At 73.8% G+C, this 43,287-nt stretch carries 34 protein-coding genes; 16 read left to right on the top strand and 18 right to left on the bottom strand.

Annotated features, from left to right (window positions below; all coding sequences use genetic code 11):
* Nucleotides 1–85: 85 nt before the first annotated feature.
* The 5 genes from LCD31_RS16210 to LCD31_RS16190 form a co-directional block, all read right to left on the bottom strand.
* Nucleotides 86–2,164: a diguanylate cyclase gene (locus tag LCD31_RS16210; protein WP_224959132.1), complete on the bottom strand. Its 2,079-nt coding sequence runs from the start codon at nucleotides 2,162–2,164 to the stop codon at nucleotides 86–88.
* Between the two features lie 391 nt (nucleotides 2,165–2,555).
* Nucleotides 2,556–2,948 carry a DUF2237 family protein gene (locus LCD31_RS16205; protein WP_224959131.1) on the bottom strand — a complete coding sequence of 131 codons (393 nt, stop codon included), beginning with the start codon at nucleotides 2,946–2,948 and terminating at the stop codon, nucleotides 2,556–2,558.
* Between the two features lie 116 nt (nucleotides 2,949–3,064).
* On the bottom strand, nucleotides 3,065–3,808 hold the full coding sequence (locus tag LCD31_RS16200) for an SDR family NAD(P)-dependent oxidoreductase (protein ID WP_224959130.1): 744 nt from the start codon (nucleotides 3,806–3,808) through the stop codon (nucleotides 3,065–3,067).
* A gap of 24 nt (nucleotides 3,809–3,832) precedes the next feature.
* Nucleotides 3,833–5,557, bottom strand: coding sequence for an alpha/beta hydrolase (locus LCD31_RS16195; RefSeq protein WP_224959129.1), 1,725 nt, complete (start codon nucleotides 5,555–5,557; stop codon nucleotides 3,833–3,835).
* A 110-nt stretch (nucleotides 5,558–5,667) separates the two neighbouring features.
* Complete coding sequence (locus LCD31_RS16190; RefSeq protein WP_224959128.1) at nucleotides 5,668–8,808, bottom strand: BTAD domain-containing putative transcriptional regulator; 3,141 nt, start codon at nucleotides 8,806–8,808, stop codon at nucleotides 5,668–5,670.
* Nucleotides 8,809–9,334: 526 nt separating this feature from the next.
* Here LCD31_RS16190 and LCD31_RS16185 point away from each other — a divergent pair.
* Both LCD31_RS16185 and LCD31_RS16180 read left to right on the top strand, forming a co-directional pair.
* The gene (locus LCD31_RS16185) at nucleotides 9,335–13,378 is read left to right on the top strand and encodes a Pls/PosA family non-ribosomal peptide synthetase (RefSeq protein WP_224959134.1); all 4,044 of its coding nucleotides are present in this window, start codon (nucleotides 9,335–9,337) and stop codon (nucleotides 13,376–13,378) included.
* Nucleotides 13,375–14,697: a M1 family metallopeptidase gene (locus tag LCD31_RS16180; protein WP_224959133.1), complete on the top strand. Its 1,323-nt coding sequence runs from the start codon at nucleotides 13,375–13,377 to the stop codon at nucleotides 14,695–14,697. Before LCD31_RS16185 ends, LCD31_RS16180 begins: the two co-directional genes overlap by 4 nt.
* Nucleotides 14,698–14,727: 30 nt before the next feature.
* On the opposite strand, the gene LCD31_RS16175 is transcribed toward LCD31_RS16180, so the two are convergent.
* The gene (locus tag LCD31_RS16175; protein ID WP_224959127.1) at nucleotides 14,728–15,171 is read right to left on the bottom strand and encodes a MarR family winged helix-turn-helix transcriptional regulator; all 444 of its coding nucleotides are present in this window, start codon (nucleotides 15,169–15,171) and stop codon (nucleotides 14,728–14,730) included.
* Between the two features lie 155 nt (nucleotides 15,172–15,326).
* Here LCD31_RS16175 and LCD31_RS16170 point away from each other — a divergent pair, with 155 nt between their 5' ends.
* Nucleotides 15,327–16,496 carry a 4-hydroxybenzoate 3-monooxygenase gene (locus LCD31_RS16170; protein ID WP_224959125.1) on the top strand — a complete coding sequence of 390 codons (1,170 nt, stop codon included), beginning with the start codon at nucleotides 15,327–15,329 and terminating at the stop codon, nucleotides 16,494–16,496.
* Here LCD31_RS16170 and LCD31_RS16165 read toward each other — a convergent pair whose 3' ends face one another.
* From LCD31_RS16165 to LCD31_RS16150, 5 genes are all read right to left on the bottom strand, one after another.
* Nucleotides 16,497–18,158, bottom strand: coding sequence for a class I adenylate-forming enzyme family protein (locus LCD31_RS16165; protein WP_224959123.1), 1,662 nt, complete (start codon nucleotides 18,156–18,158; stop codon nucleotides 16,497–16,499). It abuts the gene before it with no gap.
* Between the two features lie 31 nt (nucleotides 18,159–18,189).
* Nucleotides 18,190–19,317: a homoserine O-acetyltransferase gene (locus tag LCD31_RS16160; RefSeq protein ID WP_224959121.1), complete on the bottom strand. Its 1,128-nt coding sequence runs from the start codon at nucleotides 19,315–19,317 to the stop codon at nucleotides 18,190–18,192.
* 4 nt (nucleotides 19,318–19,321) lie between these two features.
* Nucleotides 19,322–20,659, bottom strand: coding sequence for a bifunctional o-acetylhomoserine/o-acetylserine sulfhydrylase (locus LCD31_RS16155; RefSeq protein ID WP_224959119.1), 1,338 nt, complete (start codon nucleotides 20,657–20,659; stop codon nucleotides 19,322–19,324).
* A gap of 124 nt (nucleotides 20,660–20,783) precedes the next feature.
* Nucleotides 20,784–20,855 (bottom strand): putative leader peptide, encoded by a 72-nt coding sequence (locus LCD31_RS29790; RefSeq protein ID WP_373690076.1) that lies wholly within the window; start codon nucleotides 20,853–20,855, stop codon nucleotides 20,784–20,786.
* Nucleotides 20,856–20,921: 66 nt separating this feature from the next.
* On the bottom strand, nucleotides 20,922–21,899 hold the full coding sequence (locus LCD31_RS16150; protein WP_224959117.1) for a formylglycine-generating enzyme family protein: 978 nt from the start codon (nucleotides 21,897–21,899) through the stop codon (nucleotides 20,922–20,924).
* A 380-nt stretch (nucleotides 21,900–22,279) separates the two neighbouring features.
* Between LCD31_RS16150 and LCD31_RS16145 the strand changes: the two genes are divergently transcribed.
* The 7 genes from LCD31_RS16145 to LCD31_RS16115 all read left to right on the top strand — a co-directional run bounded on the left by LCD31_RS16145 (nucleotide 22,280) and on the right by LCD31_RS16115 (nucleotide 30,424).
* On the top strand, nucleotides 22,280–22,696 hold the full coding sequence (locus tag LCD31_RS16145) for a DUF5313 family protein (protein ID WP_224959115.1): 417 nt from the start codon (nucleotides 22,280–22,282) through the stop codon (nucleotides 22,694–22,696).
* Entirely contained in the window at nucleotides 22,684–24,087 is a 1,404-nt protein-coding gene (locus tag LCD31_RS16140) for an FAD-binding oxidoreductase (protein ID WP_224959113.1), read from the top strand. The genes LCD31_RS16145 and LCD31_RS16140 overlap by 13 nt, the downstream gene beginning before the upstream one ends.
* Before the next feature lie 260 nt (nucleotides 24,088–24,347).
* Entirely contained in the window at nucleotides 24,348–25,190 is an 843-nt protein-coding gene (locus tag LCD31_RS16135) for a nitrilase-related carbon-nitrogen hydrolase (RefSeq protein ID WP_224959111.1), read from the top strand.
* 40 nt (nucleotides 25,191–25,230) lie between these two features.
* Nucleotides 25,231–26,541, top strand: a complete 1,311-nt coding sequence (locus LCD31_RS16130) for an aspartate aminotransferase family protein (protein WP_224959110.1) — start codon at nucleotides 25,231–25,233, stop codon at nucleotides 26,539–26,541.
* Nucleotides 26,538–27,938, top strand: a complete 1,401-nt coding sequence (gene hydA / locus LCD31_RS16125) for a dihydropyrimidinase (RefSeq protein ID WP_224959109.1) — start codon at nucleotides 26,538–26,540, stop codon at nucleotides 27,936–27,938. The genes LCD31_RS16130 and hydA overlap by 4 nt, the downstream gene beginning before the upstream one ends.
* A 16-nt stretch (nucleotides 27,939–27,954) precedes the next feature.
* Nucleotides 27,955–28,974 carry a TIGR03842 family LLM class F420-dependent oxidoreductase gene (locus LCD31_RS16120; RefSeq protein WP_224959108.1) on the top strand — a complete coding sequence of 340 codons (1,020 nt, stop codon included), beginning with the start codon at nucleotides 27,955–27,957 and terminating at the stop codon, nucleotides 28,972–28,974.
* Nucleotides 28,975–29,095: 121 nt separating this feature from the next.
* Entirely contained in the window at nucleotides 29,096–30,424 is a 1,329-nt protein-coding gene (locus LCD31_RS16115; RefSeq protein ID WP_224959107.1) for a uracil-xanthine permease family protein, read from the top strand.
* A gap of 35 nt (nucleotides 30,425–30,459) precedes the next feature.
* Here LCD31_RS16115 and LCD31_RS16110 read toward each other — a convergent pair whose 3' ends face one another.
* Entirely contained in the window at nucleotides 30,460–31,515 is a 1,056-nt protein-coding gene (locus LCD31_RS16110; protein WP_224959106.1) for an NAD(P)-binding domain-containing protein, read from the bottom strand.
* Between the two features lie 150 nt (nucleotides 31,516–31,665).
* Between LCD31_RS16110 and LCD31_RS16105 the strand changes: the two genes are divergently transcribed.
* The 3 genes from LCD31_RS16105 (at nucleotide 31,666) to LCD31_RS16095 (ending at nucleotide 33,474) form a co-directional block, all read left to right on the top strand.
* Nucleotides 31,666–31,941: a hypothetical protein gene (locus tag LCD31_RS16105; protein WP_224959105.1), complete on the top strand. Its 276-nt coding sequence runs from the start codon at nucleotides 31,666–31,668 to the stop codon at nucleotides 31,939–31,941.
* 286 nt (nucleotides 31,942–32,227) lie between these two features.
* Nucleotides 32,228–32,872 carry a methyltransferase domain-containing protein gene (locus LCD31_RS16100; RefSeq protein ID WP_224959104.1) on the top strand — a complete coding sequence of 215 codons (645 nt, stop codon included), beginning with the start codon at nucleotides 32,228–32,230 and terminating at the stop codon, nucleotides 32,870–32,872.
* A gap of 71 nt (nucleotides 32,873–32,943) precedes the next feature.
* The gene (locus LCD31_RS16095; protein WP_224959103.1) at nucleotides 32,944–33,474 is read left to right on the top strand and encodes a GNAT family N-acetyltransferase; all 531 of its coding nucleotides are present in this window, start codon (nucleotides 32,944–32,946) and stop codon (nucleotides 33,472–33,474) included.
* A 1-nt stretch (nucleotide 33,475) separates the two neighbouring features.
* Here LCD31_RS16095 and LCD31_RS16090 read toward each other — a convergent pair whose 3' ends face one another.
* Genes LCD31_RS16090 through LCD31_RS16075 form a run of 4 tightly spaced genes read right to left on the bottom strand, consistent with a single transcriptional unit; the run spans nucleotide 33,476 to nucleotide 36,961 of the window.
* A complete protein-coding gene (locus tag LCD31_RS16090) occupies nucleotides 33,476–34,819 on the bottom strand; it encodes an acetyl/propionyl/methylcrotonyl-CoA carboxylase subunit alpha (RefSeq protein ID WP_224959102.1) in 1,344 nt (447 codons plus the stop codon).
* Nucleotides 34,816–35,055 (bottom strand): acetyl-CoA carboxylase, encoded by a 240-nt coding sequence (locus tag LCD31_RS16085; RefSeq protein ID WP_224959101.1) that lies wholly within the window; start codon nucleotides 35,053–35,055, stop codon nucleotides 34,816–34,818. Before LCD31_RS16085 ends, LCD31_RS16090 begins: the two co-directional genes overlap by 4 nt.
* Nucleotides 35,056–35,087: 32 nt before the next feature.
* Entirely contained in the window at nucleotides 35,088–36,065 is a 978-nt protein-coding gene (locus LCD31_RS16080) for a biotin-dependent carboxyltransferase family protein (RefSeq protein ID WP_224959099.1), read from the bottom strand.
* Nucleotides 36,065–36,961 carry an allophanate hydrolase subunit 1 gene (locus LCD31_RS16075; protein WP_224959097.1) on the bottom strand — a complete coding sequence of 299 codons (897 nt, stop codon included), beginning with the start codon at nucleotides 36,959–36,961 and terminating at the stop codon, nucleotides 36,065–36,067. The genes LCD31_RS16080 and LCD31_RS16075 overlap by 1 nt, the downstream gene beginning before the upstream one ends.
* A 352-nt stretch (nucleotides 36,962–37,313) precedes the next feature.
* On the opposite strand from LCD31_RS16075, the gene LCD31_RS16070 reads away from it, so the two are divergent.
* On the top strand, nucleotides 37,314–38,129 hold the full coding sequence (locus LCD31_RS16070; protein WP_224959096.1) for a LamB/YcsF family protein: 816 nt from the start codon (nucleotides 37,314–37,316) through the stop codon (nucleotides 38,127–38,129).
* A 42-nt stretch (nucleotides 38,130–38,171) separates the two neighbouring features.
* Here the strand turns inward: LCD31_RS16070 and LCD31_RS16065 are convergent, their stop codons facing one another.
* A complete protein-coding gene (locus tag LCD31_RS16065; RefSeq protein ID WP_224959095.1) occupies nucleotides 38,172–39,107 on the bottom strand; it encodes a nitrilase-related carbon-nitrogen hydrolase in 936 nt (311 codons plus the stop codon).
* A gap of 35 nt (nucleotides 39,108–39,142) precedes the next feature.
* Nucleotides 39,143–40,384, bottom strand: coding sequence for a glutamate decarboxylase (locus tag LCD31_RS16060; protein ID WP_224959094.1), 1,242 nt, complete (start codon nucleotides 40,382–40,384; stop codon nucleotides 39,143–39,145).
* A gap of 555 nt (nucleotides 40,385–40,939) precedes the next feature.
* Between LCD31_RS16060 and LCD31_RS16055 the strand changes: the two genes are divergently transcribed.
* Together LCD31_RS16055 and LCD31_RS29385 are read left to right on the top strand one after the other, a co-directional pair.
* On the top strand, nucleotides 40,940–41,437 hold the full coding sequence (locus tag LCD31_RS16055) for a LuxR C-terminal-related transcriptional regulator (protein ID WP_224959093.1): 498 nt from the start codon (nucleotides 40,940–40,942) through the stop codon (nucleotides 41,435–41,437).
* 64 nt (nucleotides 41,438–41,501) lie between these two features.
* A partial coding sequence (locus LCD31_RS29385) for a PrsW family intramembrane metalloprotease (protein WP_304614741.1) occupies nucleotides 41,502–43,287 on the top strand: 1,786 nt, incomplete at its 3' end.

Here is a 43,287-nt window from a genome sequence, read left to right as displayed (position 1 = left end):
CCCACCTCCCCACCGCCACCCGAAGAACTCGAACGCCCCGTCCACACCATCGTCCGGCACCTGCACCAGGAGCTGGGTCGCCGCGCTAGTCGACGACGGCGGGGAGCGGCGGCAGCTGGTGGATCTCGCCCGCCTCGTGCAGGCGCAGGAAGGCGTCCACCACGCCGGGGTCGAACTGCGTGCCGCTGCCGTCGCGCAGCTCCTGCACCGCCTCGTCCACGGTGAGGGTGCGCCGGTACGGCCGGTCGGCGAGCATCGTCGCCCACGCGTCGCACACCGACACGATCCGCGCCTCCAAGCGGATCTCCTCGCCGCGCAGCCCCAGCGGATAGCCCTTGCCGTCCCAGCGCTCGTGGTGCTGGCGCACGATCTCGGCGATGTCGTCCAGGTCCGGCACCGCGCGCACCAGCCGGTAGCCGTGGTCGGGGTGCTCGCGCAGCAGCGCCCATTCGGCGTCGTCGAGCGCGGCGGGTTTGCCCAGCACCGACGCCGGGATCACGATCTTGCCGACGTCGTGCAGCCGTCCCGCGAGTTCCGCGTCCTGCACGGTGCCCGCCGCCGCACCCATGGCCTCGCACACGATCCGGGCGTAGGAGCCGACGGCGCGGCCGTGCGAGTGCGAGGACAGGTGCCGGTCGACCAGGTCGCTGACGGCGTGCAGGTAGCCCAGCGAGGCGGTGTGCTCCGACGCCGAGCCGGGCCGGTCGCCGACGGAGATCCGGTCGCGGCCTTCGGCCTTCGCCGCGTACAGCGCGCGGTCGGCGGCGGCGACGATGCGCACCGGGTCGTCCTGGTGGCCGTCGGCGAGGGCGGCTCCGACGGAGGTGGTGACCGCGATGCTCGCCCGTTCGGCGCGGGCGACGGGTTCGCGGGCGATCGCGTTCCGCAGCCGTTCGGCGATCGCGGGCACGTCCTCCGGTGCGACGTCGGTGGCCAGCAGCGCGAACTCCTCGCCCCCGTAGCGGGCCAGCACGTCACCTTCGCGGACCACCGCGCGCAGCCGCGCCGAGACCTCCAGCAGCACCCGGTCCCCGACGGGGTGCCCGTACCGGTCGTTGATGGCCTTGAAGTGGTCGATGTCGGCGATGAACACGGCGAGCCGGGTGCGGGTGCGCCCCGCCCGCGCCAGTGCTTTCGGCAGTTCCGCCTCGAAGTACCGGCGGGTGTGCAGCCCGGTGAGCGAGTCGGTCACCGCGAGCCTGCGCTGCTCGGAGACCATCACCACGAGCCTGCCGAGGGTGAGCAGGAACAGCACCGCGCACGCCACCGCGATCGCGTTCACCGAACCTTCGGACACCCGCGAGTTCTCCAGCACCAGCACGCCCGGTGCGATGAGCGAGGCGGCCGCGAGCATCGTGACCCGCAGCGGGCTCAGGTTCAGGTCCTTGCCGGGTCCGGCCTGGGCCACCGCCGCCATCGTCGGGTGCAGCCCGGCGGCGCCGAGCGCGATGTTGCCTGCCAGCCACAGCACGTCCAGGAAGTTGCCTGCCGCGTAGCTTCCGTCGATGCGTTGCAGCACGTAGATCGAGTCGGCACCGAGGAACGCCAGCAGGTTGGCGACCAGCAGGAAGAACGCCGGCGGCCGCGGCCCGGGGTCGAGCAGCAGCCGCAGCCCCACCGCCAGCAGCGCCAGGTCCAGCACCGGGTACGCCACGTACGCCGAGGTCGTCAGCGTCGACTCGTCCGCACTGGTCAACGGCTGGATCAGGTACAGCCAGGACAGCAGCGCCGCCGCCACGCCCAGCACGGTCGCGTCGATCAGGCTCGGCAGGTCGCGCCGCGGCGCGCGGGCCCGGATCAGCAGCAGCACCCCGGCGACGATCAGCGGGTAGTGCGACAGGTACAGCACGTCGGCCACGAACGGGAACGTGGTGATGCCCAGCAGGTAGTGCGCGGTGTAGAAGCTCGCGTCGGCGAAGAAGTACACGGTCTGGCTGGCGGCGATCAGCAGCCACGCCAGCTGCCACCGCGGCCGGTACCGGCGCACGCCCAGCAGCAGCGCCGGAACGGCGGAGGCGCTGATCCCGCAGTACAGCACGATGCGCAGCGCACCGGTGCCGTCGACGCCCGCGAGCGCGAAGTAGACCAGCGCGACCAGCGCGCAGCCGATCAGATAACCCGGCCATCCGAGGCCGCCGAACGTCCGGCGGACGGTGCTGATCATCGGTGCCTCTCCACTCGGGACCCGGCCGATCGGCGACGCGTCCGCGTCGGTTCCGCGCGGTGCGGAGCGGGCCCGCCGAAGATCGGCACCACCTTAGTGGCGCGGTCCCGGCCCGGGGAACACGTGGCTCGTGGCCGGAATCCGCACGCGCCGGTGCGCGATGTGGACGGTCCGCCGCCGTGGACGGTTCGTCCGAGCGATGATCGTCCCGCCCGGGTGCGGTGCACAGTGGACCCACCGCTGCACGGCGATCGTGGGGAAATTCCTCACCGCCGGACGCTGCCGCGGCCCGTGACGGGGCCCGGCGGACCGGCGCGGCGCGCAAGGGGGAGCCGCGGCACCCCCGAACCCTCGGGAGCGCCGCAACGAGTGCGGACGCCGACCTCCGCGATCAGGTCAGCGCGCTCGGATCCGCGGGCACGTCCACCGCGTGCTCGCGCAGCGCGCTTAGCGGCACCACCTCGATGGCCTTCGCGTGCGTGGCGGCCAGCAGCACCGGCGGCGCCGCTCCCGCCGAGTACGCCTCCAGCCAGCGCGACGCGCACACGCACCAGCGGTCACCCGGCTGCAACCCGGCGAACCCGTGCTCGGGGCGCGGCGTCACCAGGTCGTTGCCCGTTTCCTGCTGCTGCACCAGGAATTCGGTGGAGACCACGGCGCACACCGTGTGCTCGCCGACGTCCTCCGGCCCGGTCGAGCAGCATCCGTCGCGGTAGAAACCGGTGAGCGGGTCGGTGCCGCAGGGCTCCAGCTCGCCACCGAGAACGTTGCGATCGGTCGTCATGAGGGCACCTTCACTCCAACACCTGGACGCCGGTCCGGGCCGGCACCTCAGGCCCGGAACCCGATGAGGTTCCAGTGTGGCGAGAACAGCGGTATCCGTCCAGTGGCCGCGGCGGTCTAGCGGGGCATCCTGCGCCAGATCGGGCGCGGTACGTAGCGCAGCACCCCGAACAGCACCCGCAGCGCGAACGGCACCCACACCTCCACCCGGCCCCGGCGCAGCGCCTTCGCGGCGGCGTCGGCGACCTGGCCGGGCGTGCTGGAGAACGGTGCCGGGGACATGCCCTCGGTCATCCGCCCGACGACGAACCCGGGCCGGACCACCAGCAGGTGGACGCCGCTGCCGGCCAGTGCGTCGGCGAGGCCGGCGGCGAACCCGTCGAGCCCGGCCTTCGCCGACCCGTACACGTAGTTGGCCCGCCGCACCCGCACCCCGGCGACGGAGGAGAACACCATCAGGCGGCCGCGGCCCTGGGCGCGCATCAGGTTCGCGAGGTGGGTGAGCACGGAGACGTGCGCGACGTAGTCGGTGTGCACGATCGACACCGCGTGCTCGGCGTCCTGCTCGGCCCGCTCCTGGTCGCCGAGGATGCCGAAGGAGACGATCACCTCGTCGAGCGAGCCGTGCCGCGCGGTGAGCTCGTCCAGCAGCGGGCGGTGCGATCCGAGGTCGTCGGCGTCGAACTCGACGCGTTCCACCGCCACCGCACCCGCTTCGCGCAGCCGCGCCTCCTGCTCGTCGAGGTCGCCGCTGCGGCGCGCGGCCAGGACCACTTCGCGGTTGCCGTCGCCGACGAGGCGGGCGGCCAGTTCGACACCGATCTCGCTGCGGCCGCCGAGGACCAGAACCGTGGAGCTCATGGCCGATCAGTGTGCCCGAGGGGTTCAGCGCACCTCGGGTGAGGGGGTGAGGCCGCCGCGGCAGAACGCCACGACCTTCTCCCGCAGCGCACCGTCGGACACGGCGGCCACGGCGTCGTGCCCGGCGTCCACCTCGAGGTACCGCAGCGCGGGCCCGGACAGCGCCGGTCCGGCCAGCTGGTGGCGCAGCGACCTGGCCCGGTCCACCGGCACCAGCTCGTCACCGGTGCCGTGCACCAGCAGCACCGGTGCCGTGTTCGCCGCGGAGGCGCGTGCCAGTTCGTCGCCTTCCACCACCAGCGGCGCCAGCGCCGCGCACGCCGACCACAGGCCGGGGGTGCTGCCCGCGGCCTGCAGGGCGAGCCGCCCGCCGTGCCCGCCGCCGAGCAGGACCGGCCCGGGCAGCCCGGCGCGCTGCGAGCGCAGGTGGTGCCCGAGCGAGATCACCCCGGCCAGGTCCGGCCCGCCCCACCGGCCGCCGTCGGACCGGCGGTTCGGCGCGATCACGGCCACCCCGACCGACGCCAGGTCCTGGAACAGCGGGTGGAACTCCCAGCGCCACAGCTCGCCTTCGGTGTGGTGCAGCGCGAGCACCACGTGGTCGCAGGTCCGCCACTTGGTGCCGCCGTAGACGACGGCCTCGATGCCGCCGCCGAGGCGCAGCAGGTCCGCGGAGGCCCACGGCGGCAGCTCCGGGCCGGTCTCCTCGGGCAGCGCCGAGCAGGAACCGCTCGGTGACACCGTGACCAGCGTCGGCGGCCGCGCGGGCGAGGAGAACGGCACCCGCACCGTCTTGCCGTTCAGGTGCGCCCGGTCGCCGGTGCGGCCCGGCGGCAGGGTCAGCGCGGTCAGCTTGTCCTCCCGCGGCGCGTAGAGGTCGAGCGCCGACAGCGCGCCCGATTCCCGCCGCAGCAGCACCCGCTGCCCGCCGTCGTCGACGGTCAGCGGGATGTGCGTCGGGCACAGCCGGTCCGGGAACCGGACGCTGCCCGCCCCGTCCAGCAGCACCCAGCCGACCCGGTCCGCGCCGCTGGAGGTGGAGCGCACCAGCAGCAGCTTGGACCGCTGGTGGTGCAGCAGGATCCGGTCGTCGCTGCTGGGGGACAGCGAGAACAGCGGTTGCCACGAGCCGCGCCGCAGATCGGCCAGCACCCCTTCCACGGCCTGCCCGGGCCGGGTCAGGTTCAGCGCCAGCAGATCCGCGTCGGTGTCGAGCCACACACCCCCAGTGGCGGCACCGGGCAGCCGCACGAGTGGCTCGACACCGGGCGGGCCGTCGGTGAGTCGCCAGACGGCCGTTCGTTCCGGGTCCTCCTGCGCGACCAGGAAGCCCAGTTGCGCCGCCGACGGGCTCGGCAGCAGATAGCCGTCCGCGGCGCGCACCTGGCCGACGATGTGCGCGCGCGGTGCGGACGGGTCGACGAGTTCCAGTTCGGCGAGTCCGCCGCCGCGGTTCACCAGCAGCAGCACCCGGCCGTCACCGAGCGGCAGCACCTGGGCGCGCGGGTCGACACCGGAGTCGGTGTGGATGAGTTCCGGTTCGCCGCGGACCTTCCCGGGCAGCTGGCCGAAGCGGCGGGCGCGCAGCGAGTGCGGCCGGGGGCCGCGCGGGGCGAACGACCACAGCTCCAAGGTCGAGACCTCGGCGCTGGTGCGGATGCACGCGATCTCCCGGCCATCCGGGGAGAAGCCGAAGTTCGACCTGGACACGGCGGACGTGGCCGGCCGGATCGGTGCGGGTGCGCTCATGAGCACCCCGGGAGGGCGGATTGCACTCCGCGAGAGTAGGAAACCGCAGTTCAGGGCGGTTTAGGGTTTCCTTAGAGGTGAGCCTGTATCACCCGTCCCGGGCAGGATCCTCACTCGGAGGTGTCAGCCGGGCGGCGAGTTCCGGGAACGCCGGGGAACGGGCGCGGATCGATGGAGATCTCCTGCATCCGCTTGCGGTAGAGCTCGTAGCGCCGCCGCGCCTCGCCGAAGCGTTCCGCGCGCAGCAGGGTGGCGACCAGGTCGAGGTGCGCCTCCTCGTCGTACTGGTCGTCGCGCAGCAGCCGCAGCGCGAACCGCGCCACCCGGTCGGTGTCGCCCTCGTCGCGGGAGCGCCGGGTCAGCGCCCGCAGCAGCGCGGCGTGCGTGGTGCGCAGCTCGTCGGCCAGCGCGTCCGCCCACTCCTGGTACGGGTCGTCCTCCAGGAAGTCGCCGGTGTAGGCGGCCTCGGCGTCCAGCAGCAGCGCGGTCGCGGCGGGGGAGTCCTCGCGGTCGGCCTGCAACGCCCGGTCGGCGAGGGCGAGGAACGATTCGACGTCGATGCGCACGCACCTCGGGTCGAGACCGACCGTGCCGGTCTCGCTGGTGCGCAGTACCGATCCCGCGGCCGGGCCGGACGTGGCCAGCACGTCGCGCACGGTGGACAGCAGCACCGAGAGCCGGTTGCCCGCGCGTACCGGGTCCACCTCCGGCCACAGCAGTTCCATCAACTCTTCGCGGCGCATCGGGCGCCGCTTGGCGACGAGGATCTTCAGCAGGTCGCGGGCCTTGCGGGACTGCCAGGCCGCGCGCGGCACCGGCACCCCCGCGTGCTCGATCCGGAACACGCCGAGCGCGCGCAGCAGGACCGGCGGCGCCAGCCGGGCGACCGCGGCCAGCGGGCCGGCGGCGGCGCGGGCGTCGGCGGCGGCACCGTGCTCCAACAAGGTGCGTTCGGCGAGTTCGGCCACCGCGCCCGCCCCGCCGGGGGCCGGGGCCAGGCGGTGGCGCAGCAGCAGGGCCTGCGCCTCGTCGAAGGCGAAGCCGCCGTCGCGCCAGATCTGCACCGCTTCGTCCAGCGCGGGCCCGTGCACCAGCGGATCGGTGGCGGTGACGGCGGTGAGCGCGAGCGCTTCGGCCAGCCCCGGCTCGTCCCCGCGGGCGCGGGCCTGCTCGGCGGCGAGTGCCGCGTCCGCCCTGGCCGGTTCCGCGTCCCCCGCCTCCCAGGAGATCCAGCCGCGGGTGAGCAGCGCGCGCACCTCGTGCAGGTGTTCGCCGAGGTCGATGGCGCGCTGGGCGAGCAGCCGGGCGCGCGCCGGGTCGTCGGCGGCGCGGGTGCGGGCGAGCCCGACCAGCGCGGAGCTCGTCGCGAGCACGTCGCGCGCGGGTTCGGCCAGCGACAGCGCCTCCTCGTAGGCGGAGCGGGCGCGTTCGAGCCTGCCGCGCAGGCGGTGCACGTCGCCGCGCACGCACAGCGGCCACGCGAGGAACCCGGTGCCGAAGCGGCCGAACACCTCGCAGGCCGCGTCCACCGCGACGGTCGCCTCGTCGAACCTGCCGAGCCTGGTCAGCGCGTGGGCGCGCTGGGTGAGCGCGTGCGCGCGCAGCAGCGGGTCGTGGTGCTGCTCCGCCGTTCGCAGCGCCGCGTCGGCCTGCGCCAGCGCCGCGCCGGGTTCGCCGGATTCGGTGCGGTGCAGCGCGCGCAGCACGTGCAGCCTGCCGAGGTGCGCGTCGGCGGCGTTGTCCGCGGCGGCGAACCACGCGGTGCGCGCCGCGCGCTGGTCGCCGCGGGCCGCGGCGAGCACGGCACCGGCGAGCGCGGCGACCGGTGCGGTGCGCGGGTGACCGCGCTGCTCGGCGATGTCGGCGGCCCGCCGCGCCTCCCGCTCGCCGCGGGCGGTGTCGCCGGTGAGCCGGTGCGCCAGCGCGGCGGTCGCGTGCAGCCGCACTTCGTCGGCCGGATCGCCCGCGGTGCCCGCGGCGGCGGCGCAGGCGGCGAGCGCCTCGGCGGGTTCGGCCCTGGCGAGCGCGGCGTCGGCGATCCGCCACGCCAGGCCGGGTTCGGCGGGGTCACCGGCGCGGGCCCAGTGCGCGGCGGCTTCCGGCCACCGTCCGCGCAGCCGGTGCGCCTGCCCGACCACGCGGGCGATCCGCTGGTCGTGCTGCTCGCCGCGGAGGGTGGCGGCGTCGAGCACGACGTCCACGTGCCCGTCGTCGAGCAGCCGGGCGCCCGCCTCCACCAGCAGCGCGGCGCAGCGCTCGGTCTCGCGGGCCGCGACGAGTTGCCGCAGCGCGCGTTCGTGCCTGCCCGCGCGGTGGTGCTCGTCGGCGGCCTGCCGGTGCAGCGCGGTGCGGACCTCGGGGGTGACGGTGCGCGGTTCGGCCAGGAACTCCGCGAGCGGTGGCACCAGCGCCCACCGCCCGGTCGAGGCGGGCCGCAGGAGTCCTCGCCGGGCCAGGTCCGTGAACACCCCGCCCTGCTCCTCGTGGGTGACGTCGCCGAGCACGGCCAGCCGGTGCAGCGCGTGCCGCGCCCGCTCCGGTTCGCGGTCGAGGACTTCTTCGGCGAGGTACGGGTGGAACCGGGTGGCGGGTGGCAACCCGCCGCCGCGCGGTTCGGGCACGGCGCGCAGCGAGTCGATGGCCCGGCACACCGCGGCGGGCCAGCCGCCGGTGCGTTCGCCGAGCTCGTGGGCCAGCGCGATGTCCGCGGTGCCGAGGCAGCGCTCGATGAGCTCGGTGATCTCGTCGGCGTCGAAGGCGAGCAGCCCGGCGTCGATCTCGCTGACCTTGCCCTGTCCGCGCAGCCGTTCCAGCGAGAACGGCGGTTCGTGCCGGGACAGCAGCACGATCCGCAGCCGCGGGGGAGCGCTCCGGCACAGGTCGGCGAGCAGCGCCGCCGCGTGCTCCCCGGCCTCGTGCAGGTCATCGACGACCAGGTGCAGGTCCACCGCCAGCTCGCGCAGCCACTCTCGGACGGCACCGCGGTCGGGTTCCGGGACGGGGCCGGGCAGGTGCGGGCGCGCGGCGTCGACGAGCGTCGCCAGCAGCCGTCCCGCGTCGTCCCCGGCCCCCTCGGGGAACCACCAGGCGGTGCCGCCCGCGGACGCCGCCCAAGCGCGGACCGCGGTGGTCTTGCCCCAGCCCGCCGCCGCGATCACCAGGCAGACCCGGTTGCGGGTGGCGGTGGCGAGCGCGTCCGCCAGCACCGGGCGCGCGATGGTGCTCGTGCCGTGCCGGTCTCGACCTCGCATCGCCCCTCCCCGCCGTTCCGCTCCGGGTTTCCGCGCCCGGTCCGCCGCGCCGGAGCCGTTCCGGTGGGCTGCCAGCCATGGTGAGATCGGTCCGGGCCCACCGCTGGGTGCGGGAACGGGGTGGTGGCGCGGGTCGGGACGCTCGGTGCTGAATCGAATCCGAGGTTCGCCTCAACGTGCTGGCGCGCCGGTGATCCGCTGCCACCTCGGGGGCGAGCCCGAGTCCGGTGCGTGGTCGGCCCGCGGTCGAGCCCCCGCGCATCGGGTGAAGTGCGCCGCGGGCTGGTCACCTGCCCGGGTAGGAACGTTCACCGAGTATTGACCGGCCGGTTCGGAACGCGGTGAAGCGGGACACGTCCGGTGGGCGCTGCCGCCGATCGTGCCGCTCACCAGGGGTAATGTGATCGTTCTCAGCGGCCGCGGAGGTGGGGTTCGCGGGCGGCGGCGGAAAAGGGTGGGACATGGGCGTCAACGGTGATCGAGTTCCGGCTGCGGGAGACCCGGGCGGAAGGACGCTCCGTTGACGGTGTCGATGAACCGCGGGACCGGGCCGGCCGCGGGCACCACCCCCATCACCGATCTGCTCGCGCACTCGCCGGGGTCGACGGCCGCGGCGGCGGCGCTGGCCCGAGCCCTGCTGGAGCCCGATCGGACGGCCACCCGGCCCGGCCCGGGAGCAGCGGGAGAACCGGCCGTCCCGGAGGCCGTGGCCGACGGGCGAACGGAACCGGAGCAGGCCGCCGGTGCCGCGCCCGTCGCCGTGTTCGACTCCGGGCCGGCCGCGCCGGAACGCACCCTGCTCGACGTGTTCGCCGCGACCGCGCGCGCCCACCCGGACGCGCTCGCGCTGGACGCGGGCGAGCGGACCCTCACCTACCGGGAGCTGGCGGAGCGGGTCCGGGTCGCGGCGCTCGAGCTCACCGACCTCGGCGTCGGCCTCGGCGACCGGGTCGGCGTCCGCGTCGAATCCGGCACCGCCGAGCTGTACCTGGCGGTGCTGGCGGTGCTCGCCGCGGGCGCGGCCTACGTGCCGGTGGACGCCGACGACCCGCAGGAGCGCGCGGACCTGGTGTTCGGCGAGGCCGGGGTGTGCGCGGTGCTGACCGGCGGTGCCCCGGAACTGCTCGGCACGCCGGGTGGCCGCGGTGGCGCGCCGGCCCCGGACGACGACGCATGGATCATCTTCACCTCCGGTTCCACCGGCACCCCGAAGGGCGTGGCGGTGCCGCACCGCGCGGCGGCGGCGTTCGCGGACGCCGAGGCCCGGCTGTTCCTCCCCGACGACCCGATCGGGCCGGGCGACCGGGTGCTGGCGGGGCTGTCGGTGGCGTTCGACGCGTCCTGCGAGGAGATGTGGCTGGCGTGGCGGCGCGGCGCCTGCCTGGTGCCCGCGCCGCGGTCCCTGGTCCGCACCGGCGCGGACCTGGGGCCGTGGCTGGTGCGGCGGCGGATCAGCGTGGTCTCCACCGTGCCGACGCTCGCGGCGCTGTGGCCGCCGGAGGCGCTGGCCGAGGTGCGGTTGCTGATCTTCGGCGGGGAGGCGTGCCCGCCGGAGCTCGCCGAGCGGCTCGTCGCCGACGGCCGCGAGGTGTGGAACACCTACGGCCCGACCGAGGCGACGGTGGTGGCCTGCGCGGCGCGCCTCGACGGCGCGGGACCGGTGCGGATCGGGTTGCCCCTGGACGGGTGGCGGCTCGCCGTCGTGGACGCCGCGGGAAGCCCGGTCCGGCCGGGCGAGCAGGGCGAACTGGTCATCGGCGGCGTCGGGCTGGCCCGCTACCTGGACGCGGCCAAGGACGCGGAGAAGTTCGCGCCGCTGCCCTCGCTGGGCTGGGAGCGGGCCTACCGCAGCGGTGACCTGGTCCGCGCCGACCCGGAAGGGCTGGTGTTCGTCGGTCGAGCCGACGAGCAGGTCAAGCTCGGCGGCAGGCGCATCGAGCTCGGCGAGGTCGACGCCGCGCTGCAGGCCCTGCCCGGGGTGGCGGGCGCCGCCGCGGCGGTGCGCCGCACGAAGGCGGGTGGCGAGCTGCTCGTCGGCTACCTGGCGGCGGAGGACTCGTTCGACACCGACGACGCGGTGCGGCGGCTGCGCGAGGTGCTGCCCGCTTCGCTGGTGCCGCTGCTCGCGGTCGTGGCCGAGCTGCCGATCCGCACCTCCGGCAAGGTCGATCGGGCCGCGCTGCCCTGGCCGCTGCCGAGCCGGGAACCCGCGGCGGACGGCTCGCTGTCGGTCACCGAGTCGTGGCTGGCGGGGGAGTGGGCGGAGGTCCTGGGCATGCGCCCCGACGGCCCGCGTGCCGACTTCTTCGCCCTCGGCGGCGGCAGCCTCGCCGCCGCGCAGCTGGTCACCAGGTTGCGCACCCGGCACCCGCAGGTGTCCGTCGCCGACGTCTACCAGCACCCGCGCCTCGGCGAGCTGGCCGCGCAGCTCGACGAGCTGGACGCGGTCACCGCCGACCGGCGCGAGATCGCCGAGGTGCCGCAGCGGACGGGGTGGGCGCAGCTCGCGATGCTGGTGCCGCTGAGCACGCTCACCGGGCTGCGCTGGACCGCGGTGCTGGCCGCGGGCGGCACGCTGCTGGCGGCGGCGGGAGCGCCGTGGGCGCCGCGGGTGTCCTGGTGGCTGCTGCTGGTGGCGTGGCTGGTGCTGTTCAGCCCGCCGGGCCGGATCGCGCTGGCGGTCAGCGGGATCCGGCTGCTGCTGCACCGGGTCCGGCCGGGTACCTACCCGCGCGGCGGTGGCGTGCACCTGCGGTTGTGGGCCGCGCAGCAGTGGGATCAGCGGTGCGGGGCGAGCGCGGTCTCCGGCGCGTTCTGGACGACGCACTACGCGAAGGCGCTAAGCGCGAAGATCGGCGACGACGTCGACCTGCACTCGCCGCCGCCGGTCACCGGCCTGCTCAAGATCGGTCGCGGGGCGGCGATCGAACCCGAGGTGGACCTGTCCGGGCACTGGGTCGACGGCGACGTCGTCCACATCGGACGGATCAAGGTGGGCGCGGGGGCGCGGGTCGGCGCGCGCAGCACCCTGCTGCCGGGCGCGCACGTCGGCAAGGGCGCGGAGGCCGCGGCCGGATCGACCGTGCACGGCGTGATCCCCGCCCGGCAGCGCTGGTCCGGTTCGCCCGCGGCCCGCACCTCCGGTTCCCCGGCGAAGTGGCCGGCGCGGCGGGCGCCGCGCTCCCGCCGGTGGAGCGCGGTGTACGGGCTGACCTCGGTGCTGTTCGCGCTGGTGCCGGTGCTGGCGGTGCTGCCCGCGCTGCCCGTCGTCGTCCCCGAGCTGGTGGCGTCGGCCACCGCGCAGGACGCGGTGCGGCGGGTGCTACCGCTGGTCCCGGCCGCCACGGTCGCCTGCTTCGGCGGCTACGCGCTGCTGGTGCTGGTGGCGGTCCGCGTCCTCGGCATCGGGCTGCGCGAGGGGCACCACCCGGTGCACGGCCGGATCGGCTGGCAGGTGTGGGCTTCGGAACGCCTGATGGGCATGGCGCGCACCGCGCTGTTCCCGCTGTACGCCAGCACGTTCACGCCGACGTGGCTGCGGCTGCTCGGCGCGAAGGTGGGGCGCGGCACGGAGATCTCGACGGTGCTCGCGGTGCCGAAGATGACGAAGGTCGCCGACGGCGCGTTCCTCGCCGACGACACGATGGTCGCCACCTACGAGCTCTCCCGCGGCTGGCTGCACGTCGCCCCGGCCCGCATCGGCAAGGGAGCGTTCCTCGGCAACTCGGGGATGACGGCGCCGGGCCGCTCGGTGCCGAAGCGGGGGCTGGTCGGGGTGCTGTCCTCGACGCCGCGGAAGGCGAAGAAGGGTTCCTCGTACCTGGGCCTGCCGCCGATGCCGCTGCGGCGCGCGCAGGTCGCCGCGGACGCCGAGCGCACCTTCGACCCGCCGCTGCGGCTGGTGTTCGCCCGGGCGCTGGTGGAGCTGTGCCGCCTCGTGCCGGTGATGGTGTCGGCGGCGCTGGCCGTGCTGGTGCTCGGCGCCCTCGCCGAGGTGTGGCTGGTCGCGGGTCCGTGGGCGGCCGCGGCGCTGTCCGGGATCGTGCTGCTGGTGGCGGGTGTGCTGGCGTGCGCGGTGACGACGGCGGCGAAGTGGCTGCTGATCGGCCGGTTCCGGGTGCGGCAGCGCCCGCTGTGGAGCTCCTTCGTGTGGCGCGGCGAACTCGCCGACACCTTCGTCGAGGTGCTCGCGGTGCCGTGGCTGGCGGGCCCGGCGACCGGGACGCCGCTGCTGTCGATGTGGTTGCGCACCATGGGGGCGCGCATCGGGCGCGGCACCTGGGTGGAGACCTACTGGCTGCCCGAGGCGGACCTGGTGCGCATCGGCGCGGGCGCCGCGGTCAACCGGGGGTGCGTGGTGCAGACCCACCTGTTCCATGATCGGATCATGAGCATGGACGAGGTGGCGCTGGAGCAGGGCGCGACGCTGGGCCCGCACGGCATCGTGCTGCCCGGTGCGGGCATCGGGGCGCGCACCACCGTCGGGCCGGGCTCGCTGATCACCCGCGGCGACGCGGTGCCCGCGGACTCGCGCTGGTGCGGCAACCCGATCTCGGCGTGGCGGGCATGACGGCCGCGCCGGGAGCGGACCGCTCGACGGACTCGTACCTGCCGGAGCACGGCAACGGCGGTTACCGGGTGGAGCACTACGACCTGGACCTGGACTACCGGGTCGGCCCGAACCGGCTGTCCGGGGAGGCGGTGCTCACCGCGGTGGCCGGGCAGGCGCTGTCCGCGTTGAGCCTGGACCTCGCGGACCTGCGGGTGCGCCGGGTGACCGTCGACGACCGTCCCGCGAAGTTCACCCACCGCGCGGGCAAGCTGCGCATCCGGCCGGCGGCGCCCATCGCCGACGGCGCCCGGTTCCGGGTGCGGGTGCGGTACGCCGGCAACCCGAGCCCGATCCGCGGCCGGTGGGGCGACATCGGCTGGGACGAGCTGACCGAGGGCTCGCTGGTGGCCGGCCAGCCGGTCGGGGCGCCATCCTGGTTCCCGTGCAACGACCACCCGTCCGACAAGGCCGCCTACCGGGTCGCGGTCACCGCCGACACCGGGTTCGAGGTGCTGGTCACCGGAGACCTGGTGTCCCGGCGCGCGGCGGGCGCGGGCACCGAGCGGTGGGTCTACGAGCGGACCGAACCGACCCCGACCTACCTGATGGGCGTGCACACCGGCCGCTACCGGGAGGTGCCGCTGGCCACCGGCCCGGTGCCGCAGCGCGCCGCGGTGCCGCCGCACCTGGTGGCGTCGTTCCGGGAGATGTTCGGCCGCCACGACGAGATCATGCGGGTGCTGTGCGGCCTGTTCGGCCCGTACCCGTTCACCGAGTACGTCGTGGTGATCACCGACGACGAGCTGGACGAGCCGATCGAGGCGCAGGGCATGGCGGTGTTCGGCCGGAACCTGCTCGACGGCACTCGCACCCACGAGCGGCTGGTGGTGCACGAGCTGGCGCACCAGTGGTTCGGCAACAGCCTCACCATCGGCGACTGGCGCGACATCTGGCTCAACGAGGGCTTCGCGACCTACGCGGAGTGGCTGTTCGCGGAGGCCGTCGGCGAGCGCACCGCCGCCGAGCACGCCCGCGACTGGCACCGGCGGATGCGGCAGGCCGAACCGGGACTGCGGGTGGCCGATCCGGGCGTGGCGCGGCTGTTCGACGAGGGTGTGTACAAGCGGGGAGCGTTGGCGCTGCACGCGCTGCGCGTCGAGCTCGGCGACGAACCGTTCTTCGGCCTGCTGCGCCGCTGGGCCGCCGAGCACCGGCACGGCACGGTGCGCACCGCCGAGTTCACCGCGCTGGCCGAGGAGATCGCCGGTCGTTCCCTGGCCGAGTTCTTCGCCGGCTGGCTGCACGGCACCGAACCGCCCGCGGACCCCGGTTTCTGACCCGCGGTCCGTCCCGCTGCGGGAGGTGGATCAGCCGGGGTCGCGGATGCGTTCCCCGGCCTGCGCGACCCGCTCCAGCAGGCCGAGCAGCTGCTCGCGTTCCGCGCCGTCCAGCGGGGTCAGCAGGATCTCGATCATCCGCTCGGTGCGCCGCAGCAGACCGGCGTGCGCCTCGCGGCCGGTGCCGGTCAGCCGCAGCACGTTGCGCCTGCCGTCCGCGCTGTCCCTGGCGCGCTCGACCAGCCCGCGCCGCACCAGCCGCGTGATCACGTCGGCCGCGGTGGAGCGGTCCAGCGCGACCCGCCCCGCGAGGGTGCGCTGGTCCAGCCCGGATTCGTCGGCGAGCCCGTTGAGCACGGCGAACTGCGGCGGCGTGATCTCCTCGGACACCGCGGCCGTCCACAGCATCGTGTGCACCTGCTGGACCCGGCGGATCAGGTGCCCGGGATGACCGTTCAGATCGATGGAACCCACCGCGCCATTGTGCCCCGCCCGCAGAACGATCCGGGCACGGAGCAGATCTGCATCGAGCAAGGCGGCGCGAACTCGTTGACAAGCGGTCCTTCCGGGTGGAACGTGCAACCCAATTGATCCGTGCACGGATCGAATCGAGCCCGGAGGAGCGGTCGATGCGGACCAGCGTGGCCATCATCGGAGCGGGACCGGCGGGCCTGCTGCTCGCGCGGCTGCTGCAGCAGCGGGGCATCGAGTCGGTCGTGCTGGAATCCCGCTCCCGCGACCACGTCGAGCACCGGCAGCGCGCCGGGATCCTGGAGCAGGGCACCGTCGACGTGCTGCGCGCCTGCGGTGCGGGGGAGCGGATGGACCGCGAAGGCCTGGTGCACGACGGCATCGAACTGCGCTTCGGCGGCGCCGCCCACCGCATCGACCTCGCCGCGCTCACCGGCGGGCGCCGGGTGATGGTCTACGCGCAGACCGAGGTCGTGCGCGACCTGGTGGCGCTGCGCCTCGACGCGGGCGCGCCGCTGCTGTTCGACGCCGACGTGCTCGCGGTGCACGACGCCGAGACCGACCGGCCGCGGGTCCGCTACCGCCACGGCGGCGCCGAGCACGAGCTCACCGCCGCCCACGTGGTCGGCGCGGACGGGTTCCACGGCGTGGCGCGGAGATCCATCCCCGCCGACCGCATCCGCACCTACGAGCGCAGCTACCCGTTCGCCTGGCTGGGCGTGCTCGCCGACGTGCCGCCGTCCACCGACGAGCTCGTCTACGCCTGCCACGACAGGGGATTCGCGCTGCACAGCATGCGCGGGCCGCAGGTGAGCAGGCTGTACCTGCAGGTCCCGCCGGACGCCGACCTGGCCGACTGGCCGGACGAGCGGATCTGGGACGAGCTGGACGTGCGCTTCGCCGCCGACGGGTGGCGGCTGCGGCGCGGACCGATCACCGACCGCTCCATCACGCCGATGCGCAGCTTCGTCGCCGAACCGATGCGTCACGGCAGGCTGCTGCTGGCCGGGGACGCCGCGCACATCGTGCCGCCCACCGGGGCGAAGGGGCTGAACCTCGCGGTCGCCGACGTGGTGCTGCTGGACCGGGCGCTGGCCGCGGCGGTGCAGCACGGCGACCCGCGCCCGTTGGAGTCCTATTCGGACACCGCGCTGCGGCGGGTGTGGCGGGCCGAGCACTTCTCGTACTCGATGACGACGCTGCTGCACGCCGATCCGGCGGCCGACGAGTTCGGCCGCCGGTTGCAGCGCGCGCAGCTGGACCACCTCGTCGACTCGGCCGCGGCCGCCACCTCGCTGGCCGAGAACTACGCGGGCCTCCCGCTGTAGTCAGCGGTCCCGCAGGGCGCGGCGCAGCAGCTTGCCGGTGGCGGTCTTCGGCAGCTCGGGCAGCACCTCGACCTGCCGCGGGTACTTGTAGGCCGCCAGCCGCGCGCGGCAGAACTCCACCAGCTCCGCGGGATCGGCGCGCTGCCCGGCGCGGAGGCTCACGTACGCCCGCACCGTCTCGCCGCGGTACGGGTCCGGCACGCCGACGACGGCGGCCTCGCGGACGGCGGGGTGTTCGTAGAGCACGTCCTCCACCTCCCGCGGCCACACCTTGTAGCCGCCCGCGTTGATCTGGTCCTTCTTGCGATCCACCAGGTAGAACCAGCCGTCGGCGTCCCGGTGCGCGACGTCGCCGGTGCGCAGCTCGCCGCCGGGCAGCGCCGCCTCGGTCTCCGCGGGCCTGCCCCAGTAGCCGGGCACCACCTGCGGACCGGAGATCGCCAGTTCGCCGATCTCGCCGGGCGGCACCGCGCGGCCGTCCTCGCCGAGGACGCGGGCGCGCGTCGAGCCCACCGGCACGCCCACCGACAGCGCGCCCGAGGCCACGTCGACGCGGCCCGCCACGCCCCACGGCTGCGCGAACGCGGCCGAGGTGGTCTCGGTGAGGCCGTAGACGTTGTGGATGCGCTGCCCGAACCGCCGCTCGAAGTCCCGCACCGTGCTCGGCGGGATCGGCGCGCCACCGGAGTAGACGCGGCGCAGGCTCGCCAGGTCCGCCGCCGTGCCCTCGGTACCGAGCAACGCGATGAACGCGGTGATCGCCCCGACCGCGAAGGTGGGCCGGTGCTCGCGGATCGCGTCCAGCACCACCTCCGGCTCGAACCGGTGGGTGAGCACCAGCGGCACCGGCGTGAGCAGCGCCAGCGCCACGTGCCCCACCAGGCCGGTGATGTGGAACAGCGGCGCCACGCCGAGCACCGAGCCGTCCGCGCCGAGCCCGGCCAGGTCCCGCCACACCCGCGCGTCGAACACCACGTTGCGGTGGGTGTTCATCGCGCCCTTCGGCGGGCCGGTGGTGCCGGAGGTGTAGCTCAGCGCCGCCACGTCCTCCGGGCCCGGTTCCACCGGCTCCGGCCGGCGTCCGCGGTGCGCCGCGAGCAGCTCGCCGAGATCGGTGGTGCCCGCGGGCACCGGCCCGTCCGGTTCCGGCAGCACCCGCGCGTCGTCGCGGCCCTGGAAGGCGCGTTCGGCGGTGGTGATCACCAGCCGCACCGCGGTGTCCGGGAGCACCTCGGCGGCCACCGACTCGTGCAGCCCGCGCAGCGCCACCAGCACCGCCGCTCCCGAATCGGCCAGCAGCAGCGCGAGCTCCCGCCGCTTGTTCATCGGGTTGACCGGCACCGCGGTGCAGCCGGCCTTCCATGCGCCGAGCAGCGCGATGGCGAACTGCGGCGTGCTCTGCAGGTACAGCGCCACCCGCTCGCCCGGTACCACCCCGCGGTCCTGCAGCGCGGCGGCGAACGCGTCGGTGAGCTCGTCGAGCTCGGTGGTGGTGATCGTCGCGTCGAAGTAGCGGATCAGCGGGGCGTCCGGGCACCGGCGCACCGCGTCGGCGACCGCGGCCACCGCGTTCGGGGGCTCGGCCTCGGAGCGCCGGGAGTGGGGCGGCGCCAGGTCGTGCTGCGCCGCGTCGTGCCGGGGGTGCTCCTCGTGGGCGGCCATGCGACCACCGTTGGCCCCGCCGAGCTCCGCGTCAAGCTCCCTTGAGCAGCTCGGCGACCAGTTCGGCGACCTGCTCGGTCTCCACCAGGAACCCGTCGTGGCCGTGCGCGGACCGGATGATCCGCGCGCTGGTCCCCAGCCCCTCCGCGAGGGCGTGCTGGTCGGCGGGCGGGAACAGCCGGTCGCTGTCCACCCCGGCGACCAGCGTCCGCGCCCGGACCCGGCCCAGCGCCGCCGCCAGCCCGCCGCGGTCGCGCCCCACGTCGTGCCCGCTCATCGCCTCGGTGAGCCGCACGTAGCTGGCGGCGTCGAAGCGCCGCACCAGCTTCGCCGCGTGGTGGTCCAGGTACGACTCCACCGCGTAGCGCCCGCCCGCCGCCGGATCCTCACCGTCCTGGGGAGCCGAACCGAACCGGGCTTCGAGCTCCTGCGGGCTGCGGTAGGTCAGGTGCGCGATCCGCCGCGCCAGGCCGAGCCCGGCGTGCGGTCCGCGCCCGTCGGGCAGCTCGTGGAAGTCACCGCCCAGCCAGTCCGGATCGGCGCGGATCGCGTGCAGCTGCGTCGACGACCAGGCGATCTGCTCCGCCGTCGCGGCCGCCCCGCAGCACAGCACCAGTGCGGAACCGACCCGGTCCGGCTGGTCCACGGCCCACTCCAAGGCGCGCATCCCGCCCAGCGAACCGCCGATCACCGCCGCCCACCGGGGCACGCCCAGGGCCTCCGCGAGCGCGACCTCCGAACGCACCAGGTCCCGCACGGTCAGCGACGGGAACCGGCCGCCCCACGGTCGCCCGTCCGGTGCCGGGTCGGCCGGGCCGGTGCTGCCCTGGCAGCCGCCGAGCGCGTTCGGCGCCACGACGAACCAGCGGTCGGTGTCCAGCGCCAGGCCGGGCCCGACCACGCCTTCCCACCAGCCCGCGGCCGGATGCCCCGGCCCGGCGGGTCCGCGCAGGTGCGCGTCACCGGTGAGCGCGTGCAGCACCAGCACCGCATTGCCGCCGTCGGGGTCGAGGGAACCCCACGTCTCGTACGCCAGGCGCGCGCCGGGCAGCACCGCACCCGACTCCAGCCGTGGCCGATCGAGGTGCAGGAACCGCCGCCGCCCCGGCGGATCCCCTTCCCGCCAGGCACCGGTGGCGGGAAGGGACCGCGTGTTCATCCGCTCAGCTCTCCAGCTCGGCCTTCGCCGCGCGGAACGCCGACTCCAGGTCCGCCTTCAGGTCGTCGACGTTCTCGATGCCGACGGACAGGCGCACCAGGCCGGGCGTCACGCCCGCGTCCAGCTGCTCCTGCTCGGTCAGCTGGCTGTGCGTGGTGCTCGCCGGGTGGGCGATGAGGCTGCGCACGTCACCGATGTTGACCAGGTGGCTGAACAGCGAGACGCCCTCCACGAACTTCCGGCCGGCCGACACCCCGCCGCGCAGCTCGAAGGACACGATGGCGCCGAAGCCGTTGTTCAGGTAGCGGTTGCCCAGCTCGTGCCACGGGCTCGACGGCAGGCCCGCGAAGTGCACCTTCGCCACCTCGTCCCGCTCCTCCAGCCAGCGGGCCAGCTCCAGGGCGTTCGCGCCGTGCCGCTCGATGCGCAGCGACAGCGTCTCCAGGCCCTGCAAGATCAGGAACGCGTTGAACGGCGAGATCGCCGGACCGAGGTCCCGCAGCCCCTGCACCCGCAGCTTCGCGGCGAACGCGCCGTGCCCGAGCGTGGGCCAGTAGCGCAGGCCGTGGTAGCTCGGGTCCGGCTCGTTGAAGCCGGGGAAGCGCTCCGGGTCGGCGCCGAAGTCGAAGGTGCCGCCGTCCACCACGATGCCGCCGACCGCGGTGCCGTGGCCGCCGAGGTACTTGGTCGCCGAGTGCACCACGATGTCCGCGCCGTGCTCCAGCGGTCGCAGCACGTACGGGGTGGTGACCGTGTTGTCCACGACCAGCGGCACCCCGGCCTCGTGCGCGATGTCGGCGATCGCCCGCACGTCGAGCACGTTGCTGCGCGGGTTGCCCAGCGATTCCGCGAACAGCAGCTTCGTGTTCGGGCGGATCGCGGCCCGCCAGGCTTCCGGGTTGTCGAAGTCGTCGACGAAGGTGACCTCGATGCCCAGCTTCGGCAGCGTGTGGTGGAACAGGTTGTAGGTGCCGCCGTACAGCGAGGAGCTGGAGACCAGGTGGTCCCCGGCCTGCGCCAGGGTCAGCACCGTCAGCGTCTCCGCGGCCTGCCCGGAGGACACCGCGACGGCGCCGACCCCGCCCTCCAGCTTGGCGACGCGCTGCTCCAGCACGTCCTGGGTGGGGTTGTTGATGCGGGTGTAGATGTTGCCGGGCTCGGCCAGGCTGAAGAGGTCCTGCGCGTGCTGGGTGTCGCGGAAGACGTACGAGGTGGTCTGGTAGATCGGCGTCGCGCGGGCGCCGGTCGCCGGGTCGGGCTGCGCCCCGGCGTGGATCTGGAGCGTGTCGAACGACCAGTTCGCCTCGGGCGACTCGTTCTGGGCGGGGACGTCAGCGGACATGAGTACTCCACGGTGTGACGACGCGGACGCGTCGAGATCGAGCGTGCGGACGAGGCCCCCGCGGCGGATGCGCGGCGGCGGGCCGAGAGGAGGGTGGCCGCGGTTCAACGGCCTCGCGAGGAGATCAGCGAGTGCGACAAGCGGACGCGGTCACGCGCACGAGGTCGACGTGGCGGCGCTCCACTAAGCGGATCATGGCGGCGAGCCTAACCGCTGCACCAGCCGGAGCAACAGAACGTTCACCATTCGGGAGCAAGGCCGGTCACCCAGCGTGTCCTGAGTGCCGTACGCAGCGGAACCCGAGGTTGCCGACGGAGCTGTCCGGGGTGTTGGAGGTGCGGGCCGCGACGCGGTAGCGGTTGCAGTACGAGTCGTGGCACAGGTAGGAACCGCCGCGCATCACCCGGTTCTCGCCCTCGGCGGGTCCCTGCGGATCGGTGGCGCCCGCCGCGGCGTGCTCGGTGCCCCAGCGGTCCGCGCACCACTCCCACACGTTGCCCGCCGCGTTGTGCAGACCGAAGCCGTTCGGCGGGAACGCGTCGGCGGGCGCGGTGCCCCGGTGGCCGTCCTCGGCGAGGTTCTTCACCGGGAACGAGCCCTGCCAGATGTTGCAGCGGTGCTCGCCGTCCGGGGTGAGCTCGTCGCCCCACGGGTAGCGGCGCTGCTCCAGGCCGCCGCGCGCCGCGAACTCCCACTCCGCCTCGGTGGGCAGCCGCGCCCCCGCCCACCGGCAGTACGCGACCGCGTCGTGCCAGGACACGTGCACCACCGGGTGGTCGGCGCGGTCGTCGACGTCGGAACCGGGGCCTTCCGGCCGGTTCCAGGTCGCGCCTTCCACGCCGCACCACCAGGGGGTCTGCTCCGGCCGGGGCGCCGAGCGCCGCAGCGAACCGGGCAGGAACGAGGCGAAGACGTAGGACCAGCCGAAGCGCTCGGCGTCAGTGGTGAACCCGGTGTCGGCGACGAAGCGGGCGAACTCGGCGTTGGTGACGGCGAGCGCGCTGATCTCGAACGGGCTCACCCGGACTTCGCGCACCGGGCCTTCGCCGTCCTGCGGGAACCCGTCCGCGTCGGCGGTGCCCATCAGGAACGCGCCGCCGTCGAGCGCGATCCACCGGTGCTCGACGGTCTCGGCCGCGGCGCCCGGCGCCACGGCCGGGGCGTCGCCGGCTTCGCGGGGGCGCCCGGGCGCGCAGCAGCCGTCGTGCCGCTCGGAGGTCTTCGGGTCCGCTTCGCTCACGGCGTCCACTCTAGGAGCGCTCGGCGCCGGAACCGGGGAGCGGGGTGGGCCGCATCGGGAGGCACGGGGACCGATCCGGCCGGGTCCACGACCGGATCAGTCCACTGAGGACGGTCAGGGATGCGTGCGCGGCCCGCGCAGCCGCTGCACCAGAGCGGCACCGGCGCCCCGGAAACCGTCGTCCAGGACGTCGGTGAACATCACCGCGCCCACCACGAGAACGAACAACATCACCACGACAACAGCGAACATATCGACACAACCCCTTTCACCTGGATCATCGTCGACCGGCCATGATCGTTACGGGGCGTCCGGGTGACGCGCGCGACGCGGTCACCCGCACCCTTCGGGAGTTCCGCCGGGACCACTAATCTAGGCGGGTGCGGACACCTCGGCCACCTTCACCGCGGCCGGTCTCCGGGCGGCCCAACCCGGCGCAGTGGGTTTGGTACGCGTTCGGCGGCCGGTTGCCCGCGCGCTGCGCGGAATGGGTGCTGCACGACGTGACCTGCCGGACCTGGGCGCTGCGGCACGTGGCCCGCGCGCTGACCCAGCTCGCGCCGTTCTGCCTGCTGCTGCTGTTGCTGCCCGGGCCGCTGGACCTGCGGCTCAGCACGATCGGGATGGGGTTGTTCGTGGGGCTGTTCTGCTCGCTGTACCTGATGGGGGAGGCGTGCGAGCACCGGTCGATCAAGCACGGCCACCCGCCCGGCCTGGCCCGCGAGACCCGGCAGGTGCGCAAGGACGTGGAGCGGGCCGGCAAGCACGGCACCGGGTTCCGCCCGTGGTGGCACTGACCGTCCCGCGTTCCGCGCTCGCCGACGCGGAACCGGTCCCGTTCTGGCCGCAGCGCTCGCCGATCGCGCCGCGCCCGCCGCTGCCCGGTCCGGGCCGGGCCGACCTCGCCGTGGTCGGCGCCGGGCTCACCGGGTTGTGGACGGCGGTGCTGGCCAAGCAGCGCGACCCGGGCCTCGACGTGCTCGTGCTGGACGCGGGCCGCGCCGGGTCCGGCGGCAGCGCCCGCAGCGGCGGATTCCTGTCCGAGTCCCTCACCCACGGCCTCGCCCACGGCACCTGGCTGTGGCCGGCCGAGATCGGCGGGCTGGTGGAGCTGGGCAGGCGGAACCTGCGCGAGATCGGGGAGTTCCTCGACGCGGAGGGCATCGACGCCGACCTGAGCTGGTGCGGCAAGACCGCCGTGGCCACCGAACCGCATCAGGTCGGCGAGCTGCGGGACGAGGCCGACCTCTACCGCGAGCACGGGTTCACCGCGCTCTTCCAGGGCGCCGGCGGCGTCCGGGCGGACCTGCGCTCCGACTCGTTCCGCGCCGGACTGCGCCTGCCGGAGGCCGGGGGACTGGTCGACCCGGCGAAGCTCGTCGGCGGCCTGCTCGCGGCCGCCGAGCGGGCCGGGGTGCGGGTGCACGAGGGCAGCCCGGTCCGCTCGGTGCGCGCCGGTGCGGCGGCCGTGCGACTTCGGTGTCCACAAGGGACTGTCGAGGCCGGGCGGGTGGTGCTCGCGACCAACGCGTTCCCCGCCCCGCTGCGCGGGCTGCGCCGCCGGGTGCTGCCCGTCTGGGACCACGTGCTGGTCACCGAACCGCTGTCCGCGGCGGCGTGGGACTCCCTGGGCTGGCGCGAACGCCAGGGCGTCACCGACTCGCACAACCTGTTCCACTACTTCCGCCCCACCCCGGACGGCCGGGTCCTGTGGGGCGGCGGCGCGCCGGAGTACTTCTTCGGCGGGCGCACCTCCGGCCGCTTGGCCGACCGGCCGGAGGTGCACCGCAGGCTCGCGGCCCGGTTCTTCGCGACGTTCCCGCAGCTGGAGGGCACCCGGTTCACCCACCGCTGGGGCGGGCCCATCGACGCCACCACCCGCTCGACCCCGGTGTTCGGCACGGCCTGCGCGGGCCGCGTCGCCTACGCCACCGGTTTCACCGGGCTCGGCGTGGCCGCCTCCCGGTTCGGCGCGCAGGTCGCGCTGGACCTGCTGGCGGGCGCCGAGACGCGGCGCACCCGCTCCGCCCTGGCGCGGACCCGGCCACTGCTGTACCCGCCGGAACCGCTGCGTTGGCCGCTGGTGCGGCTGACCCACCGGGCGCTGGCCCGCGCCGACGCCACCGCGGGCCGGCGCGGGTGGTGGCTGCGGCTGCTGGACCGGCACGGGATCGGCCTCGGGAGTTGATCGCCCGCCCGGCGGCCGCCGGACCGCCGTCCGCCGCACCGCGTCCACCGGTGCCGACACACCGGCGCTTCCTCCTTCCGAGCGAACCCGCGGCCCCGCGCCGGGAGCCCGCCGCACCCGTTCCCGCAGCGAGCGACCGCGCCCGCGGCGCCGGTGGTGCTCAGCGCCGGTGATCCTGGGCCGCGCGGTCATTGCAGGTCCCGGTACCGCGCCATATGTTCGGAGCGTCCCCGGCCGGTCACAGTCCGAGAGGTGCCGCCATGCCGAACCTGGTTCGCGCCGCACTGGTCCAGGCGAAGTGGACCGGCGACGCCCGGTCCATGATCGACGTCCACGAGCAGCACACCCGCGCCGCCGCCGCGCAGGGCGCGCAAGTGATCGGGTTCCAGGAGGTGTTCAACGCCCCCTACTTCTGCCAGGTGCAGAACACCGAGCACCAGCGGTGGGCCGAAGCCGTCCCCGACGGCCCCACCACCGAGCGGATGCGCGCGCTGGCCCGCGAGCTGCGGATGGTGATCGTCGTGCCGATCTTCGAGGTGGACGGTCCCGGCTTCTGCTACAACACCGCCGCCGTCATCGACGCCGACGGCGAATACCTCGGCAAGTACCGCAAGCACCACCTACCGCACCTGCCCGGGTTCTGGGAGAAGTTCTACTTCCGCCCCGGCAACCTCGGCTGGCCGGTGTTCGACACCGCGGTCGGCAAGGTCGGCGTCTACATCTGCTACGACCGGCACTTCCCGGAGGGCTGGCGGGCCCTCGGGCTCGCCGGGGCGCAGATCGTCTACAACCCGTCCGCGACCAGCCGGGGCCTGTCCTCCTACCTGTGGCGGCTGGAGCAGCCGGCCGCCGCGGTCGCCAACGAGTACTTCGTCGCCGCGATCAACCGGGTCGGCGTGGAGGAGTACGGGGACAACGACTTCTACGGCAGCAGCTACTTCGTCGACCCGTACGGCCGGTTCGTCGGCGACGTCGCCGGCGACCGCGACGAGGAACTCGTGGTGCGCGACCTCGACCTCGACCTGATCGACGAGGTCCGCGCCAAGTGGGCCTTCTACCGGGACCGCCGCCCGGACGCCTACGGGCCGCTCACCGCGCCCTGACCGACACCCGTTCCGGACCCGCTGGAGAGGAAGGACGGCCATGACCGACGAGGGCACGCACGAAGAGCTGGCGAAGCGGCGCAGGGCGGTGCTGCCGGACTGGCTGTCCACCTACTACGAGCAGCCGATCGACCTGGTCAGCGGCGAGGGCCGCCACGTCCAGGACGCCGAGGGGAACCGGTACCTGGACTTCTTCGGCGGGATCCTCACCACGATGACCGCGCACGCGCTGCCCGAGGTCACCGCCGCCGTCTCCGAGCAGGCCGGGCGCATCCTGCACTCCTCCACGCTGTACCTGAACCGGCCGATGGTCGAGCTGGCCGAACGCGTCGCCGAGCTGTCCGGCATCGACGACCCGCGGGTGTTCTTCACCGCGAGCGGCACCGAGGCCAACGACACCGCGCTGCTGTTGGCCACCGGGTACCGCGGCTCCAACCAGGTGCTGGCGCTGCGCAACAGCTACCACGGCCGGTCCTTCTCGGCGCTGGCCATCACCGGGAACCGGGCGTGGTCGCCGACCAGCCTGTCCCCGGTGCAGACCAGCTACGTGCACGGCAGCAGGCGGCGCGGCACCCCGCTCGCCGACCTGCCCGACGCGGAGTTCACCGACGCCTGCGTGCAGGACCTGGAGGACGTGCTCGGGCAGCTGCACGGCAACGTGGCCTGCCTGATCGCCGAACCGATCCAAGGCGTCGGCGGGTTCGCCGTCCCACCGGACGGGCTGTTCGCCCGGTTCAAGGAGGTGCTGGACCGGCACGGCATCCTGTGGATCAGCGACGAGGTGCAGACCGGCTGGGGCCGCACCGGCGAGCACTTCTGGGGCTGGCAGGCGCACGGCGGCAGCGGGGCGCCGGACATCGTGACCTTCGCCAAGGGGCTCGGCAACGGGCTGTCCATCGGCGGCGTCGTGGCCCGCGCCGAGATCATGAACAGCATCGGGGTGAACTCGCTGTCCACCTTCGGCGGCAGCCCGGTCACGACCGCCGGGGCGCTGGCGAATCTGGAACACCTGCTCCAGCACGACCTGCAGGGCAACGCGCTGCGCGTCGGCGCCGTGCTGCGCGCGGCCATCGACGAGGCCCGGCCGCGACTGCCGCTCGTCGCCGACGTGCGCGGCAAGGGGCTGATGCTCGGCGTGGAACTCGCCGACCCCGGCACCGGCGCCCCCGACCCGGCCGCCGCCACCGCGGTGCTGGAGCACACCCGCCGCGACGGGCTGCTCATCGGCAAGGGCGGGCTGGACGGCAACGTGCTGCGCATCGCCCCGCCGCTGAGCCTCACCGAGCAGGAGGCCCGCGAGGGCGCCGCGATCCTGGTCGACGCGCTGGGCAGAGCGGGGGAGCGGCCATGACCAGGACGGTGATCCGCGGCGGACTGGTGATCACCGCGACCGAGGAGGTCGAAGCCGACGTGCTCGTGGTCGACGAGCAGGTCGCTGCGCTCGGCACCCCCGAACTCGCCGAGCAGTGGCTGCCCGGCGCCGACGCGGTCCTCGACGCGGAGGGGCTCTACGTCATCCCCGGCGGCGTCGACGGGCACACCCACATGGAGATGCCGTTCGGCGGCACCTCCTCCGCCGACACCTTCGAGACCGGCACCCGGGCGGCCGCGTGGGGCGGCACCACCACGATCATCGACTTCGCCATCCAGTCCATCGGCGGATCCGCGCGGGAAGGGCTCGACACCTGGCACGCGAAGGCCGAGGGGAACTGCGCGGTGGACTACGGGTTCCACCTGATCCTGTCCGACGTGCACGACGGCTCGCTGGCCGCGCTGGACGGGCTGGTCGGCGAAGGAGTCACCAGCTTCAAGCTGTTCATGGCCTACCCCGGCGTGTTCTACAGCGACGACGGGCGGATCCTGCGCGCCATGCAGCGGGCCGCGGGCAACGGGGCGCTGACCATGGTGCACGCCGAGAACGGCATCGCCATCGACGTGCTCGTCCAGCAGGCCCTCGCCGCCGGGCGCACCGACCCCCGCGAGCACGGCCGGGTGCGCCACCCGCTGCTGGAGGCCGAGGCCACCCACCGCGCGATCCAGCTCGCCCGCGTCGCGGGAGCCCCGCTCTACGTCGTGCACGTCTCGGCGGCCGAAGCGCTCGACGAACTCGTCCGCGCCCGCGACACCGGGATCCCGGTGTTCGGCGAGACCTGCCCGCAGTACCTGTTCCTCACCGTCGACGAGCTGTCCCGGCCCGGGTTCGAAGGGGCCAAGTACGTCTGCTCCACGCCGCTGCGGCCCGAGGAGCACCAGCGGGAGCTGTGGCGCGGTCTGCGCACCGACGACCTGTCGGTCGTGGCCACCGACCACTGCCCGTTCTGCTTCGCCTCGCAGAAGGAGCTCGGGCTCGGCGACTTCTCGAAGATCCCGAACGGCATGCCCGGGGTGGAACATCGGCTGGACCTGCTGCACCAAGGGGTGGTGGACGGCCGCCTCAGCCGCCGCCGCTGGGTGGAACTGGCCAGCACGACCCCGGCGCGGATGTTCGGCCTGCACCCGCGCAAGGGCACCATCGCGCCCGGATCCGACGCGGACGTCGTGCTCTACGACCCGCGCGCCGAACACGTGCTGTCCGCCGGGACGCACCACATGAACGTCGACTACAACCCCTACGAGGGCCGGACCGTCACCGGTGCGGTGCGCACCGTGCTCTCCCGCGGCCGGGTGATCCTCGACGGGGGCGAGTACCGCGGCCGTCCCGGCCACGGGCGCTTCCTGCGGCGGGACACCTGCGGATACCTGACCTGACACCACGGAGGTGCGCATGCGGTTCGGGCTCGTGCTCCAAACCGACCCCCCGGCCTGGTCGGTCGTGGAACTGATGCAGCGCGCCGAAGCGCTCGGCTTCGACCACGGCTGGACCTTCGACTCCTGCGTGCTGTGGCAGGAGCCGTTCGTGATCCACAGCCAGATCCTCGCCGCGACCGAGCGGATGGTCGTCGGGCCGATGGTCACCAACCCGGCCACCCGGGACTGGAGCGTCACCGCGTCCACCTTCGCCACGCTCAACGAGATGTTCGGCGACCGCACCGTCTGCGGCATCGGGCGCGGCGACTCGGCGCTGCGCGTCACCGGTGGCAAGCCGAACACCCTCGCGGTGCTGGAACGCGCGGTCGGCGTGATCCGGGACCTCGCGGAAGGGCGCGAGACCGAGGTGGACGGCACCGCCGTCCGGCTCCCGTGGGTGCGCGGCGGGCGCCTGCCGGTGTGGATCGGCGCGTACGGGCCGAAGGCCCTCGATCTGGCAGGTCGGGTCGGCGACGGCGTGATCCTGCAGCTCGCCGAGCCGCTGCTGGTCCGGTGGATGGTCCGGCACGTCCGCGACGCGGCCGAGGCCGCGGGGCGCGACCCGGACGCGATCACCGTGTGCGCGGCCGCACCCGCCTACGTCGGCGCGGACCTCGCGCACGCCCGCGAGCAGTGCCGGTGGTTCGGCGGCATGGTCGGCAACCACGTGGCCGACCTGGTGCGCCGCTACGGTTCGGGCTCGGCGGAGATCCCCGCGGAGCTCACCGACTACATCCGCGGCCGCGCGGGCTACGACTACTCCCACCATGGGCGCGCGGGCAATCCCAGCACCGACTTCGTGCCCGACGAGATCGTGGACCGGTTCTGCCTGCTCGGGCCGCCCGAGGCGCACCTGGACAAGCTCGCCGAACTGCGCGCGGCGGGCGTGCACCAGTTCGCCGCCTACGCCATGCACGACGCCGTCGAGTCCACGGTGGAGGAGTACGGCCGGGCGATCATCCCGCGCGCCACCGCTCCGGAGTTCGCCACGCGCTAACGCGTAGGCCCACCGCACCGGCTGGGTGAACCCGGACCCGCTCCGCGCCGGCGCGCCGACCAGGTCACATCGGCGCGACCACCACGGACGACCGGGCCGCCGCCGGGGCAGACTGTCCGCCATGCGAGGGCGAACGGGTTTCGGGTGGGCACTGCACGGTGACGGCAGCACGCCGCGCCCCGGCGAGTCGGTGGCCCCGCACGAACGGCTCACCTGGGGCCGCACCATCGGGTTCGGCGCCCAGCACGTGGTGGCGATGTTCGGCGCCACCTTCGTGTTCCCGGTCCTGATGGGACTGGACCCGAACCTCGCGATCATGGTGTCCGGTGGGGCGACGATCCTCTTCTTGCTCGTGGTGCAGGGCAAGATCCCCAGCTACCTGGGCAGCAGCGCCTCGTTCGTCGGCGCCGTCACCGCGATCCGCGCGGGCGGCGGGGACACCGCGACCGTCACCGGCGCGATCCTGGTATCCGGCGCGGTGCTCGCCGCCGTCGGAGTGGTGGTGCACTTCGCCGGGCCGGGGGTGGTGCAGCGGTTGCTGCCGCCGGTGCTGTCCGGGGCGGTGGTGCTGCTGATCGGGTTCAACCTCGCGCCGGTGGTGGCCGAGACGTACTGGCCGCAGGACCAGTGGACCGCGCTGCTCACGATGATCATCGTGGTGGCGGGCAGCGTGCTGCTGCCCGGGTTCTGGGGCCGCATCGCGGTGTTCCTCGGGCTCGCCGGCGGTTACCTGCTGTCCTGGGCGTTCGACGTGCTGCTCGGCCCGATCACCGCGCCCGGCTCCGACGGGGTGGTCAGCACCCACCCGCGGGTGGACCTCAGCGGCGTCGCGGACGCGGCCTGGTTCGGGCTGCCCGAGGTGCACGCGCCGTCCTTCTCCGCCTCGGCGATCATCGTGGTGCTGCCCGCGGTGATCGCGCTGCTGGCCGAGAACACCGGGCACGTCAAGGCCGTCGAGGAGATGACCGGCACCGACCTGCAGGGCAGCCTCGGTCGGGCGGTGTTCGCCGACGGGTTCGCCACCACGCTCTCCAGCGCGCTCGGCGGCCCGCCGACCACCACCTACGCGGAGAACATCGGCGTCATGGCGGCCACCCGGGTGTACTCGACCGCGGCGTACTGGGTGGCGGCGCTGGTGGCCATCGGATTCGGCCTGTGCCCGAAGTTCGGTGCGATCGTGGCCGCCGTGCCCGGTGGGGTGCTCGGCGGGATCACCGTCGTGCTGTACGGCATGGTCGGGTTGCTGGGTGTGAAGATCTGGGTGCAGAACCGCGTCGACTTCGCCGATCCGGTGAACCTGCTCCCGGTCGCCGCCGGGGTGATCGCCGGCATCGGCGGGGTGTCGCTGACCTTCACGCCGAGCCTGAGCCTCAGCGGCATCTCCCTCGGCACCCTGATCGTCCTGATCGGCTACCACCTGCTCCGCGCCTTCGCCCCCGCCCGGGACTGACCGCCGTCGGGGTCGCCGCGGGAGCCGCGGCCGCTTCAGCGGGACGTGGTGGACGACCGCAGGAGGCGGTGGACCTCGCGGGCGGCGGCGCGGCCGGCGCGGTTCGCGCCGATGGTGCTGGCGGACGGGCCGTAGCCGACCAGGTGCAGCCGCGGTTCCGCGACGACCCGGGTGCCGTCCATCCGGATGCCGCCGCCCGGTTCGCGCACGCCCAGCGGTGCCAGGTGGTCCAAGGCGGCGCGGAACCCGGTGGCCCAGAGGATCACGTCCACCTCGACCTCGGTGCCGTCGGCCCACCGCAGGCCGCCGGGCGTGATCCGCTCGAACATCGGGTGCCGGTCGAGCACCCCGGAATCCCGCGCGCGCAGCACCGCCCGCGTCGGCGGCAGCCCGGTCGCGCTCACCACGCTGCCCGGGGGCAGCCCGGCGCGGACCCGGCGGTCCACTTCGGCCACCGCGCGCCGCCCCGCGTCCGGGGTGAACTCGGCGTCGCCGAACACCGGCGGGCGGCGCGTCACCCACGTCGTGGTGGCCACCTCGGCGATCTCGGTGAGCAGTTCCACCGCGGAGATCCCGCCGCCGACCACCGCGACCCGGCGCCCGTGGAACTCCTCGGCGCCGCGGTAGTCCGCGACGTGCAGCTGCCTGCCGGTGAACGACTCCTGGCCGGGGTAGTGCGGTACGAACGGCTTGGTCCACGTCCCGGTCGCGTTGATCACCGCCCGCGCCGCCCAGGTGTCCGCGCCGGATTCCACCAGCAGCCGCTCGTCGGGTCCGCGCCGCACCGACCGCACCTGCACCGGCCGCCGCACCGGCAGCTCGAATTCGTCTTCATACCGGGCGAAGTACTCGGCGAGCACCTCGGAGGCGGGCCGCGCCCCGTCCTTCTCCGCCAGCGCCAGGCCAGGCAGGTCATGGATCCCGTGCACCCCGCCCAGCCGCAGCGACGGCCAGCGGTGCCGCCACGCGCCGCCCGCGCCGGTGCCCGCGTCCAGCACGACGAACCCGGTCCCGGTGCGCCGCAGGTGGTGCGCGCTGCTCAGCCCGGCCTGCCCGGCCCCGATCACGACCACGTCGACCTCGTGCTCCACACCGGTGGGAACGCCCGCGGCCGCCGCGGACGTCCCTCACCGGCTGTGGTGTCGAACACCCGGGGATTGGTCCGCAAGGGTGCGACGCACACCACCGCGACCCCTCCTTAACGCATCGGAAACGAGGTCCTAGTATCGGGGTGCAAGTGGGTGTTCGGCCCCGAACCTCTTTCGATCGCGAGACCAAGCGCGGGCAAGCGCGTGCGCCCGTTCGCGCGCTCGGAAGACGGGGAGGTCAGCAGAAAGGAGGCAAGGAAAGTGGCAATGGTGTGGGTGGCTCTCGCAATTGAGGCGATCGTGCTGCTGGCGGTGGCAGGCGTGGCGGTCAGGTGGGTGAACAAGCCTGCGCTGAACACTCCCGCTCAGCCCGCTGAGCAGGTCCCGGCGGTGGAACCGACGGGTGCGATGGTCCAGCAACCTGCCTGAACGCGGCGCAACGGGCTTGTCCGGACCGGACAAGCCCTGCGCATGTGCCGACCCTTATCGCCGCACTTTCTCACCGCGTTACACATTGTTCGAGTGAATTGCCGCGCGCTTTATCGTGCCGCTGTCGAATGGCTGTCCCCCGGGACCGCGGAACGGCCCGAGCGGCGTCCGCGGCGGTGAAATCACCTGCACGCGCACCCGGCCTCGGCGGCTCGGGCGACGACGGCTGCCCGCCCGCGACCGATAGGGTGACCGGGACCTCGCCCGACGAACGCGGAAGGCAGCTGTGACCACATCCCGGCAACGGCCCCAGACCGGACGGCCCGCATCGGTGTTCGCGGACTACCGGAAGTTCGCCGCCCGCGCGGCGCGCAAGCCCGGACTGGTGGGGGCGGTGGCGCCGAGCTCGCCGCACCTCGCCCGCGAGATGGCCTCGATCGTTCCCCGCACCGCGTCCGAGACCGGACCGGTCGTCGTGGAACTCGGCCCTGGCACGGGCGCGCTCAGCCGCGCCGTCCGCGACCGGCTGCCCGAAGGCGGCAGGCACCTGGCGATCGAACTCGACAGCGGCATGGTGGAGCACCTGCGCGCCGACCTGCCCTGGCTGGAGGTCGTGCAGGGCGACGCGGCGAAGCTGCGGACCCTGCTGGTGGACCACGGGGTGGACCGGGTCGACGCGGTGATCAGCGGGCTCCCGTGGTCGATCTTCCCCGGCGAGCTGCAGCGCGACATCCTCGCGGAGGTCGGCCAGGTGCTCGTCCCCGGTGGCGCGTTCACCACGTTCGCCTACGTGCACGCGCTCGGCATGTCCGGCGCGCGCGCGTTCCGCAACCGCCTGGACCTCGCCTTCGACGAGGTCCTCACCAGCCGGACGGTGTGGCGCAACGTGCCGCCCGCGCGGATCTACACCTGCCGCCGCCCGATCTCCTGACCGATCCGGACCGGCCCCGACCACCGGAACAGAGCATGTGCAGCGGAGCGTGATCGGTCTACGGTCGCGATGTGGGGACCATTGTGCTGCTGAGGCCGGTGCTCGAAGACGACCTGACCGATCTCGACCGGATGCTCAACACCCGCGAGGCCACCCATCCCTACAACTGGTTCGGCTACCACGGAGCGGGGCATTTCCGGCGCCGCTGGGCGGAATCCGGGCTGCTGGACCGGGACGAGGGCGTGTTGCTGGTCGTCGCCGAGCAGGACCCGCAGCGCCGGCTCGGATTCGTGTCGTGGGCGAAGAACCCGACCGGGCAGACCTCGTACTGCTGGAACATCGGGATCACGCTGCTGCCGGAGGCGCGCGGCCGCGGTCACGGCACCGACGCGCAGCGGCAGCTCGTCGCGTACCTGTTCGCCCACACCCAGGTGAACCGGGTGGAGGCGGGCACCGAGGTGGACAACCTCGCCGAGCAGCGCGCCCTCACCAAGGCCGGGTTCACCCGGGAGGGCGTGCTGCGCGGCTGGTTGTTCCGCGACGGGCGGTGGCGGGACTGCGTGCGCTACAGCGTGCTGCGCGACGAGGTCGTCGGCCGCTGAGTCACTCCAGCTGCTCCTCCAGCCAAGTGGTGTGCACCGGGCCGCTGCGCAGCTTGTCGTTGCCGACCAGCCGCCGGTGCAGCGGGATCGTGCTCGCCACGCCTTCGATGCGGAACTCCCGCAGCGCCTGCTCGGCCCGCGCGTACGCCTGGTCGCGGTCGGCGCCCCAGCAGATCAGCTTCGCGATCATCGAGTCGTAGAACGGGCTGATCCGGTCGCCGCGGGCCAGTCCGGTGTCCACCCGCACGCCCGGGCCGCCGGGCAGGTCGAACGTGGTGACCTCGCCGGGGGACGGGGCGAACCCGCGGTCCGGGTCCTCGGCGTTGATCCGCAGTTCGATGGCCGCGCCGGTGGGCACCAGGTCGTCCTGGGTGAAGGACAGCGGTGTGCCCGCGGCGATGCGCAGCTGCTCGGCGACCAGGTCCACGCCGCTGATCACCTCGGTGATCGGGTGCTCGACCTGGATGCGGGTGTTCATCTCCATGAAGTAGAAGTGCTGGTCCTCGTCGACGAGGAACTCCACGGTCCCGGCGTTGCGGTAGCCGACGTGGCGGGCGAGCCGGACCGCGGCCTCGCCGATGCGCTGCCGGGTCTCCTCGTGCAGGCCCGGCGCCGGGGCCTCCTCCAGCAGCTTCTGCCTGCGCCGCTGCACCGAGCAGTCCCGTTCGAACAGGTGCACCGCGCCGCCGTGGTCGTCGGCCAGCAGCTGCACTTCGACGTGCCGCGGCCGGGCCAGCGCCCGCTCCAGGTAGGACGTGCCGTCGCCGAACGCGGACCGCGCTTCGGCCTGTGCGGCGGGCAGCACGTCGGCCAGCTCGGCCGCCGAGGACACCGGGCGGATGCCGCGCCCACCACCACCCGCGGCGGCCTTGACCAGCACCGGGTAGCCGAGCTGGTCCGCCGCCGCCTGCGCGGCCGCCAGGTCGGTGACCGGCGCGCTGCCCGGGATCACCGGGACGCCGGCGGCCTGCGCGGTGGCGCGCGCGGTCGCCTTGTCGCCCATCAGCTCGATCGCGGAGGGCGGCGGGCCGACCAGCACCAGCCCGGCGTCCTGCACGGCCCGCGCGAACCGCGAGTTCTCCGAGAGGAAGCCGTACCCCGGGTGGATCGCGTCGGCCTGGGTGCTGCGCGCCGCCTCCAGCACCGCCGCCGCGTTCAGGTAGGACTTCGATGCGGGGGAGGCGCCGATGTGCACCGCGTGATCGGCGAGCTGCACCCAGCGGGAGTTCTTGTCGGCGTCGGAGTACACCGCCACCGCCTCGACCCCGGCCGCGTGGCAGGCGCGGATGATGCGGACCGCGATCTCGCCCCGGTTGGCGACGAGGACTCTGCTCGGGCCGGTCATGGTGCCACGACCTCGGCGACGCCTTGACCGGCCTCCACCTCGTCGCCCTCGTCGAGCAGGAACCGGCCGAGGGTGCCCGCCTGTTCGGCCTTCACCTCGCTGAAGGTCTTCATCACCTCGATGAGCGCGATGGTCTGCCCTTCCTGGACCATCGCGCCGACTTCCACGAAGGGTTCCTGGTCCGGCGCGGGACGTCGGTAGAAGACGCCGGGGAGCGCGGCGTTGACGGTCGACATGGTGGCCTCCTCCGTAACTTGGGGGTGCGGGACTAGCTGACGGCGGCGCGGACCTTCTCCAGCCGGATCCCGCGGTCCCGGCGGGCGGCGATCGCGGCGTCGACGTCGACCGAGGTGAACGCCACCCGGTCGCCGGTGCGGGCCTGCGCGATGCGGTCCCGGTCGACGGAGATCACGGTGCCGACGGTGGCGTAGCCGCCGCCGGTGACCGCGTCGCCGAGCAGCACGATCGGTTCGTCCCCGCCGGGAACCTGGACCGAGCCGATGGGGTACCCGAGGTCGACGACGTTCGCCGGGTCGCTGCCCGCGCCGAACGGTGGCTCGCGGTCGACGAAGTCGATGGTGCCGCCGCGCAACCGGTAGCCGACGCGGTCGGCGTCCTTGGTCACCTTCCACTCGGTGTCCACGAAGGACTCCATCGCGGTCTCGGTGAGCCGGTAGGAGCACAGCCCCACCACGAGCCGCAGCTGCGCCGGTCCGCCGAGGGCCGGCCGCAGCCCCGCGGGCACCGAGGTACCGGGGGAGGGCCCGGACACCGGCGGCGAACCCAGCGGCAACCGGTCGTCCGCGCGCAGCGCCCTGCCGTGGAAGCCGCCGATGCCGGTGAGCGTGTAGGTGGAGCGCGAACCCAGGTACTCCGGTACCGCGATCCCACCGCTGACGGCCACGTACGGGCGGGCGCCCGCGGTGAGCATCTCGAAGGACAGGACGTCCCCGGCGCGCACCGCGATCGCCTCCCACAGCGGGACGGGTTCGCCGTTGACGCGGGCCGGGGCGTCGGCGCCGGTGACGGCGATGCGGCGCTCGTCGGTGAACTCCAGCTCCGGCCCGATGTAGGTGGCCTCCAGCGCGGCGGCCCCCTCCGGGTTGCCCACCAGCAGGTTGGCCACGCGGAAGGAGTACTGGTCGAGCGCGCCGGAGGGCGGCATCCCGATGGCGTACCAGCCGTCGCGCCCGGCGTCCTGCACCGTCGTGTACAGCCCTCCGGAGCGCACGATGACCTCGCTCATCACAGCACCTCCAGCAGGTTCCGGTTGAAGCCGTCCGGGTCCGCGAGGAACGCGGTGGGGGAGAACTCGACCTCGGCGGTGCGGTAGCGGAAGGTGCCCGCTTCCACGTCGGCCCGGATGCGGTCGTACTCGGCGCGGTCGATCGCGCGGTAGTGCAGGATGTCGCTCGGTTTCGGGAACGCGATGTGATCGGCGAAATCCGGCAGCGATTGCGCGAGGTCGAACACCGGCGCGGGCGCGATCCCGAAGAGTTGATATCCGCCCGCGCCGCGAACCGGGTAGATCACCGAGAACGCACCGCCGTATCCGAAGGCGCGTTCCGGAGTATCGGTGCGCGGCCGCACGTACTTGGGAACTTCGATCTGCCGTTCGCGCGGGACCATCTGATAGCAGAACGGCAATCCGGGCACGAATCCGAGCATGGTGACGATGAACGGCGCACCGGTGATCGCGTCGATCAGTTCCGGGACGCCGCGGAACCCGTTGATCCGCGCCGCGTAGTCGAGATCGGTGCCGGACGGGTCCTGGTGGTGGTCCCGGAAGCGCAGCAGGGTCTCCCGGGTCCACGGGTCGTCGAAGAGGATCGGCACGTCCACGATCCGGGTCGGCACCACGTGGTCTTCCGGCAGGTCGCCCGCGGTGATCTCCAGCCTGCGCAGCTCGTCGACCAGTTCCGCCGGGTGCAGGCGGTCCGGGTCGAGCCGGACCATGTAGGAGGCGTTGGACGGGCAGATGTCGACGACGCCGTCGATGCCCTGCTCGCGCAGCGCGCCGGTGATCGCCATCGCCTTGAAATTCGCTTCCAGGCTCATTTCCTGATCGAGTTCGACGAAGACGAATTCATCGCCGCCGAACTCGTACCGAGCGGGAGGCAGGTGCGTGGTAGTCGCTGCCATGTCGACCTCCTCAACCGGTTACGGAGGTGATCTGCCGTGGACCAGAGCATGCGCCGAAGTGATTCCCGGCGCAGAACCTGAGCTGAGAACTCGTTGGACGGCACGAAAAAAATCGCACGTTCGGGTCACCATAGCCCGCGCACCACGAAGATCGGTACGCGCGAACGCACGCACCGGAATGGGCCGAAAGGACCCGCGTAGATCGGGAAAGGAACGGCGAGGACAACCGAAAGGAGCACTGCGCGGTCCGGGGGCGTGCGGGAACATGGCTCTGACCATCGGCGCGCGGCCGGGGATCACCGCAGGGCACACCCCGTCGGGTCGCGGTCGGCAGCTGCGGGAGGTGGGTCCGGTGCAGGAACTGGTGGATCTCAACGCGGACGCGGGGGAGAGCTTCGGCCGGTGGAAGCTCGGTGACGACGAACGGGTGATCCCGTTGGTCACGTCGGTGAACATCGCCTGCGGCTGGCACGCGGGCGACCCGGCGACGATGCGGGAGTCGCTGCGCATCGCACGCGACGCGGGCGTGGCCGCAGGCGCGCACCCCGGATTCCCCGACCTGACCGGGTTCGGGCGGCGCGCGCTCGCGCTGAGCCCGCGGGAGGCGGCGGACGCGTGCCTGTACCAGTTCGGCGCGCTGCGGGCGCTGGCCGACGAGCTGGGCGTGCCGATCACCCACGTGAAGCCGCACGGCGCGTTCTACGGGCTCACCTCGCGGGAACCGGACGTGGCCGCGGCGGTCGGCGAGGCCGTCGCCGCCGCGGCGCCGGGCGTGCCGGTGGTGCTGCTGGCCGGTGCGACCGCCGACCGGGTGGCCGAACGGGGCGTGCCGGTGGTGCGGGAGGCGTTCGCCGACCTGGACTACGACGAGACCGGGCGGATCATCATCGAACCGAACCCGGTCGCGAAGGATCCGCTGGCCTGCGCGGAGCAGGCGCTGGCGGTGCTGCGCGGCTCGGTGACCTCGGTGCGCGGCACCGACGTCCCGGTGGCGGCCGACTCGATCTGCCTGCACGGCGACCGCCCGAACGCGGTGGAGGTGGCGCGCGCGGTGCGGGACGCGCTGAGCGCGGCGGGCGTGCGGCTCGCCCCGATGCGGGACGTCCTGGCGGCGCGGGGAACCGGTGCGGCCCCCGCGATGGGGAAGGCGGCGACCGCACCGGCGTGATCGGGGCCGGACCGGACGAGGTGCTCCGGCCCGGCACCCGGGTCAGTTCACGGGCAGCAGCTCCTCGCGCAGCGCGACACGGTTGTCGGTGAAGTGGTCGCCCTCCGGGCTGAACGGCGCCACCTCGTCCGGCACGCAGTCGGCGACGAGCAGCGTGTCGTCGCTGCGCTCGTCCGGCCCGGCGGCGATCATCGGCGTGCCGTCCGGCGCCCACACCCCGGAGTTGCCGCGGTACTGCCACTGCCCGCGCTCCGAGGTCTCCCAGCCGCGCCGGTTCACGTACGCCACGAACACCCGCCACACCGAGGCCATCGCCGGGATGATGTGCTCGGTCGCGTCCGGGTACGGCACCTGGGTGGGGTTGCCGTCGTGCAGCGTGAAGTGGTGGTCGGCGGCGGTCGGACCCACCACGAGCCGAGCCCCGCGGCCCACCAGGCTCTGGTAGAGCGGCGGGAACTCGCACTCGTAGCAGTTGAGCAGGCCCACCGGGAACTGGTTCACCTTCACCACCGGCGGCAGCTCGGTGCCCGCCGTGAAGTTGATCCGCTCCGCCGCCCCGTACAGGTGGGTCTTGCGGTAGTTCGCGGCCAGTTCACCGCCGAGGACCAGCGCGATGGAGTCGTGCACGGTGCCCGCGTCCCGGTCGAGCTCCACGTAGGGCACCACGATCCCCACGTCGTGCGCGGCCGAGAGCTCCCGGGCGGCCTGCACGGCGGTGCCGTCCGAAGGCTGGGCGAGGGCGCGGGCTTCGGCGGCGCCGAGCGAGTAGCCGGTGGTGTAGCACTCGGGGAAGGCGCACAGCTGGGCCTGGTAGCGGGCGGCGACCTCGACGACCTCCCGCATCCGGGAGAGGTTCGCGGTCACCGCTTCCGGGGTGCCCACCGGGTTCTCGCCTTGGAACAGCGCGAGGCGCACGCCGGTGCCGGGCTGCGGGGGTTCGGGCTTGGTGAGCTTGCTGGCGATGCGGATGGGGCGCAACGGTTCGTCCTCTCTGCAGGGGTGGGGAACGGGTTTCACGCGGGGGTGGCGATGGCGCCGGACAGGTAGCCGCGCACCGCGTCGAGCAGGTCCTCGGCGTGCCGCGCGGTGAGTTCGGTGCGCACCACGATGCGCAGCACGTCGGTCTGCTGGCGGTCCGGTGGCAGCGAGTAGACCGGGACCGACCAGCCGTGCGTGCCCAGGTGCGCGGCCAGCTCCCGCAACGTCCAGCGGTGCGCGCCTTCGCGCTGGGCCAGCACGACGACGGGGAGTTCGCGGCCGTCGCCGAGCACCTGGAACGGGCCCATGCCGCCGAGCGCGTCGGCCAGCGCGGTGGCGGTGGCGCGGCTGCGGGCGTGCAGCTCGCGGAAGCCGTCGAAGCCGAGCCGCAGGAAGTTGTAGTACTGCAGCACCACCGGCGCCGCCGAGCGGGAGAAGCTCAGCTCGTGGTTGGCGCGCGTGCTGCCCAGGTAGTTCGTGTCGAAGCTGAGCCAGTTCGTGCGCGCCTCAGGGTCCCGCCACACGATCCACCCGAGCCCGGCCGGGACCATGCCGTACTTGTGCCCCGACGCGTTGATCGAGTGCACCCGCGGCAGCCGGAAGTCCCACGCCAGCCCCGGATCCAGGAAGGGCGCGATGAAACCGCCGGAGGCGGCGTCCACGTGGATCGGAACGTCCACACCGGACTCCGCCGCGAGATCGTCGAGGGCGGCGGCTATCTCGGCGATCGGCTCGTAGCTGCCGTCGATCGTGGACCCCAGGATGCTGACCACGCCGATGGTGTCCTCGTCGCAGCGTTCCGCCGCCTGCTGCGCGGTCAGGTGCAGCCGGTCCTGCTGCGCGGGGGCGATGCGCGGCTCCACCTCCCAGTAGCGGCAGAACTTGTGCCAGCACACGTGCGCGTTCGAGCCCAGCACCAGGTTCGGCTTCCGCCCGCCGGTGTCCCCGCGGTGCCGCCACCGCCGCAGCAGCGAGGTGCCGGCCAGCAGCGCGGCCTCGCTGGACCCGGTGGTGGCGGTGCCGACGGCGGTGGACAGGTCCGCGTTCCACAGCCCCGCCAGGGTCTGCACGCAGTGCCGCTCCAGCTCGGTGGCGCCCGGGTACTGGTCCCGGTCGATGAGGTTGTACGGCAGGTAGTCGCTGAAGAGCCGTTCGGCCTCCGGTTCGACGGAGCTGGTCAGGAACGTGGCCAGGTTCGACGCCGGGGCGATGTCCTCCCGGAGCTTGATCCGGACCGCGTTGGCCGCCGCCGAGGCGGTCCAGCCCTTGCTGGGCATCGCTCCCGGCGGTCGCGCGGTCGTCGTGGGTGGTGCGCTCGCCCGGCTTGCCGCCTGCGGACACGACATGGCGAAGACCTCCTTGAGGGGGACTGCGACGTGGTTTCACTGGGGGCTGCGAACTCAGGTGGCCTCGCAGCCGAGTGCAGCGGGAGGGATTGGGACGTGCGACGTTTCGAAACCTAGGCCCCGCTCGGCGGCGGCAAACATGGTCACAAAGGCCTGCTCCGCCGGACCTGGTCCTCCGAATGGCACCTCCGCGGTCGCTCGAACGTGTCCTTGATTGCGGCATCCGGGGGAAATCGGTGGCCGGTCGGTCACTTCTGCGGGGGCTCCTGACGACATAGCCAGTGGAGGCAGCGACCGGTCCGGTGCAGGTGGGAAGGCCTTGCCCGGTGGTGAAGCGTCGGCCTGCGACGGTGCTCGAAGAAGACCTGGTCATGGCGGTGGTGCGCCGCGATGTCCCGGTCCTGCGCCGGAACGATCTCGCGTCGTCCGGGGCACCCGTGTGCCCGGTGGCGCGGCCGATGTCACCGAACCTGTGGGAGTCACCTGATGGCCAGTTCGTACCGGCGAGCCTTGGACACCGCGATCACCGCGATGATGCGGGAGGCGATCGAGCACTCCGCGGCGCTGGAGCAGGTGCTCGGGCAGGTGAACCAGCTGGTGACCCTGCGGGTGCGCCTGGGTCACAACGGGCTCGTCGCGGGCGAGGTCTACCGGGACGCGCTGCAGCGCGCGGCCGGCGCCGGGGTCGGCGGCGAGCCGCGCTCGCAGGCGGCACCGCTGCTGCAGCGGCTCACCCCGCGCGAGCACGAAGTGCTGGGGCACCTGGTCCGCGGCAGCTCCAACCGGCAGATCGCCCGGTCGCTGGGCATCTCCGAGCGGACCGTGAAGAACCACCTGCGGGCCGTGTTCACCAAGCTGGAGGTCGCCGACCGCACCTCCGCCGCCGTCAAGGCGCTCACCGCGGGCCGCGCACCGGACGAGCAGGGCGGCGGAGAACCGGGCCCCGTCGAAATCCCCCAGCAGAGCGCGGTGCACCGCGGTTGAACGACCGCGCCCGATCAGCGGGTGCGGGCCACCCCGAACGCGACGATCTTCTACTCTGCCGGACATGCCCGCGCTGAGTCCCAGGTCGATCCTCGAAGGCCGCAGCAGCGACCGCGTCCCGCTCCCGTTCATCATCGGGTTGATCGGGTGCGGCCTGTGCACGCTGCTGGCGGTCGCCTACTACCTGCTCACCGGCGGCGTGCTCAGCACGGTGCTGAGCGGGTTGCTGGCGTTGCCGACGGTGGTGGTGCTGGTGGCGCTGGTGCTGCTGATGGACCGGCTGGAACCGGAACCGCGGGTGAACCTGCTGCTCGCGTTCGCGTGGGGCGCCGGAGTCGCCATCGTCGGCTCGTTCCTGGTGAACACGCTCGGCGGGTCGCTGCTGCACCCGGTGTACGGGCCGGAACTGGGCCGGGTGCTGACCGCCTCGGTGATCGCGCCGGTGGTGGAGGAGAGCTTCAAGGGCTTCTTCCTGCTGCTGATGCTGTGGTTCCGCCGGTTCGAGATCGACGGGCCGACCGACGGGCTGGTGTACGCGGGGCTGTGCGCGCTCGGCTTCGCGTTCGTGGAGAACGTCCTCTACTACCAGACCGGGTTGCTGGAGAACGGGTCCGCGGTGGCGGGCACGGTGCTGGTGCGCGGGGTGATCGCGCCGCTGGGGCACCCGATCTACACGGCGATGACCGGGCTCGGCGTGGCCTACGCGGCGCGCAGCAGGGGAGCAGGTCGCGGGTTCGCCGTGGTCGGCGGCTGGGTGGCGGCGGTGCTGCTGCACGCGCTGTGGAACTTCTCCTCGACGTTCGGCTACGGCGGGTTGGCGCTGGCGTACCTGGTGGAGCTCGGCGTGCTGGTGGCGCTGGTCCTGGTCGTGATCCGGGACCGGCAGCGGCTCATCGGGCTGATCGGCACCCACCTGCCGCCCTACATCCCGAGCGGGCTGGTGCACGACGTGGACGTGCGGATGCTGGCGACGATGAACGGGCGCAGGCGGGCGCGCACTTGGGCGCGGATGCAGGCGGGCCTGCCCGGGGCGCGGGCGATGGCGGACTACCAGCTGGCGGCCACGGAACTCGCGCTGCTGCACGACCACGCGACGCGGGCGACGATCCCGGTGGAGCTGTTCCACTCGCGGCGGGACGCGATCCTCGGGCTGATGCGGGTGGCGCGGAACGCGTTCTTCCAGCGCCGGCCGCTGCCGCAGGTGGCGCCGCCGCCGTGGGCCGGGGCGCACCAGTCCGGCTTCTTCCGCACGTCGGAGCTGGCGACGACGCGGATGCCGGTGTACCGGCCCGCCCCGACGCCGCCTCCGCCGCCGCCCGGGCCGCTCGCGGCCTTGCGCACGCGGAAGATGCGGACGGTGGCGTCCGGCGGACGGCCGGGTGCGGGGGCGGGAGGTTCGCCGCAGCCTTCGGATCCGGAGGGGCGGACCGCTCGGTACTCGAACCCGCTGCGGCCGAGCACCCCGCGATCGGCCCCGCGGCGGGCGAACCCGCGGTCGGCGAGCTCCCAGCGGTCGACTCCGCAGCAGCCGAGCTCGCCATCGCCGAACTCGCAGCCGACGAACCCCCAGCAGTCGAGTACGCAGCCGCCGAGCTCGCAGTCGCCGAGCTCGCAGTCGCCGAACCCCCAGCAGTCGAGTCCGCAGTCGCCGAGCTCGCAGTCGCCGAACCCCCAGCAGTCGAGTCCGCAGCCGCCGAGTCCGCAGCAGTCGAACCCGCAGCAGCCGAACCCGCAGCCCTCGAACCCGCAGCAGCCGGTCGCGCAGAAACCCGGTCCGCGGCGGCAGAACCCCCGGCAGCCCGGCGACCGGCGACCCGGACCCCAGCAGGGCCCGCCCGGCCCCCCGCCTC

It is taken from the genome of Saccharopolyspora sp. 6M (genome assembly GCF_020176775.1).
GTDB classification, from domain to species: domain Bacteria; phylum Actinomycetota; class Actinomycetes; order Mycobacteriales; family Pseudonocardiaceae; genus Saccharopolyspora_C; species Saccharopolyspora_C gregorii.
Note: the sequence above shows the minus strand (reverse complement) of the source record. Positions and strands in the feature narration are given on the sequence as shown.

Excerpts from the sequence above, each read along its gene's own strand:
- LCD31_RS16195 (WP_224959129.1), bottom strand. The coding sequence starts at position 5,557 with ATGAGCGCACCCGCACCGATCCGGCCGGCCACGTCCGCCGTGTCCAGG.
- LCD31_RS16115 (WP_224959107.1), top strand. The coding sequence starts at position 29,096 with ATGCGAGGGCGAACGGGTTTCGGGTGGGCACTGCACGGTGACGGCAGC.
- LCD31_RS16190 (WP_224959128.1), bottom strand. The coding sequence starts at position 8,808 with ATGCGAGGTCGAGACCGGCACGGCACGAGCACCATCGCGCGCCCGGTG.
- LCD31_RS16170 (WP_224959125.1), top strand. The coding sequence starts at position 15,327 with ATGCGGACCAGCGTGGCCATCATCGGAGCGGGACCGGCGGGCCTGCTG.
- LCD31_RS16160 (WP_224959121.1), bottom strand. The coding sequence starts at position 19,317 with ATGAACACGCGGTCCCTTCCCGCCACCGGTGCCTGGCGGGAAGGGGAT.
- LCD31_RS16055 (WP_224959093.1), top strand. The coding sequence starts at position 40,940 with ATGGCCAGTTCGTACCGGCGAGCCTTGGACACCGCGATCACCGCGATG.
- LCD31_RS16130 (WP_224959110.1), top strand. The coding sequence starts at position 25,231 with ATGACCGACGAGGGCACGCACGAAGAGCTGGCGAAGCGGCGCAGGGCG.
- LCD31_RS16120 (WP_224959108.1), top strand. The coding sequence starts at position 27,955 with ATGCGGTTCGGGCTCGTGCTCCAAACCGACCCCCCGGCCTGGTCGGTC.
- LCD31_RS16135 (WP_224959111.1), top strand. The coding sequence starts at position 24,348 with ATGCCGAACCTGGTTCGCGCCGCACTGGTCCAGGCGAAGTGGACCGGC.
- LCD31_RS16075 (WP_224959097.1), bottom strand. The coding sequence starts at position 36,961 with ATGGCAGCGACTACCACGCACCTGCCTCCCGCTCGGTACGAGTTCGGC.
- LCD31_RS16085 (WP_224959101.1), bottom strand. The coding sequence starts at position 35,055 with ATGTCGACCGTCAACGCCGCGCTCCCCGGCGTCTTCTACCGACGTCCC.
- LCD31_RS16205 (WP_224959131.1), bottom strand. The coding sequence starts at position 2,948 with ATGACGACCGATCGCAACGTTCTCGGTGGCGAGCTGGAGCCCTGCGGC.
- LCD31_RS16080 (WP_224959099.1), bottom strand. The coding sequence starts at position 36,065 with ATGAGCGAGGTCATCGTGCGCTCCGGAGGGCTGTACACGACGGTGCAG.
- LCD31_RS16090 (WP_224959102.1), bottom strand. The coding sequence starts at position 34,819 with ATGACCGGCCCGAGCAGAGTCCTCGTCGCCAACCGGGGCGAGATCGCG.
- LCD31_RS16210 (WP_224959132.1), bottom strand. The coding sequence starts at position 2,164 with ATGATCAGCACCGTCCGCCGGACGTTCGGCGGCCTCGGATGGCCGGGT.
- LCD31_RS16165 (WP_224959123.1), bottom strand. The coding sequence starts at position 18,158 with ATGGCCGCCCACGAGGAGCACCCCCGGCACGACGCGGCGCAGCACGAC.
- LCD31_RS16180 (WP_224959133.1), top strand. The coding sequence starts at position 13,375 with ATGACGGCCGCGCCGGGAGCGGACCGCTCGACGGACTCGTACCTGCCG.
- LCD31_RS16155 (WP_224959119.1), bottom strand. The coding sequence starts at position 20,659 with ATGTCCGCTGACGTCCCCGCCCAGAACGAGTCGCCCGAGGCGAACTGG.
- LCD31_RS16060 (WP_224959094.1), bottom strand. The coding sequence starts at position 40,384 with ATGCCCAGCAAGGGCTGGACCGCCTCGGCGGCGGCCAACGCGGTCCGG.
- LCD31_RS16200 (WP_224959130.1), bottom strand. The coding sequence starts at position 3,808 with ATGAGCTCCACGGTTCTGGTCCTCGGCGGCCGCAGCGAGATCGGTGTC.
- hydA (WP_224959109.1), top strand. The coding sequence starts at position 26,538 with ATGACCAGGACGGTGATCCGCGGCGGACTGGTGATCACCGCGACCGAG.